The sequence below is a fragment of the Mycobacterium cajalii genome, assembly GCF_045809005.2.
Lineage (GTDB): Bacteria > Actinomycetota > Actinomycetes > Mycobacteriales > Mycobacteriaceae > Mycobacterium.
Window position 1 is genome coordinate 5,309,919 of record NZ_CM141436.1, and the last position, 55,546, is coordinate 5,365,464.

The 55,546-nt window shown below is 68.1% G+C and carries 63 protein-coding genes (1 of these 63 running past the window's edge); 32 read left to right on the forward strand and 31 right to left on the reverse strand.

From position 1 onward, the window contains the following. The 6 genes from ACJ512_RS25210 to ACJ512_RS25235 all read left to right on the forward strand — a co-directional run. On the forward strand, positions 1–127 hold the final stretch of the coding sequence (locus ACJ512_RS25210) for a mycofactocin-coupled SDR family oxidoreductase (protein ID WP_407687508.1). The gene continues 734 nt to the left of window position 1, outside the view; the window shows 127 of its 861 coding nt (coding positions 735–861); its start codon lies off the left edge, out of view; the stop codon is at positions 125–127. A gap of 54 nt (positions 128–181) precedes the next feature. Further along, the gene (locus tag ACJ512_RS25215; RefSeq protein WP_407687479.1) at positions 182–400 is read left to right on the forward strand and encodes a ferredoxin; all 219 of its coding nucleotides are present in this window, start codon (positions 182–184) and stop codon (positions 398–400) included. Next, a complete protein-coding gene (locus ACJ512_RS25220; protein WP_407687480.1) occupies positions 397–1,761 on the forward strand; it encodes a cytochrome P450 in 1,365 nt (454 codons plus the stop codon). Before ACJ512_RS25215 ends, ACJ512_RS25220 begins: the two co-directional genes overlap by 4 nt. Before the next feature lie 122 nt (positions 1,762–1,883). Continuing rightward, positions 1,884–2,327 (forward strand): hypothetical protein, encoded by a 444-nt coding sequence (locus ACJ512_RS25225; protein ID WP_407687509.1) that lies wholly within the window; start codon positions 1,884–1,886, stop codon positions 2,325–2,327. A 53-nt stretch (positions 2,328–2,380) separates the two neighbouring features. Further along, the gene (locus ACJ512_RS25230; protein WP_407687481.1) at positions 2,381–3,289 is read left to right on the forward strand and encodes a prolipoprotein diacylglyceryl transferase; all 909 of its coding nucleotides are present in this window, start codon (positions 2,381–2,383) and stop codon (positions 3,287–3,289) included. Beyond that, on the forward strand, positions 3,286–3,858 hold the full coding sequence (locus ACJ512_RS25235) for a hypothetical protein (protein WP_407687482.1): 573 nt from the start codon (positions 3,286–3,288) through the stop codon (positions 3,856–3,858). Before ACJ512_RS25230 ends, ACJ512_RS25235 begins: the two co-directional genes overlap by 4 nt. A 58-nt stretch (positions 3,859–3,916) precedes the next feature. On the opposite strand, the gene ACJ512_RS25240 is transcribed toward ACJ512_RS25235, so the two are convergent. The 4 genes from ACJ512_RS25240 to ACJ512_RS25255 form a co-directional block, all read right to left on the reverse strand. Continuing rightward, a complete protein-coding gene (locus ACJ512_RS25240) occupies positions 3,917–5,092 on the reverse strand; it encodes an acyl-CoA dehydrogenase family protein (RefSeq protein ID WP_407687483.1) in 1,176 nt (391 codons plus the stop codon). Continuing rightward, positions 5,076–6,074 (reverse strand): acyl-CoA dehydrogenase family protein, encoded by a 999-nt coding sequence (locus ACJ512_RS25245; RefSeq protein ID WP_407687484.1) that lies wholly within the window; start codon positions 6,072–6,074, stop codon positions 5,076–5,078. The genes ACJ512_RS25240 and ACJ512_RS25245 overlap by 17 nt, the downstream gene beginning before the upstream one ends. Positions 6,075–6,252: 178 nt before the next feature. Then, complete coding sequence (locus ACJ512_RS25250; RefSeq protein WP_407687485.1) at positions 6,253–6,708, reverse strand: DUF1942 domain-containing protein; 456 nt, start codon at positions 6,706–6,708, stop codon at positions 6,253–6,255. Positions 6,709–6,981: 273 nt separating this feature from the next. Then, positions 6,982–7,431, reverse strand: coding sequence for a DUF1942 domain-containing protein (locus tag ACJ512_RS25255; RefSeq protein ID WP_461479879.1), 450 nt, complete (start codon positions 7,429–7,431; stop codon positions 6,982–6,984). A gap of 540 nt (positions 7,432–7,971) precedes the next feature. Here ACJ512_RS25255 and pcaC point away from each other — a divergent pair. The 6 genes from pcaC (at position 7,972) to ACJ512_RS25285 (ending at position 12,412) form a co-directional block, all read left to right on the forward strand. After that, on the forward strand, positions 7,972–8,367 hold the full coding sequence (gene pcaC, locus ACJ512_RS25260; protein ID WP_407687487.1) for a 4-carboxymuconolactone decarboxylase: 396 nt from the start codon (positions 7,972–7,974) through the stop codon (positions 8,365–8,367). Next, positions 8,361–8,603: an NAD(P)-binding domain-containing protein gene (locus tag ACJ512_RS25265; RefSeq protein WP_407687488.1), complete on the forward strand. Its 243-nt coding sequence runs from the start codon at positions 8,361–8,363 to the stop codon at positions 8,601–8,603. Before pcaC ends, ACJ512_RS25265 begins: the two co-directional genes overlap by 7 nt. A 251-nt stretch (positions 8,604–8,854) precedes the next feature. Beyond that, positions 8,855–9,949, forward strand: a complete 1,095-nt coding sequence (locus ACJ512_RS25270) for an amidohydrolase family protein (RefSeq protein ID WP_407687489.1) — start codon at positions 8,855–8,857, stop codon at positions 9,947–9,949. 31 nt (positions 9,950–9,980) lie between these two features. After that, entirely contained in the window at positions 9,981–11,126 is a 1,146-nt protein-coding gene (locus ACJ512_RS25275) for an amidohydrolase family protein (RefSeq protein ID WP_407687490.1), read from the forward strand. A gap of 1 nt (position 11,127) precedes the next feature. Next, a complete protein-coding gene (locus ACJ512_RS25280) occupies positions 11,128–11,529 on the forward strand; it encodes a Rieske (2Fe-2S) protein (protein WP_407687491.1) in 402 nt (133 codons plus the stop codon). Between the two features lie 16 nt (positions 11,530–11,545). After that, complete coding sequence (locus ACJ512_RS25285; protein WP_407687492.1) at positions 11,546–12,412, forward strand: alpha/beta fold hydrolase; 867 nt, start codon at positions 11,546–11,548, stop codon at positions 12,410–12,412. 5 nt (positions 12,413–12,417) lie between these two features. On the opposite strand, the gene ACJ512_RS25290 is transcribed toward ACJ512_RS25285, so the two are convergent. Next, positions 12,418–12,891: a hypothetical protein gene (locus ACJ512_RS25290; RefSeq protein ID WP_407687493.1), complete on the reverse strand. Its 474-nt coding sequence runs from the start codon at positions 12,889–12,891 to the stop codon at positions 12,418–12,420. 42 nt (positions 12,892–12,933) lie between these two features. On the opposite strand from ACJ512_RS25290, the gene ACJ512_RS25295 reads away from it, so the two are divergent. The 6 genes from ACJ512_RS25295 to ACJ512_RS25320 are packed head-to-tail and all read left to right on the forward strand — an operon-like array spanning position 12,934 to position 18,745. Further along, positions 12,934–14,241, forward strand: coding sequence for an NADH-ubiquinone oxidoreductase-F iron-sulfur binding region domain-containing protein (locus tag ACJ512_RS25295; protein WP_407687494.1), 1,308 nt, complete (start codon positions 12,934–12,936; stop codon positions 14,239–14,241). Between the two features lie 8 nt (positions 14,242–14,249). Continuing rightward, a complete protein-coding gene (locus ACJ512_RS25300) occupies positions 14,250–14,546 on the forward strand; it encodes a ferredoxin (protein WP_407687510.1) in 297 nt (98 codons plus the stop codon). After that, positions 14,528–16,189: a thiolase C-terminal domain-containing protein gene (locus ACJ512_RS25305; RefSeq protein ID WP_407687495.1), complete on the forward strand. Its 1,662-nt coding sequence runs from the start codon at positions 14,528–14,530 to the stop codon at positions 16,187–16,189. Before ACJ512_RS25300 ends, ACJ512_RS25305 begins: the two co-directional genes overlap by 19 nt. Further along, complete coding sequence (locus tag ACJ512_RS25310; protein WP_407687496.1) at positions 16,186–17,064, forward strand: alpha/beta hydrolase; 879 nt, start codon at positions 16,186–16,188, stop codon at positions 17,062–17,064. Before ACJ512_RS25305 ends, ACJ512_RS25310 begins: the two co-directional genes overlap by 4 nt. Next, the gene (locus tag ACJ512_RS25315; protein WP_407687497.1) at positions 17,061–17,876 is read left to right on the forward strand and encodes an NAD(P)-dependent oxidoreductase; all 816 of its coding nucleotides are present in this window, start codon (positions 17,061–17,063) and stop codon (positions 17,874–17,876) included. Before ACJ512_RS25310 ends, ACJ512_RS25315 begins: the two co-directional genes overlap by 4 nt. Then, entirely contained in the window at positions 17,873–18,745 is an 873-nt protein-coding gene (locus ACJ512_RS25320) for an NAD(P)-dependent oxidoreductase (protein WP_407687498.1), read from the forward strand. The genes ACJ512_RS25315 and ACJ512_RS25320 overlap by 4 nt, the downstream gene beginning before the upstream one ends. On the opposite strand, the gene ACJ512_RS25325 is transcribed toward ACJ512_RS25320, so the two are convergent. The 5 genes from ACJ512_RS25325 to ACJ512_RS25345 form a co-directional block, all read right to left on the reverse strand. After that, positions 18,670–19,263 (reverse strand): carboxymuconolactone decarboxylase family protein, encoded by a 594-nt coding sequence (locus tag ACJ512_RS25325; RefSeq protein WP_407687499.1) that lies wholly within the window; start codon positions 19,261–19,263, stop codon positions 18,670–18,672. The two genes, ACJ512_RS25320 and ACJ512_RS25325, sit on opposite strands and share 76 nt — an antisense overlap. After that, positions 19,260–20,015 carry an SDR family NAD(P)-dependent oxidoreductase gene (locus tag ACJ512_RS25330; RefSeq protein WP_407687500.1) on the reverse strand — a complete coding sequence of 252 codons (756 nt, stop codon included), beginning with the start codon at positions 20,013–20,015 and terminating at the stop codon, positions 19,260–19,262. Before ACJ512_RS25330 ends, ACJ512_RS25325 begins: the two co-directional genes overlap by 4 nt. Before the next feature lie 121 nt (positions 20,016–20,136). Further along, positions 20,137–20,601, reverse strand: coding sequence for a hypothetical protein (locus tag ACJ512_RS25335; RefSeq protein WP_407687511.1), 465 nt, complete (start codon positions 20,599–20,601; stop codon positions 20,137–20,139). Between the two features lie 19 nt (positions 20,602–20,620). Then, on the reverse strand, positions 20,621–21,151 hold the full coding sequence (locus ACJ512_RS25340; protein ID WP_407687501.1) for a hypothetical protein: 531 nt from the start codon (positions 21,149–21,151) through the stop codon (positions 20,621–20,623). After that, on the reverse strand, positions 21,148–22,515 hold the full coding sequence (locus ACJ512_RS25345; RefSeq protein WP_407687502.1) for an aromatic ring-hydroxylating oxygenase subunit alpha: 1,368 nt from the start codon (positions 22,513–22,515) through the stop codon (positions 21,148–21,150). Before ACJ512_RS25345 ends, ACJ512_RS25340 begins: the two co-directional genes overlap by 4 nt. A 143-nt stretch (positions 22,516–22,658) precedes the next feature. Here ACJ512_RS25345 and ACJ512_RS25350 point away from each other — a divergent pair, with 143 nt between their 5' ends. The 3 genes from ACJ512_RS25350 to ACJ512_RS25360 all read left to right on the forward strand — a co-directional run bounded on the left by ACJ512_RS25350 (position 22,659) and on the right by ACJ512_RS25360 (position 24,878). Continuing rightward, positions 22,659–23,315, forward strand: coding sequence for a TetR/AcrR family transcriptional regulator (locus ACJ512_RS25350; protein WP_407687512.1), 657 nt, complete (start codon positions 22,659–22,661; stop codon positions 23,313–23,315). A 148-nt stretch (positions 23,316–23,463) separates the two neighbouring features. Continuing rightward, on the forward strand, positions 23,464–24,669 hold the full coding sequence (locus ACJ512_RS25355; RefSeq protein WP_407687503.1) for a cytochrome P450: 1,206 nt from the start codon (positions 23,464–23,466) through the stop codon (positions 24,667–24,669). Between the two features lie 62 nt (positions 24,670–24,731). Continuing rightward, positions 24,732–24,878, forward strand: coding sequence for a ferredoxin (locus ACJ512_RS25360; RefSeq protein WP_461480154.1), 147 nt, complete (start codon positions 24,732–24,734; stop codon positions 24,876–24,878). On the opposite strand, the gene ACJ512_RS25365 is transcribed toward ACJ512_RS25360, so the two are convergent. From ACJ512_RS25365 to ACJ512_RS25410, 10 genes are all read right to left on the reverse strand, one after another. Beyond that, a complete protein-coding gene (locus ACJ512_RS25365) occupies positions 24,879–25,133 on the reverse strand; it encodes a DUF1330 domain-containing protein (RefSeq protein ID WP_407687513.1) in 255 nt (84 codons plus the stop codon). 70 nt (positions 25,134–25,203) lie between these two features. Next, positions 25,204–25,392: a ferredoxin gene (locus tag ACJ512_RS25370; protein WP_407687505.1), complete on the reverse strand. Its 189-nt coding sequence runs from the start codon at positions 25,390–25,392 to the stop codon at positions 25,204–25,206. Beyond that, the gene (locus ACJ512_RS25375; RefSeq protein WP_407687506.1) at positions 25,389–26,666 is read right to left on the reverse strand and encodes a cytochrome P450; all 1,278 of its coding nucleotides are present in this window, start codon (positions 26,664–26,666) and stop codon (positions 25,389–25,391) included. Before ACJ512_RS25375 ends, ACJ512_RS25370 begins: the two co-directional genes overlap by 4 nt. Positions 26,667–27,084: 418 nt before the next feature. Next, positions 27,085–28,167: an IS110 family RNA-guided transposase gene (locus tag ACJ512_RS25380; RefSeq protein ID WP_461479880.1), complete on the reverse strand. Its 1,083-nt coding sequence runs from the start codon at positions 28,165–28,167 to the stop codon at positions 27,085–27,087. 97 nt (positions 28,168–28,264) lie between these two features. After that, positions 28,265–28,771, reverse strand: a complete 507-nt coding sequence (locus ACJ512_RS25385; RefSeq protein WP_407687264.1) for a hypothetical protein — start codon at positions 28,769–28,771, stop codon at positions 28,265–28,267. Next, a complete protein-coding gene (locus ACJ512_RS25390; protein WP_407687263.1) occupies positions 28,768–29,391 on the reverse strand; it encodes a TetR/AcrR family transcriptional regulator in 624 nt (207 codons plus the stop codon). The genes ACJ512_RS25385 and ACJ512_RS25390 overlap by 4 nt, the downstream gene beginning before the upstream one ends. A 111-nt stretch (positions 29,392–29,502) precedes the next feature. Continuing rightward, positions 29,503–30,651: a thiolase family protein gene (locus tag ACJ512_RS25395; RefSeq protein WP_407687262.1), complete on the reverse strand. Its 1,149-nt coding sequence runs from the start codon at positions 30,649–30,651 to the stop codon at positions 29,503–29,505. A 2-nt stretch (positions 30,652–30,653) separates the two neighbouring features. Continuing rightward, positions 30,654–31,148, reverse strand: a complete 495-nt coding sequence (locus ACJ512_RS25400; protein ID WP_407687261.1) for an enoyl-CoA hydratase/isomerase family protein — start codon at positions 31,146–31,148, stop codon at positions 30,654–30,656. Between the two features lie 7 nt (positions 31,149–31,155). Then, entirely contained in the window at positions 31,156–32,322 is a 1,167-nt protein-coding gene (locus ACJ512_RS25405) for an acyl-CoA dehydrogenase family protein (protein WP_407687269.1), read from the reverse strand. Between the two features lie 109 nt (positions 32,323–32,431). After that, entirely contained in the window at positions 32,432–33,730 is a 1,299-nt protein-coding gene (locus ACJ512_RS25410; RefSeq protein WP_407687260.1) for an amidohydrolase family protein, read from the reverse strand. A 254-nt stretch (positions 33,731–33,984) separates the two neighbouring features. On the opposite strand from ACJ512_RS25410, the gene ACJ512_RS25415 reads away from it, so the two are divergent. From ACJ512_RS25415 to ACJ512_RS25445, 7 genes are all read left to right on the forward strand, one after another. Next, entirely contained in the window at positions 33,985–34,506 is a 522-nt protein-coding gene (locus tag ACJ512_RS25415) for a carboxymuconolactone decarboxylase family protein (RefSeq protein ID WP_407687259.1), read from the forward strand. Between the two features lie 23 nt (positions 34,507–34,529). Beyond that, the gene (locus ACJ512_RS25420; RefSeq protein WP_407687258.1) at positions 34,530–35,807 is read left to right on the forward strand and encodes an aromatic ring-hydroxylating oxygenase subunit alpha; all 1,278 of its coding nucleotides are present in this window, start codon (positions 34,530–34,532) and stop codon (positions 35,805–35,807) included. After that, positions 35,791–36,114, forward strand: a complete 324-nt coding sequence (locus ACJ512_RS25425; protein WP_407687257.1) for a hypothetical protein — start codon at positions 35,791–35,793, stop codon at positions 36,112–36,114. Before ACJ512_RS25420 ends, ACJ512_RS25425 begins: the two co-directional genes overlap by 17 nt. Positions 36,115–36,117: 3 nt before the next feature. Beyond that, positions 36,118–37,347 (forward strand): metal-dependent hydrolase family protein, encoded by a 1,230-nt coding sequence (locus ACJ512_RS25430; RefSeq protein WP_407687256.1) that lies wholly within the window; start codon positions 36,118–36,120, stop codon positions 37,345–37,347. Continuing rightward, entirely contained in the window at positions 37,322–37,771 is a 450-nt protein-coding gene (locus tag ACJ512_RS25435; RefSeq protein ID WP_369737012.1) for a nuclear transport factor 2 family protein, read from the forward strand. The genes ACJ512_RS25430 and ACJ512_RS25435 overlap by 26 nt, the downstream gene beginning before the upstream one ends. Beyond that, on the forward strand, positions 37,768–38,856 hold the full coding sequence (locus ACJ512_RS25440; protein ID WP_407687255.1) for an acyl-CoA dehydrogenase family protein: 1,089 nt from the start codon (positions 37,768–37,770) through the stop codon (positions 38,854–38,856). The genes ACJ512_RS25435 and ACJ512_RS25440 overlap by 4 nt, the downstream gene beginning before the upstream one ends. A gap of 61 nt (positions 38,857–38,917) precedes the next feature. Next, entirely contained in the window at positions 38,918–39,679 is a 762-nt protein-coding gene (locus ACJ512_RS25445; RefSeq protein ID WP_407687268.1) for an acyl-CoA dehydrogenase family protein, read from the forward strand. Between the two features lie 147 nt (positions 39,680–39,826). On the opposite strand, the gene ACJ512_RS25450 is transcribed toward ACJ512_RS25445, so the two are convergent. Next, positions 39,827–41,002 carry an acyl-CoA dehydrogenase family protein gene (locus ACJ512_RS25450; RefSeq protein ID WP_407687254.1) on the reverse strand — a complete coding sequence of 392 codons (1,176 nt, stop codon included), beginning with the start codon at positions 41,000–41,002 and terminating at the stop codon, positions 39,827–39,829. A 242-nt stretch (positions 41,003–41,244) separates the two neighbouring features. On the opposite strand from ACJ512_RS25450, the gene ACJ512_RS25455 reads away from it, so the two are divergent. From ACJ512_RS25455 to ACJ512_RS25465, 3 genes are all read left to right on the forward strand, one after another. Further along, positions 41,245–41,895 (forward strand): TetR/AcrR family transcriptional regulator, encoded by a 651-nt coding sequence (locus tag ACJ512_RS25455; RefSeq protein WP_407687253.1) that lies wholly within the window; start codon positions 41,245–41,247, stop codon positions 41,893–41,895. 187 nt (positions 41,896–42,082) lie between these two features. After that, entirely contained in the window at positions 42,083–42,931 is an 849-nt protein-coding gene (locus tag ACJ512_RS25460) for a mycofactocin-coupled SDR family oxidoreductase (protein WP_407687252.1), read from the forward strand. Positions 42,932–43,054: 123 nt separating this feature from the next. Continuing rightward, a complete protein-coding gene (locus ACJ512_RS25465) occupies positions 43,055–43,876 on the forward strand; it encodes an SDR family NAD(P)-dependent oxidoreductase (RefSeq protein ID WP_407687251.1) in 822 nt (273 codons plus the stop codon). Between the two features lie 52 nt (positions 43,877–43,928). Here the strand turns inward: ACJ512_RS25465 and ACJ512_RS25470 are convergent, their stop codons facing one another. From ACJ512_RS25470 to ACJ512_RS25510, 9 genes are all read right to left on the reverse strand, one after another. Beyond that, entirely contained in the window at positions 43,929–44,738 is an 810-nt protein-coding gene (locus ACJ512_RS25470; RefSeq protein WP_407687250.1) for an SDR family NAD(P)-dependent oxidoreductase, read from the reverse strand. A 5-nt stretch (positions 44,739–44,743) separates the two neighbouring features. Continuing rightward, entirely contained in the window at positions 44,744–47,161 is a 2,418-nt protein-coding gene (locus tag ACJ512_RS25475) for a CaiB/BaiF CoA transferase family protein (protein ID WP_407687249.1), read from the reverse strand. Next, positions 47,161–48,156 carry an enoyl-CoA hydratase/isomerase family protein gene (locus tag ACJ512_RS25480; protein WP_407687267.1) on the reverse strand — a complete coding sequence of 332 codons (996 nt, stop codon included), beginning with the start codon at positions 48,154–48,156 and terminating at the stop codon, positions 47,161–47,163. Before ACJ512_RS25480 ends, ACJ512_RS25475 begins: the two co-directional genes overlap by 1 nt. A gap of 2 nt (positions 48,157–48,158) precedes the next feature. Then, positions 48,159–49,277 carry a M24 family metallopeptidase gene (locus ACJ512_RS25485; protein ID WP_407687248.1) on the reverse strand — a complete coding sequence of 373 codons (1,119 nt, stop codon included), beginning with the start codon at positions 49,275–49,277 and terminating at the stop codon, positions 48,159–48,161. Continuing rightward, on the reverse strand, positions 49,267–50,508 hold the full coding sequence (locus ACJ512_RS25490; protein WP_407687247.1) for a M24 family metallopeptidase: 1,242 nt from the start codon (positions 50,506–50,508) through the stop codon (positions 49,267–49,269). The genes ACJ512_RS25485 and ACJ512_RS25490 overlap by 11 nt, the downstream gene beginning before the upstream one ends. Further along, entirely contained in the window at positions 50,505–51,569 is a 1,065-nt protein-coding gene (locus ACJ512_RS25495) for an amidohydrolase family protein (RefSeq protein WP_407687266.1), read from the reverse strand. Before ACJ512_RS25495 ends, ACJ512_RS25490 begins: the two co-directional genes overlap by 4 nt. Before the next feature lie 133 nt (positions 51,570–51,702). After that, positions 51,703–52,944 carry a cytochrome P450 gene (locus tag ACJ512_RS25500; protein WP_407687246.1) on the reverse strand — a complete coding sequence of 414 codons (1,242 nt, stop codon included), beginning with the start codon at positions 52,942–52,944 and terminating at the stop codon, positions 51,703–51,705. 1 nt (position 52,945) lies between these two features. Then, entirely contained in the window at positions 52,946–53,140 is a 195-nt protein-coding gene (locus ACJ512_RS25505) for a ferredoxin (RefSeq protein ID WP_369737003.1), read from the reverse strand. 13 nt (positions 53,141–53,153) lie between these two features. Continuing rightward, on the reverse strand, positions 53,154–53,819 hold the full coding sequence (locus ACJ512_RS25510) for a TetR family transcriptional regulator (protein ID WP_407687245.1): 666 nt from the start codon (positions 53,817–53,819) through the stop codon (positions 53,154–53,156). Positions 53,820–54,015: 196 nt separating this feature from the next. Here ACJ512_RS25510 and ACJ512_RS25515 point away from each other — a divergent pair, with 196 nt between their 5' ends. Next, entirely contained in the window at positions 54,016–54,660 is a 645-nt protein-coding gene (locus tag ACJ512_RS25515) for a PAS domain-containing protein (protein ID WP_407687244.1), read from the forward strand. An 11-nt stretch (positions 54,661–54,671) separates the two neighbouring features. Here the strand turns inward: ACJ512_RS25515 and ACJ512_RS25520 are convergent, their stop codons facing one another. Further along, positions 54,672–55,478, reverse strand: coding sequence for an SDR family NAD(P)-dependent oxidoreductase (locus tag ACJ512_RS25520; protein ID WP_407687243.1), 807 nt, complete (start codon positions 55,476–55,478; stop codon positions 54,672–54,674). Positions 55,479–55,546: the final 68 nt, after the last annotated feature.

The window sequence follows — 55,546 nt, forward strand, 5'->3', positions numbered from 1 at the left end:
TGTCGAGCCGGAGGACATCAGCAATGCCGTGCTGTGGCTGGCCTCCGACGAGGCCCGCTACGTCACCGGTATGCAGTTGCGCGTCGACGCCGGCGGCTACCTCAAGTGGTACGACTATCGCCACTGAACCGCGGCACCCCGAGCCGCATGACTGACCGCCACGACTTGTGAGGAGACACCGTTGAAAGTCTGGGTTGATCCAGAACGCTGCCAGGGCCACACCCTGTGCTCGATGATCGCTCCGGAGTCCTTCCAGCTCAGCGACATCGACGGCAGTTCGTCGGCGATCGACGAACTGGTGCCGGCCGAGCGGCAGGCCAAGGTCCGCGAGGCCGCGCAATCGTGTCCCGAGCAGGCGATCATCATCACGGACGAAACCTCAAGGGAGACAGGGCGTTGAGCATCGACGACGTCGTGCGCGACAGCGACCGTAAAAAGCCCCGGTTCCACTTCGAGCGGCATTCCCCGGAGTACCGCTCGAAGTTCAAGCAGATCACCGAGGAAATGCACGCCAAGTGCCCGATGGCGTGGAGCGACACCTACGGTGGGCACTGGGTCGCGGCGGGCAGCCACGAGGTGTTCGAGCTCGCCCGCTGTCCCGCGGTGTCCAACGACCACGACATCCACAACGAACGCCGCGGCTACAAGGGCATTTCGATCCCCACCGCCAGCCGCATCAACCAGGTGCGCGGCGGCATCCTGGAGATGGACAACCCCGAGCACCACATCTACCGCAGCGTGCTCAATCCCTACCTGTCACCGGCCGCGGTCAAGCGCTGGGAGCCGTTCGTCGATGACGTGACGCGCGCCTGCCTCGACGACAAGATCGAGGTCGGCACCATCGACTTCGTCGACGACCTGGCCAACGTCGTGCCCGCCGTGCTGACGCTGGCGATGATGGGCATCCCGCTGAAGAACTGGAAGATGTACAGCGAGCCCACCCACGCCGCGGTGTACACCCCCGAACACTCCCCCGACATCCAGCGGGTCACCGAGATGCACCGCCAGATGGGGATCGACCTGGTCAACAACATGATCGAGATCCGCAACAATCCGCGGCCGGGGCTGGTCAACGCCCTGCTCGAAATGCGGATCGACGGCGAGCCCGCCCCCGATCTGGAGATCCTCGGCAATCTCGGGTTGATCATCGGCGGCGGCTTCGACACCACGACGGCGCTGACCGCCCATTCGCTGGAATGGCTGTCGGAGCATCCCGCCGAGCGCAAGCTGCTCAGCCGGGAACGCGACACCCTGCTGGACCCGGCGACCGAGGAGTTCTTGCGCTACTTCACCCCGGCACCCGGTGACGGCAGGACCTTCTCCGACGACGTCGAACTCGATGGAACGCAGTTCAAAGAGGGTGAGCGGCTATGGCTTTCGTGGGCCATGGCCAACCGTGACCCCGCGGTGTTCCACAGCCCGGACGAGATCGTCCTCGACCGCAAAGGCAACCGGCATTTCAGCTTCGGGCTCGGTGTGCATCGGTGCGCCGGATCGAATGTGGCGCGCACCGTGTTCAAGTCCATGCTGACCGCGGTGCTCGACCGCATGCCCGACTACCGCTGCGACCCCGAGGGCACCGTCCACTACGAGACCATCGGCGTCATCCAGGGCATGCGCACGCTGCCGGCGACCTTCACGCCGAGTCGGCGGGTCGGCGCGGGGCTCGACGAGACACTGGACAAGTTGCAACGCATCTGCGACGAGCAGGAGCTCGCCCGCCCGATCACCGAGCGCAAGGAAGCCGCCGTTATCGACTGAGCCCCTCGCGGTCCACCGGCAAGGTGCTCACCTGAAAGCCGGCCGTTGACCTGCGCAGTTTTTGCGAGTAGGCCTGTTCAGCGTGACCGCGCCTTATATTTGGGGCAATCGCGTGTGTAGAGATTGGAGACGCATCGGTGAAGATTTTCGCGGCGAGCCTCGCGCTTGCCACGGCCGCGCTAACTGTCACACCGACCGCCCACGCGGACATGATCATTGGCAACTACAGGTTGGACACAAACCGCGATCCCGGCCACAGCTGGATTTGGTCGATTAACCCGTGCACCCCGAATGTGCCGGGATGCCTGAACGTGTTCGCAACTCCGCAGCCCAACGGGCAAGCGGCGCCCTGGAGGGCAGACGCACACCTGTCGAGCGGCCGCTACACCATGGCCGTTGACGTGCCCGACGGTGTGCGCTGTGTGGTCCAGTTCTTTCCCTCGCATGACGTTTACTCGTGGGATGCAGCGACGCTGGCGGGTCAGGTCGACTCAACATTCGACACGGGCTGCGGTGGCGGACCGGGGGGCACCGACAGTTACCCGTTCTCCCTCGTGCGATGGTAGCCGCGTGAGACGTACAGGAGTCGTCGATCATGAGGGCGACGGGCGGTAAGCACATGGCTGAAGCAAGGGAACAGCCGCAAGATTCGGCCGCATCGAACGCCGACACGATGGCCTTGATCGCGGAAGCTGAGGCAGAAGCCGCCGAAGCCGAAGCACTCGCGGCCGCAGCGCGTGCCCGCGCCCGTGCCGCCCGGCTCCGGCGCGAAGCGCAGGCCCAAGCTGAGAAAGGGGCTGAGGCTGAGCAGGCGGCCATCGAACAGCTCGCGGGCAAGGTCGCCGCAGCCAGCGATGAAGGATCTCCGGATGCCGACGAGAGTGCAACCGGCACCGTCGAGGCGAAGGCCGACGATGACGTCACCGCGGCCGCCGAGGCCACCCACGCCGACGAAACGGACAGCCAGGCAGAAGTCTCCGACGCAACCCCTGAAGACGCGGAGTCGGAATCCGAGCCGGCCCGCTCCCGGCGACGCGTGTGGTTGCCACCGTTGTCCGTGGCGTGGAAAGCAGCCGTCATCATCCTCATCTGCGCCTTCACCGCGGCCAGCGCCTACATGGTGTGGGAACGTCATGAGACCACCGAGCGCAACGCGCGAGTCGCGAACTTCCTCGCGGGGGCCCGGCAAGGTGTCATCAACATGACCTCCTTGGACTTCAATAAGGCCAAGGAGGATGTCCAGCGGGTGATCGACAGCTCCACCGGCCAGTTCAGGGACGACTTCCAGCAGCGCGCAAAAGATTTCATCACCGTCGTTGAGCAGTCCAAAGTGGTCACCCAGGGGACTGTGAATGCGGCGGCCGTGCAATCCATGGACGCGAATTCCGCGTTGGTACTCGTCGCGGCGACGTCGCGGATCACCAACGCCGCGGGCGCCAAAGACGAACCACGCAACTGGCGGCTCAAAGTGACAGTCACAAACGACGCTGGGCAATACAAGATGTCCAAAGTGGAGTTCGTTCCATGAGCGGCGACAACCACGGTATGGACGCCGCCGACGACTCCTCCGAACAAGCCGAACGCGGTCTGCATAACGAGCCGCGAACCCGGCGCAAGGTGAAAGTCGTTCCCGTTATTTTGATCTTGCTCCTGCTGGTTTCCGGTGGCGCGATGGCGTGGCTGTACTTCAAGCAGTACCAGCCTGATAGGCAAACCGACGCCGGCGTCGCGAGCGCGGTCATCGACGCGGCATCGGAAGGCACGGTCGCGTTGCTGTCCTACTCGCCCGATTCACTCGACAAGGATTTCGCCGCGGCAAAGTCGCACCTCTCTGGAGATTTCCTCTCCTACTACAACCAGTTCACCGAGGAGATCGTCGCTCCGGCAGCCAAACAAAAATCGCTGAAAACCAACGCTCGGGTGTTGGGAGCCGCCGTCTCGGAATTACATCCAGATTCGGCCGTCGTGCTGGTGCTGGTCGACCAGACCACCACGAGCAAAGACAAGCCCGATCCCGCGATCGCCGCCAGTAGCGTGCTGGTGAGCTTGAACCGCGTCAACGGCAACTGGCTGATCACCAAATTCGACCCGGTCTGAAAACCATGCAAATGTCATTGAGGCGAATGGCAATCCGGAGATGGCGTCGGGTGCGGCGCTAGCCCCTCGGCAGGCCCAGCACGCGCTGGGCGATGATGTTGCGCTGGATCTCCGAGGTGCCCCCGGCGATCGTCCCGGAGAAGCTGCGGGCGTAGCGCTCGAACCAGCTGGCGAAATAGTGGTCGAGGTTCATGTGCGCATAAGGCCCGCTCTGTCCGGGGTGGACTAGCCCGTCGGATCCGGCGGAGGTCAGCGCGATCTCCATCGCACGCAACTCGGCCTCGGACCCGAGCAGCTTGAGCACCGAGATCGCCGCCGTGTCGTCCTCGCCGCGGGCGGCCCCGGCCAGCGCGACCGAACCCAGCAGGCGCAGGGCATGTCTGTCCATGATCGTGGTGGCGTACTGGTCGCGCTCGACCTCGGTGGCCGGACGGAAGTCGGCGATCATGTTCTCGAGGCGGTCGGCGAAGCCCAGCCACATCATCGTGCGCTCGTGCCCCAGTGAGCCGTTGGCCACCCGCCAACCCTCGTTGAGGGCCCCGACGAGGTTCTCCGCCGGCACCCGCGCGTCGGTGAAGAACACCTCGTTGAAGTCCAGGTCGTCGGCGGAGCAGATGGACGGGAACGGCCGTCGCACGACGCCCGGGGTGTCGGTCGGGATCACCAGGGCGCTGATGCCCTTGTGTTTGGGTGCATCGGGGTTGGTCCGCACGAAGGTCAGCAACACGTCGGCGTCGTGGGCCCCGGAGGTCCACACCTTCTGGCCGTTGACCACGAAGTGGTCGCCGTCGAGGACGGCGCGGGTGCGCAGCGACGCCAGGTCGGATCCGGCGCTGGGCTCGCTCATGCCCAGCGACGCGGTGATCTCGGCTCGCAGGATCGGAACCGCCCAGCGGCGCTTCTGCTCATCGCTGCCGAACGACAACAGCGACGCCGCAACGATGTTCACGCCCTGCGGGTTGAAGCTGTGGTAGATCCGCCGGCGACTGAGTTCTTCGAGGTAGACGAACTGCTGCACGACCGTGGCGTTGCGGCCCCCGAACTCCGGGGGTTGGGCGGGCAACAACCAGCCGTTGTCGAAGAGCAGCCGCTGCCAACGGCGCGCCCACTGGGGCATATGGGAGACCGACCGCGGACGCTCGAGCGCTTCGCTTGCGGCAGGCAGGTTTTCGTCGAGGAAGGCCGCAAATTCCGCCCGGAACGCCTCGACGTCGGGATCAAAAGTCAGCTGCACGGTATTCCTCCGCGATCCGCGCGCGATGTTCGGCGGCCCCGCCGAGCATCAACTCCCCCGCCTTGGCCCGCTTCAGCGCGAACTGCAGGTCGTTCTCCCAGGTGAACCCCATGGCGCCGAAAAGCTGTAGGCCGTGCCGGAACACGAGCGACTGGCACTCTCCCGCCGACGCCTTGGCCATCGCGGCCGCCAGCCGGCGCCGCGGGTCGTCCGCCGCGATCGTCAACGCCGCGAAGTACGCCAGCGCGCGGGCCCGTTGCACCGCGACGTGCATGTCGGCCGCCTTGTGCTGGACGGCCTGGAACGAACCGATCGGCACACCGAACTGGTGCCGGTTGCGGACGTGGTCGAGGACCAGATCCAGGATGCGCTGGCACGCTCCCACCATCGTGACCGCCATGCCCGCCAGCGCCACGTGGTGTGCCCGCTCGGCGTCGACGGCGAGCCGGGCATCGTCGGGCACCCGCACTCCGCAAAACGACAGATCGGCGACGTGCAGCACCGGGTCGAACACCGCCGAGCGGCGGGCCGACACCTGACTGGTCTCGGTGAGGAACACCCCGGCGTCGGTGACCACCGCGAGCCGTTCGACGCGATCCCCGTCGAGGACGTGGCGCGCCGTGCCGTCCAGCACCCAGCCGTCGGCTTCGCGGTGCGCCGTCACCCCGGCGTAGACGGCGCTGCCCGACTCGTGCGGGTCGAAGCGCTCGGCCGCCAACGGAGCGTACTGGCTCATCGTCGCCAGGAACGGCGTCGGGTCGGTCGCGTGCCCCAACTCCTCGAGCACGATGGCCAACTCCACCATGCTGTCGGGCTCGCTCAGTTCGGTCCAGCCCTGGTCCACGTGGGACTTCCACAGCGGGCCGGGGTCCACGCCGTCCTCGGCGACGCTGCGGACCAGGGAGGGAGGGCACTGCTTGGCGAGCGCGTCGCGCACCGTGCTCTGCCACAGCCGTTGATCGGCATCGAACTCCAACAGCATCCGGCCGCCTCCTGTCGTCACCGCCACCGCGAGAATAGCATTCTCTCATACGGAAGTAGTGATCTCGGAAACTGGCTATGGGGTGCCCGGCAGCACGGACGAACGTCGAGGCCGGGGGCGGATACCTGCCCCCGGCCTCGACGCGGGCGGCACCACGGCCGCCCCTGGCTCACCGCGTCTAGCTCTTCCAGACGAGTTGGTCGTTGGCGTCTATAGGGGTGAACATGACGCTGTTGGGCTTTGCTCCGCCGTTGACCCCGAAGTACAACTTCCCGCTCCGGCTCTGCCCCGCGGGGATTTCGCCGGCCGGAAGGCCGTCGGGATTGTTGCCGAGCACCGCCGAGTAGTTCGCGCCGTTGGGGCCCACGGCATGGAAATCGCCGATGTGCGGGGTGACGGAGCCCTTGACGGTCTTGATGGTGGCGTCGGCTTCCCAGACCCCGTCGTTGTGGCCGCTGGGCTTCAGGTTGGCCACGGTCACGTCGGCGACGTCAGCGCCGTTGTTCGAGCTGGCCTCCTCCATCGTGCCGAATGGCTTGGCCGGGGCGGCGGACGCCGACGTCGCCGTGAAGATGGCCGCCGCGGCGAGTCCGGCACCGGCCGCAGCTGTCTTGATAGTCGCTTGGAATGTCACGTTGGACTCCTTCTCATCTGTCGTGCTCGTGTGCGTTTGTCTGTCGATGGTGATGTCGCGACGGCCAAGTGCTCGACCGCAACGGTCCACACTCAGGCTTCCCACCATTTCGGGAGCTGAAAAGTCCTCGAGCGAGATTTGTCGCTTCCTCAGGCGCACCGGGCATTTCACCGCGACGGCGGACGAAGGCGGCGGCCGTTGCCGGGCATGGGCTTGACCGAGGGCGAGGAACGCCCTCGGCCAAATGGGACCGCAGCCGGCTACACCGTCGCCCTAGCCCTTCCAGATGAGCTGGTCCGCGTTGTTCCCGGTGCTGTACACGACGCTGTCCGGCTGGGTGCCTCCGTTGACGGCGAAGTACAGCTTGCCACTTCGCGTGCCGCCCGGGGCGATGGGCTGGTTGGTCAGGCCGTCGGGGTTGCGTCCTTCGACCGCAGTGTATTTCGCGCCGTTGCCCGCCTGGGCGTTGAAGTCGCCGATGATCGGGGTGACGGTGCCCTTGGCGGCCTTGACCGTCACGTCGACCACCCACACGCCGTCGTTGTTGCCGCTGGGCCTCAGGTTGCTCACGGTGTAGTCGGCAACCTCGTCGCCGCCGGCACCGGTGATCTCTTCCATCGTACCGAATTTGCCGGTCTGGGCTGCCGCCGGTGTCGCCGCGAAGACAGCCGCCACCGCCAGTCCGGCCGCACCGATCGCGGTCTTGACAGGAGCGGAGAACATCACGTTAAACTCCCCTTTCATTGCGTTGCTTCGCATTTCGATTCGTAACGCCATGGTGGCGCCAGTGCGACCACCACAGTCAACAGTGGGAAGTACCCACTGCGTACCGTGCCAAACGGTTCGCGCGCAACTTCCCGCGACTTGGTTTTCCCAGCGCAGCGGCGTAGTCGGGGCGGGAGAGAACGCTCAGGACGGCGAGCGAAGTGCGGCCACGACGGCGCCGGCGGGATCATCCCGGTGGTCGAGGCGCGCGGCCTCGGCGAGCGGCGGGCGCCGCAGGCGCGGGCGCGGGCGCGGGCGGCGGCCGTTGCCACCACGGCCCGCAGCTCCGGTGACCGGCGCGCGGTGAAGCGCCGGATCGTCCGGGCGTCGACATCACCTCCCCGACATCACCGCTCGTATCCCTCACGCGCGCTTGCTCTCCCGAGAGTTTGCCTGCGGCACTTCTCTTTGCCGGCAACCTGATTCGACGAACCTCGACGCCGCACCGCACAATGACCGGGAGTCGGGCGACCCAGCCCGGCACGAAGGAGAAGAGCAGTGGATCGCCAAACATATCAACGCGGACTCGAAATACGCTCCGCCGTGCTGGGCGCGGCGTACGTCGACCGCGCGATGGCCGAGGCGGACGACTTCAGCCGCCCGCTGCAAGACCTCGTCACCGAATACTGCTGGGGCGCGGTGTGGGGTCGCGAGGGCCTGCCGCGCAATACCCGCAGCATGCTGAACCTCGCAATGATCGCCGCCCTCAACCGGCCCAACGAGCTGCGCACGCACGTCAAGGCCGCACTGACCAACGGCGTCACCCGCGACGAGATCCGGGAGGTCTTCCTACAGGTCGCCGTCTACGCCGGCGTACCCGCCGCGGTCGACAGCTTCCGCGTCGCGCGCGAAGCGTTCGCCGAAGCCGACGCCAAGCCCGAGGACCCATGCTGATCCAGATCGGGTTCATCGGCTTGGGGCACATGGGATTTCCCATGGCGCGCCACCTTCTTCAGGCACGGCACCACGTCATCGCCTTCGACACGCACGGCGCGGCGCTGGAGCGCATCGTGGCACAGGGAGCCCGGCCTGCCGCCGAACGCGACGAAGGACCCGACGCCGACTTCACCACGGTGATCAAACCGCTGGAGAAAGTGGCCGGCGTCACCGTCGGCCCGGCCCCCCGCTAGCAGCAGCACCGGGCGGCGAAGCAACCGCACCAGAACACACGCCGTCCTCCGAAGACCGCGGAGAATGCTATTATCCATATTGAAGAACGACGCTTACCGATGCGACGCCAAAATGTCCAGCCACCAGGCCCGATGATTAACCGAAACGCTTACCGGAAACGGATTGATCGACCCCCGACGAGAATGTTAGCTTATCTATCATATGGGCGAGTCCGACTCGCTTTGGCTACCGAAGCCCGAGGATGGCTTTCGTGATCGAACACGCTGACGGAACCCGCACGCCGTTGATCGACGCCAGCGTGCACATCTTCTTCCCGTCCAACAAGGACTTGCGGGCCGTGCTGCGCGAGCCGTTCAAGAGCCGCGGTTTCCCCGACTACGAGATGGACTGGTACGGGGCGCCGGGCGGTGAGTACGCGCCGAACGCCGAGGGGCCGGACGGCCAGTATCCGGGTTCGGATCCCGAATTCGTTGGCCACGAGCTCTTTGCGAAGCGCGGCGTCGATGTGGCGGTGCTGCACCCGATGGGGCGCGGCATCATGCCCGACCGGCACCTGGGCAGCGCGTTACATGCCGCACACAACGAGATGATGGTGTCGCGCTGGCTCGACAACGACAGGTTCGGTGAGCGGTTCCGCGGCACCATCCGGGTGAACCCCGACGACATCGCCGGTGCGCTGCGCGAGATCGAGAGGTGGCGTGACCACCCGCGCGTCGTCCAGATCGGGGTTCCGCTGCAGTCCCGCGAGCTCTACGGCAAGCCGCAGTTCTGGCCGCTGTGGGAAGCCGCGGTCGAGGCGAACCTTCCCGTTGCGGTCCACATCGAGGTCGGCTCGGGCATCGCGTCGCCACCCACGCCGTCCGGGAACACCCGCACCTACGAGCAGTACGTCGGCTTCATGGCGCTGAACTACCTCTACCACCAGATGAACATGATCGCCGAAGGTGTGTTCGAACGTTTCGCCGGCCTGAAGTTCGTCTGGGCCGACGGCGCCGCGGACTTCCTGACGCCGTTCATCTGGCGGATGGACTGCTTCGGCCGGCCGCACCTGGAACAGACGCCCTGGGCCCCGCGAATCCCCAGCGACTACCTGGCCGATCACGTGTATTTCGTGCAGGGCAGCCTCGACGGCCCGCCTCGCGACGCCGAGTTCGCCGGCGAATGGTTCGGCTTCACCGGCAAGGACGACATGGTGATGTTCGGCTCGAGCTATCCGCACTGGCAGTGCGCCGACGTCAGGAAGCTGCCCGCGGCGCTGTCGGCCGAGCAGCGCGAGAAGCTGTGCTGGCGCAACGCGGCCGGCCTGTACGGGATAGACATCGCCGTCGGATCGGGCGCACAGTAGAGCACGACAAGGGAAACGGAGGAGTGTCGAGATGACGCTGACCCATATGCACGAACGGGTTCCCGCCGCCGAGCGCATAGCCGTCCGGTGCGTCGACTCGGATGTCCACCCGACGCCCAAGCGCGGGGAACTGCTTCCCTACATCCCCGAGCCGTGGCGCAGCAAGTACTTCCTCACCCGCAAGGTGGGTGAGCAGATCTACTACGACGCCCCCGACTACGCGCACAGCTATGCGATGCGCGTGGACACCTTCCCGCCTGACGGCGAGTTCCCCTGCAGCGACCCGGATATGGCGTTTCGCCAGCTGATCATGGAGGCGGGCTCCGACATCGCGATCCTGGAACCCGCCGCCTACCCGGCGCGCCTGCCCGAAGCCCAGCACGCGATGGCGTGCGCCCTGAACGGCTGGCAGGCCAACCACTGGCTGGACAGCCACAACAACTGGCACGAGCGGTGGCGCGGCTCGATCTGTGCCGCCATCGAGGAACCGGACGCGAGCGTGCGCGAGATCGAGCGCTGGGCGGGGCACCCCTACATGGCGCAGATCCTGATCAAGGCCGAGCCGCGGCCGTCCTGGGGCCACCCGAAATACGACCCGATCTGGGCGGCGGCCACCAAGCACGACATCACGGTCAGCTGCCATTTGTCGCGCAGCCACTTCGACGAGTTGCCGACGCCGCCGGTGGGCTATCCCAGCTACAACCACGACTTCATGGTCACCTACTCGCTGCTGGCCGCCAATCAGGTCATGAGCCTGATCTTCGACGGCGTCTTCGACCGATTCCCGACGCTGCGGATCGTGTTCGTCGAGCACGCGTTCACCTGGATCCTGCCGCTGATGTGGCGCATGGACGCCATCTACGAGGCCCGCAAGTCCTGGATGGACATCAAGCGCAAGCCGTCCGAATACGTCAAGGACCACATCAAGTTCACCACCCAGCCGCTGGACTACCCGGAGGACAAGACCGAGTTGACCCGCGCCCTGGAGTGGATGGAGTGCGACAAGATCCTGCTCTACTCCTCGGACTATCCGCACTGGACGTTCGACGACCCGCGCTGGCTGGTCAAACACCTGCCCAAGGCGGCCCGCGAAGCGGTGATGTTCAAGAACGGCATCGCGACATATCACCTCCCCGAGACGGTTCCGGTGCTCGAGGGTCAGGTCCGGGTGTTCTGAGTTGACAGAAGAACTCGCCGAGCGGCCCCAGCAGCGTCTGGCTCAGGGCCGCGAGCACGTCGTCGCGACGGTGGCCGAGATCCCGCCCGGCACCCATAAGCTGGTCCCCATCGGCCGGCACGGGGTCGGGGTCTACAACGTCAACGGCACCTTCTACGCGATCGCGAACTACTGCCCGCACCAGGGCGGTCCGCTGTGCTCGGGCCGCGCCCGCGGCCGCACCGTCGTGGACGAGACCGCCGCCGGCGACGCGGTCATGGTCCGGGACCTGGAGTACATCTATTGCCCCTGGCACCAATGGGGTTTCGAGCTGGCGACCGGCACGACAGCGGTCAAGCCTGAGTGGAGCATCCGCACCTACCCGGTGCGGGTGGTCGGCGACGACGTTCTGGTGATGGCGTGACACTACAGGAGAGTCTGTGTCTTCTATCGAAGTAAACGGGGGCAATGTAGTCTACGAAATCCTCGGGGACACAGGTGATCTCATCGCCATGACGCCTGGTGGCCGGTTCAGCAAGGAAATCCCGGGGCTGCGCCCGCTGGCCGAGGCACTCGTCGCCGGCGGGTACCGGGTGCTGCTGTGGGACCGGCCGAATTGCGGCGCATCCGACGTGCAGTTCTACGGGCAGAGCGAGTCGCATATGCGTGCCGAGACGCTGCACAGCCTGTTGCAGGGCATCGGCGTCGAGCGCTGCATCCTCGCCGGGGGCTCCGGCGGCGCAAGGGATTCCATCCTCACGACGATGCTCTACCCTGAGCTGGTCTCCAAGCTCGTGGTGTGGAACATCGTCGGCGGCATTTACGGCACCTTCGTGCTGGGGTCCTACTACATCGTGCCGAGCATCCTCGCCGTGCGGGGTACCGGCATGGACGGCGTGGTGAAGGTGCCGGAATGGCGGGAGCGGATCGAGGAGAACCCCGACAACAAACAGCGGTTCCTCGACTTCGACTCCGGCGAGTTCCTCAAGGTGATGTTGCGCTGGCTGAACGCGTTCGTGTCCAAGCCCGGCCAGACCATTCCCGGCGTCGAGGACGAAATGTTCGACCGGATCAAGGCCCCCACGTTGGTCATCCGCGGTGGCGAGAACGACATGGATCACCCGAAGCGGACGTCGCTGGAGGTCAGCTGCCTGATCAAGGGATCCAAGCTCATCGACCCGCCCTGGCCCGAGGACGCCTGGGAACGCGCCTCCGAGGACCGCGCGGCGGGCCGGGTGCAGCACTTCAACATGTTCGACACCTGGGTGCAGGCCGCCCCCCCGATCCTGGAATTCCTGGGCTCCTGATGCGTTCACACGGTGCGGATGTGAACCTCGCAGTTCAGCGACGCCTCGAGCGCGGTGTGGATCCGGCTTTCCGGGATGCTGTCGAGGTCGGCCTCGCGCAGCGTCACGTGGACGATGTCGAAGCCGTCGTCGCCGGGCGTGCGAACGATGTCGCCGGTCAGACCGAACGCGGAGAGCACACCGTGCGCGTCGTCGTCGGTGCCCCTGCTGACGTAGGTGACCACCCCGGGGGCCGGAATGGTGCCGAACGCCCTGGCGCACAGGCCGATTGCCTGCTCGGTGAGGGAATCCACGTCGTCGCCGGCGATGAGCAGCTCCACCTCCCGGCGGCCCGGCGGCATGGCCGCGAGATTGTTGTCGATGACGTCGGCACCCAGTTCGCGGGCGAGCCCGAGGAGCGCCGCCATGCCCTGGTCTAGTTGTGCGCGAGTCAGCAGACCCGGCGGGTCGACATTGACGCGCACCACGGCAGTTCGCATGTGCTCGAGGTTAGCCCGGCCCGGGACGTTGGGAGTCAGCTGATGGAAACCAGCGCCGCGCCGGCGATCACGGTCACCGCCTGGCCCGGGTGTCCGCCGCGGCTGCTCGGCGACGAGCCCGGCCGCGCGCGTGAGGCTTACGCCACGTACCGGGCGCGCGGCGGCTATCAAGCGCTTGCGGCCCCCGACGAGCTGCTCGACGAAGTCGAGCGCAGCGGCCTGCAGGGCCGTGGCGGTGCGGCCTTCCCGCTCGCGGTGAAGCTGCGCGCGGTGCGCGACAACGGGCGCGCCCGCCGGGGCGCCGTCGTGGTCGCCAACGGCGAGGAGGGCGAGCCGGCGTCGATCAAGGACCGCTGGTTGCTGCGGCACCGGCCGCACCTGGTGCTCGACGGGCTGCGGCTTGCCGCGGCGATGGTGGGCACCAGCCGCTCCCACGTCTACGTCTCCGACCCGGAATCCGCGCGCAGCGTCGAAACCGCCCTGACCGAACTGGAACCCGGCGCGCTGGGGGACCTCACGGTCGAGTTGTGGGACGTCGAGCCGACCTACATCTCCGGCGAGGAGACCGCGGTCACCCGCTTCATCAACGGCGGCCCGGCCAAGCCGACGGACAAGCCGCCACGTCCGTTCGAAGCCGGCGTCGGGGGGCGGCCCACCCTGGTCAGCAATGTCGAGACCCTGGCCAACCTGCCCCACCTGCAGCGCCGCGGCGCGGCGGAGTTCCGCTCGCTGGGCACCTCGTCGTCACCCGGAACCTTCCTGGCGACGCTGTCCGGCGGGGGCCGGCAGCCCGGCCTCTACGAGATCCCGTACGGCCTGCCGTTCGCCGAACTCCTCGCCCTGCACGGCGTTTCGCCCGAGCGGGTGCGGGGCGCGCTGCTGGGCGGTTACTTCGCCGGGCTGCTCAACCGCGGCGTGCTGGACGCCACCCTGGATCACGAGACGCTGCGCGGCCTCGGCAGCGGCCTGGGGTGCGGGGCGATCACGGTGCTCACCGACGACTGCCCGGTCGCGGTCGCCGCGTCGGTGCTGACCTACTTCGACCGCGAGAACGCCGGGCAGTGCGGCTCGTGCTTCAACGGCACCGCGGCGATGGCCGCGGTCACCGGCGCGCTGCGGGACGGCGCCGCCACCGCCGAAGACCTCGGCCGGCTGCAACGCTGGTCGGTGACGCTGCGCGGCCGCGGTGCCTGCGCCACGCTGGACGCTGCGACCAACGTGGCGGCGAGCCTGCTCGCCCAATTTCCGGACGAGGTCGCCCGCCATCTCGACAACGCCTGCGAGGCATGCGGTCTCGACCCGTTCCGGGCCGAACGGCCCTACGAGGTCGAGGCGGTGATCCCGGCATGACCAAACCCCTGAAGATCCACCTCGACCGCACCCTGTGCGACGGGTTCGGCATCTGCGCCCAGCATGCGCCGGGCTACTTCTCGCTCGACGACTGGGGATACGCCTGCGTGATCGGCGACGGCACCGTCGCCGACGCCGACCGCGACGACGTCATGCGGGCTCTGATGGACTGCCCCGTGCACGCGATCATGGAGCTCGACGAACGCCGGCCCGACGACGTGTCCCCGCCGCTCAACGGGGACGCGGATCCCGCCGCGCACCTCAAAGTCGAGTCCAACGAAGCCGAATGGGGTTTCACGCGTTGACCGGCCGACCCCTGCCGCTGGTCACGCAGGACAACGAGTTCTTCTGGACGTCGGGCGCCGACGGCGCGTTGCGGCTGCAGGAATGCCGGGCGTGCGCATCGCTGATCCACCCGCCGGCCCCGGTGTGCCGGTACTGCCGGTCCCGTGACATGGGGATCCGGGCCGTCTCCGGCAAGGCGACGCTGGCCGGGTTCACGGTGAACCACCGGTTCAGCCTGCCCGGCATGCCGGCGCCGTACGTGGTCGCGCAGGTGGCCCTCGCCGAGGATCCGCGGATCCGGCTGACCACCAACATCGTCGAATGCGACTTTGACGGGCTCGAACTCGGCCAGCAGGTCGAGGTTCTCTTCGAGCAGCACGAGGACGTCTGGCTTCCGCTGTTCCGGCCGGTGGCCGACGCCGAGCCCGGCCCCCTGCCCGTCGACGAGATTGCGCCGGAACGCTTTTCCGAACACGTCCGGCCCAGGCTGACCACCGACAAATTCGAGGACAAGGTCGCCCTGACCGGCATCGGCATGTCGCCGATCGGGCGCCGGTTGATGGAACCGCCGCTGTCGCTGACCGTGCAGGCGTGCGAGGCGGCCGTCGCCGACGCCGGGTTGACGCTCGCCGACATCGACGGGTTGTCCACCTACCCCGGCGGCGGGAATCTCGGCGGGTTCGGCGAGGGCGGGGTGACCGCGCTGGAGGCGGCGCTGGGCATCCGGCCGACCTGGCACAACGGCGGCATCGAGACGTTCGGGCCGGGCGGATCGGTGATCGCCGCGATGCTCGCGGTCGCCGGCGGGCTGGCGCGCCACGTGCTGTGCTTCCGGACGCTGTGGGAAGCGACATTCAACGAGCTGATGAAGCAGGGCAAGATCGCGCCGTCCATGGGACGCATGGCCGGCTGGATGTACCCGTTCGGCGCCACGTCGGCGGCGCACACCCTGGCGATGAACGCGCAGCGGCACTTTCACCGTTACGGCACCACGAAAGAGACGCTGGGCTGGATCGCACTGAACCAGCGGGCCAACGCCGAGCTGAACCCGACCGCCGTGTACCGGTCGCCGATGACGATGGACGACTATCTGAACGCGCGTCCGATCACCACGCCGTTCGGTTTGTACGACTGCGACGTGCCCTGCGACGGCGCGATCGCCGTCATCGTCTCCGCCGTCGATGCCGCCCGGGACCTGGCCAAGCCGCCGGTCCTGGTGGAGGCGGTCGGAACGCAGATCATCGAGCGGATCGACTGGGACCAGAGCACGTTGACCCACGAGCCGCAGGTCCTGGGCCAGGCTGCGCACGTGTGGACGCGCACGTCGCTGCGGCCCGACGACGTCGACATCGCCGAACTCTACGACGGGTTCACCATGAACTGCCTGTCCTGGATCGAGGCGCTCGGCTTCTGCGGGATAGGTGAGGCCAAGGAGTTCCTGGACGGCGGCAAGAACATCGCCCGCGACGGCCAGCTGCCCCTCAACACCCACGGCGGCCAGCTCTCGCACGGCCGCACCCACGGCATGGGGCTCATCCACGAGGCGGTCACCCAGTTGCGCGGCGAGGCCGGCGATCGCCAGGTCGCCGACGCCCGCGTCGGCGTGGTCAGCAGCGGCGGCCTCACCCCCAGCGGCGTCCTCCTCCTGCGGTCGGACGCATGAACCAGGCGGTGCGGCCGCGGCTCGTCATCGTCGACGGGGTGCCGATGTCGGCGCTGGTCGCCGAGGCCGAGTCGCCCATAGCCGTGATCGTGGCCATCCACGGCGGCGGCACCACGGCAATGTATTTCGACTGCCCGGGCCACCCATCGTCGTCGTTGCTACGGTCCGGTGCGGCAGCGGGGTTCACCGTCGTGGCGCTCGACCGGCCCGGCTACGGCAGCTCGGCGCCCTACCCCGAGGCGATGGTCCGGCCGGAGCAACGGGTCGACCTCGCCTACGGGGCGGTGGATCGCATCCTCGGGGAACGGCCACGCGGTGCCGGGGTGTTCCTGATGGGCCATTCCGGCGGCTGCGAACTCGCGGTGCGGATGGGCGCCGACGAGCGCGGCGCGGGCTTGCTGGGTATGGAACTGGCGGGCACCGGCCGGCAGTATCACCCCGAGGCCCGCGACATCCTGAAAGCCGCGACGCGCGAACGCCGTCCGGCCGGGCTGCGCGAACTGCTGTGGCACCCGGAGGAGCTCTACCCGCCCGAGGTCCTGAACGGCGCCACGGTGTCGCCGACGGCACCGGCCTACGAGGAACACATGGTCGCGGACTGGGTCCGCCACGACTTCGCCGCGCTCGCCCCCGCCGTGCGCGTCCCCGTGCAGTTCAGCATCGCCGATCACGAAAAGGTCTGGCAGAACGACGGCTCGGCGATGGACGAGATCGCGGCCCTGTTCTCCGGGGCGCCACGGTTCACCGTCCACCGGCAGCCGCAGGCGGGACACAACCTCAGCCTCGGCCACACCGCCGCGCAGTACCACGCGAAGGTCCTCTCGTTCGCCGACGAATGCGTGGCCGCCCACTCGCCGAACGGGGGTTCCGGATGAGGATCGGATTCATCGGACTGGGCAGCCAGGGTGGGCCCATGGCACGCCGGATCATCGAGGGCGGCTACCCGACCACGCTGTGGGCGCGCAGGCCCGCGACGCTGGAGCCGTTCGCCGGCACCGCGGCGTCGGTGGTCGAGTCACCGGCCGAGCTCGGCGCGGCCTGCGAGCTGGTGTGCCTGTGCGTCGTGGGCGACGCCGACGTCTACGAGATCGCCTGCGGCGAAAATGGCGTGCTGGCTTCGATGAAACCGGGCAGCGTCATCGCGGTGCACAGCACGGTACACCCCGACACCTGCAGGGACCTGGCGAAGAAGGCCGCTGCGCAAGGGGTGTCGGTCGTCGACGCGCCCGTGAGCGGCGGCGGCCCGGCGGCGGAGGCGGGGCGGCTGCTGGTGATGGCCGGCGGTGACGCCGGCGTCGTCGAGCGCTGCCGCCCGGTTTTCGAAACCTACGCCGACCCCGTCGTGTACCTCGGCGAGCTGGGCTCCGGGCAGACCACCAAACTGCTCAACAACCTGCTGTTCACCGCCAACCTCGGCACTGCGGCCACTGCCCTGTCGCTGGCCCGCGCGCTCGGTGTCGACCCGGACCGCCTCACCGAGGTCGTCTCCCGCAGCAGCGGGAACAGCTTCGCGCTCAACGCGCTCGGCGGCATCGGGGGCCTCGAACGCCTCGCCGGTGTGGCCGGGGCGCTGCTGCAGAAGGACGTCCGGCTCGTCGTCGACCTCGCCGGCCGGGCCGCGGGCGACGCCGGGGCCGTGCTCGCCGCCGCGGACGCCACGCTGGCGCTGATGGGCCATCCCCGGTGAGAGTCGGGTTCGTCGGTGCGGGCCGGATGGGACGGCCCATGGTGGCCCGGCTCGTCGCGGCCGGTCACGATGTCCGCGCCCTGGGCCGCACCGCCGAAAAGCGCCGCGATCTCGAGACACTCGGCGCCAGCGCGGTTGCGGATGTGACCGCAGCGGCCGCGCAGGCCGACGTCGTGGTGCTGTGCGTGTTCACCGACGACCAGGTGCGCGAGATCTGCCTCGACGGCGCACTGCCGGCGGCCATGCCACCGGGTTCGGCGCTGGTGGTGCACACCACTGCGAGCCCGCGGACGATGGAGGCGATCGCCGAACGGGCCGACGGCGTCGGCGTCGTGGACGCCCCCGTCAGCGGCGGCCCGCACGACATCGCGGCCGGCGGGGTCACGCTGTTCGTGGGCGGTCCCGACGACGCGGTGGCACGGGTGCGACCGGTGCTGGCGTGCTACGGCGATCCGGTCCTGCACGTCGGCCCCTGCGGCGCCGGACAGAAGGTGAAGCTGGTCAACAACGCGCTGTTCGCCGGACACATTGGCCTGCTTGGGGAATCGGTTCGGTTGGGTGAGCGCATCGGCCTGCCGGAGCCGGTGCTGCTGGAAGCGCTGGCCCATGGCAGCGCGAGCAGCCGGGTGCTGAGCCTGGTCGCGGCGAGGGGCTCCGTGGCGTCGTTCGGTGAGATGGTCGGTGAGTTCGTCGCCAAGGACGTGGCCGTGGTGCGCCGTGTAGCCGGGGAACTCGGCACCGGCCTCGGTGTGCTGGACGACGTCATCACGGCCATCGACGTCGACCGGAACGGTCAGTCGGGCAGCGGCGCGGTACCCGGCACCGGCGGCAGCCGCCACGTTTCGAAAGCCATCGCCGAGAGCACGTAGACGCCGACGACGAAGATGAATTCGATCGCGGCGTGCTCGCCGAGGGTATCGGTCAACGCCTGCCAGGTCTCCCAGCGCGCGTGGCCCTCGGCGAGCATCTCGTCGGCCGACTCCAGCACCAGGCGGTCCGCGCCCTCGAAGCCCTCGTTACCGGCGGCCAGACGCGTGATGTCGTCCGCGGTAATGTCGTGTCGCTCGGCCATTCTGACGTGCTGTCCCCATTCGTAGGCCGACCGCCGGGTCTGCGCGACCCGGAGAATCACCAGCTCGCGCAGCCGTGCCGGCAATTCGCCCCGTTGCAGCAGAAACCCGTTGAACGTCAAGAACGTGCGGGCCATCTTCGGGTGGCGCGCCAGCAGCCCGATGATGTCGAACCGCAACGGATCGTAGGGCTCCCCCGAGCCGGCCCTGGGCACCTGGTCGCCCGGCAGACCGAGCAGGGCACCGAACGCGGCGTATTCCGCGTCGCCCCACTGCTCGGCGGGTAGCGGTTGCAGGCGCTGTTCGGGGGTGGTCATGTCCTGCGGCCTCCGTTGACGGGGATGACTTGGCCGGTGATGTAAGAGGATTCGTCGGCGCACAGAAAGGTTACGGCGTTGGCGATGTCCTCGGGCCGGCCGGCCCGGCGCACGGGCGTGATGGAGGCGAAGTGCTCGAGGCTGGCGGTGAACCGCCCCTCGGCGATGGCCTTTTCCAGCATCGGGGTGACCACCATGCCGGGCGGCACGGTGTTGACGGTGATCCCCTTGGGGCCCAGCTCGAGCGCCAAGCTCTTGGTAAGCCCGATCAGCCCCGCCTTGGAGCTGACATATGCCGCCATGCGCGCCTGGCCGCCCTGCGCGCTCGACGACGAGATGTTCACGATGCGGCCCCATTTGGCAGCCGTCATGTCCGGCAGCACCTCCTGGGTGCAGATGAACGGCCCACGCAGGTTGACGGCCATGATGCGGTCCCACTCGTCATCGGTGATCTCGGCGAACTTGCCGAACTGCTCGATGCCGGCGTTGTTGACCAGGATCAGCACCGGACCGAGTTCGGCGCGCACGTCGCCGACGGCGGCCCGGACCCGGCCGCGGTCGGAGACGTCGACGACGTGGCCGGCAACCTTGGCGCCCCCGGCGCGCAGGCGGGCCACCTCGGCGGCCAACTGGTCGCGCTGGACGTCGAAGATCGCGACGCTGGTGCCGCGCGCGACGAGCGCCTCCGCGATCGCCAGGCCCAGGCCCGATGCGCCACCGGTGACGATCGCGGTGGTTCCCTCGAAAGGCATAAGCCCGAACCCTATTCGAAGCGGATGCGCAGCCGCGTGAGCCCACGCAGGATGAACGTCGGCAGGTACGGGTCGGCCGGCAGCTCGTTGTCGGTGGAGAAGCCGACGGAGTCGATGTCGGTCATTCCGAGGTCTCGGCTCCTTCGAAGCTTTTCAGCATCTCGGCGGGCGGCAGCTCCATCTGCAGGTACAGGTCGATGCGCCGGATCTTGCCGGCGTCGTCGAACGCGTACACCGACAGCGAGTTGACCGAGTTGGCGAATTCGCCGATGCGGCTGCGTTCCTCGAGCTCGAGGAACACCGCGTCGGGCGTCTCGGTGATGCGCCGCAGCGAGCATTCCCACTCCGAGGACATCGCCCAGTTGGTCAGGAAGTCGACGTAGGCGGGCCAGTCCATCACTTCTTTGAAGGCGCCGACCCGCTCGAACTCCTCGGTGGCCACCAGCGCGGCCAGCGGCGCCCAGCTTTCGGACGAGAAGCCGGGCTTTTTCGCCTCGTCGACAAGGCGTTTGGTGGTCAGGCCGTACTGCAGCACGGTGCGGGAACGGCCGGCGTAGTCGTCGATGACCTCGGAAATGTCTCTCAGCACTGTGATCGCTTTCCTCTCAGACCGACACGCCGGCGGCGGCAAGGCACCGCTCGAGGGCCTCGACGTAGGCGGAGGTGCCGTGGAAGGGGCCGTGCACGCCGATCGCCACGTCCAGGAAGGCGCTGTACTCGTCGTTGACGTGGGTCTCCCAGCGGATCACCTCGCCGTCGTCGTTGGTCTCGACGAAGCTGTAGGAGTAGAAGCCCATCTTGGTGCCGTCTTTGGTGTGTCCTTCCCACCGGGTCTTCATCACGAACCCGTTGTCGGCGGGCCAGTACTTGAAGTCGGCCGGCTTCCAGTCGGGGAACGTCAGCGAGTACGCCTTGGCCTCCATCGTCGACGCCCGCGCCGACTCCTCGGGGAACTCGCTGAGCAGGAAGGCCCGGTCGCCGGTGAAGTACGGCGACGCATACATCGCGTCGGCGGCGAACTTCCAGACGTCGACGAACGCCTCCCCATCCTGAATCCCCTGGCGCAGATAAGCGTTGCGGTAGGCCTCGGCCATGCGGCGGTGCAGGGCGAGGCGTTCGTCGAGAGTCGCCGTCATTTCCCGCCTTCCGCGAGGTAGCGGTCCAGGACCGAGTGGTAGTAGGCGATGACGACTTCCTCCTTGACCAGGGACATGTGGTCGAGCCTGCCGTTGCGCAGGCCGATCTGTTGGCGTGGCATCTGCTCGTAATCCTGTTGCAGCGCCTCGAAATACTTGTAGCTGCCCGGCTCGTCGACGTCGATCGGGCTCGCGCGGAAGGCATCCCGGTGCTCGTCGGGCAGGTACATGTAGCTGCTGACGTGCCAGATGCAGCGGTTGGGGTCGCCGTCGGGGTGCGGGAACGCCATGATGACGTGGCACTCGCCGGCGCGGACGGTCATGAAGAAGTTCGGGAACAGCACCCAGCCCTGGTTGTCGCTCATCTGCGCGTCGGTCAGCCCGCTGACGTCCAGGCCCATGCCGGTCAGGGTGTCGCGGGTGGCCTGCTGCAGCAGCTTGCGGGCGTTGACGCCGTCCGGGAAGTCCACCGATCCGTCGGCGGCGCGGTACTCGCCGACGAGTTGCTCGAAGCGGGGCAGTACGGCGGCCGTCGAGGGGAACGTCTCGGGCAGATCCATGATGCCGTCGACCTGCGCCTGCGCGCCGGCGCCCTGCACCTCGAACGGCGCGACGGCCACGCTGTGCCTCTCGAAGAACCGGTAGCGGCTCTTGGCGGGGTCGATCGCGATGACGCGCAGCAGTTGCGGGTGGATGCCGTTGATGTGGTAGCCCTCGTTGAAGGCGTCCATGACGACCTTCCAGTTGCAGCCGATGGCCTCGCGGACGTCCATGACGGTGGTGAATTGCTCGAGGTGGTAGGGCGCCAGCAGCTCCGCGACCTCCGGGCCGAGGAACTCGGCGAGCGGTGCGGCGTCCGGGTCGGGATTGAGGAAGATGAAGCCACCGAAGGTGTCGACGGACACCGGCAGCAGCCCGTTCTCTTCCTTGGCCTCACCGGTGACGGAGTTCTCCCGCTCCCGCAGGGCCCCCCGCATCCTGCCCTCGAGGTCGTAGGACCACAGGTGGTACTGGCACAGGAACCCCCGCTTGGCGTTCCCGGTGCCGCTACACAGCATGTTGCCGCGATGCCGGCACGCGTTGACGAAGCCGCGCAGCTTCTCGTCCCTGCCCCGCACCACGATGAACGACTGGTCGAAGACCTGGTAGACCTTCCAGTCCCCGGCCTTGGGCAGGTCGTCGACCCGCCCGGCGATCTGCCACACCCGCATCCAGATCGCTTCCCGCTCGCGCCGCTGGAACTCGGCCGACGTGTAGCGGTCGGTCGGAATCCGCGTGGGATAGAGGTCATGGTCGTCGGGCAGGGCGCCGACGGTGTCCACCCAGTCGCCGGGCCGTGCGGTCTCGACGAAATCCGTTGACATGGCTTGTCCTCCTCGACGCGCCTCGGGACTGTGGCACCCATCACCTTATACGTCGCCGTATCTTAGATACAAGGATGTATATCGCAACGGGATCGACGTCGTCCGGGGCCCTGCCGGCCCGCCCGATCTGGGAGAATGACCCGATGGCCGAACGCTGGACCCGGGAGAGACGCGTCGAGCACACCCGCACCCTGCTGCTCGATGCGGCCGAGGAACTGTTCGCGCGCAAGGGCTTCAGCGGCGCCGCCCTCGAGGACATCGCCGACACGGCGGGCTACACCCGGGGCGCCATCTACGCCCATTTCGGCGGCAAGGAGGAGTTGTTCCTCGCGCTCATCGAGCGCCATCGGCAACGGTTCCTCGACGGCTTCGCCGACGTCATCTCCTCGGCCCACAGCCTCGAGGAAGTCGACGTGGGCGAGCTGGCGGATCGCTGGCGGGACCTGATGAGCAAAGACGGGACCGACCAGGCCGCGCTGGGGCACGAATTCACCCTTTTCCTGCTGCGCAGTCCCGAGGCCCGCGAACGCGTGGCCGCCCAGCGGCGCGAGACGGTCCGCTGGCTCAGCGACTACCTGACCGAGGGGGTGGCGCGCTTGGGCGGACGACTGCGCGTACCGGCGCCGACAATGGCGCGGGTGTTGCTGGCCACCAACGAGGGCATCACCCTGGCCAGCCACCTCGACGGCGAAGACCTCTACGGCGCCTGGCTGGCAATGATCATTTCCAGCATCGAACCCGCGACGGATTCGCCGGAGAAGCGAAAGCCCGCCCCTGCGGGCGACACGAATAGCGCCTGAGGCAGCCACCCGCGACGGCCCCGGAACCGCGACGACATGGCACGTTTTTGGTTCTTTCGGCTGCGCGCTCGAACCGCTACCGTTAGCGTTACAGTCAGGCATTCAACCGTAACGGTTCCGGCCCGCAGCTGACACGAGGGAGTGTGCAGTGACCAAGCCTCAGGTCGTCTTCGATCCGTTCTCCGAGGAGTACTTCAACAATCCGTTCGACATCTATCGACGGATGCGCGCGGAAGCGCCGCTGTACTACGACGAGAAAGAGGACTTCTACGCGCTGACCCGCCACGAGGACGTCGCGGCCGCGTTCAAGGACTTCGAGACCTACTCCTCGGCGCGGGGCTGCGACCTGGCGATGGTGCGCAAGGGCATCCCCGCCGAGCAGAAGTCGATCATCTTCATGGACCCGCCCGAGCACCGGCACATGCGCAGCCTGCTCAACAAGGCCTTCACCCCCAGGGCCATTCAGTCCCAGCGCGAGACGATCATCGAGGTCATCGACAAGTACCTGGGCGCGGCCGACCCCGACCGCTTCGACGTCGTGCAGGACTTCTCCGGGCCGTTCCCGGTGGAGGTCATCACCCGGATGGCCGGGGTTCCCGAGGAGTACCGCCAGCAGGTGCGGCACTGGATCGACACCAGCCTGCACCGCGACCCCGGGCAGATCGAGGTCAGTGAGGCCGGCATGCAGGCCAACATCGACACCGCGATGTACTACTTCACCCTCGTGCAGGAGCGGCGCGAAAACCCGCAGGACGACATGATCAGCCGGCTGATCGCCGCCGAGATCCCCGGCGAGGACGGTCAGCTGCGCCAGCTCGACGACATCGAGATCTGCGGTTTCGCAACGCTTCTGGGCGGCGCCGGCGCCGAGACCGTCACCAAGCTGATGGGCAACGCGGCGGTGATCTTCGCACAGCACCCCGACCAGTGGCAGAAACTGCAGGAGGACCGGGACAAGGTCCCCGGCGCCGTGGAAGAGTTGCTGCGCTACGAGGGACCGGTGCAATACAACGTCCGCTGGACGCTCAAGGAGGCGCACGTCAGCGGCGGCGTGATCCCGGCGCACAAGCCCGTGTTCCTCTGCGGTGCCGCCGCCAACCGCGACCCGGAAGCCTTCACCGACGCCGACACCTTCGACATCGAGCGCGACCAGACCGAGGCGCAGCACCTCGGTCTGGGGTACGGGATTCACAGTTGCCTCGGCGCGGCACTGGCCCGCCTGGAAAGCAGGATCGCGTTGGAGAAGCTGCTCGACTTCATGCCCCGCTACGAGCTGGACTGGGACGGCCTGCAGCGCGTCCACATGCAGAACGTCGCGGGCTGGCAGAACGTACCCGTCAAGGTGCTGCGCTGAGGGGGTTGGGCGTGAAGAAGATCGAAGTCGACTGGGGCCTGTGCGAAAGCAACGGAGTGTGCATGGGCATCATCCCGGAGGTCTTTCAGCTCGGCGACGACGACATGCTGAGCGTCCTGCAGTCGGAAGTCACCCCCGAGAGCGAGGCGCAGATCCGCGAGGCCGTGCGTCAATGCCCGCGGCAGGCGATCTCGATCGTGGAAGAGTGATCAGCCGGGGGCCGAAGGCATTTCGAAGCCGCTGATGATCACCGCGTTGCAGTCGGCCGCCGCCTGGCGCAGCTTCGCCGCCTTCTGGTAACCCTCGGACTCGTACCACGCACGCGCGGCCTCGACCGATTCGAACTCCAGCACCACGGTCTGGTCGCCGTGCCAGGTGCCCTCGATGACCTTGGGCGCGGTGTCCACCGCCAGGATGGTGGCGCCGGCCATCGCGGTTCCGGCGGCTTGGGCGTAGGCCTTCATGCCCTCCGGATCCCTGATGGCCTCGGTGAGGATCACGTACCCTTTTGCCACTCGAATCTCCTTACCCGCGTCAGGTTTTGCTGATGGCCTGCTCGGGGCAGCAGTCGATGGCCTCCCCGACCGCCGCCTCCTGCTCCGTGGGGACCTCGGACTCCATGGCCTCCGCGTAGCCGTCGTCGGTCAGGCTGAAAACCTCCGGGCACAACGTGACGCAGACGCCGTGGCCGCGGCAGCGCTGGTCGTCGACCCAGACCCTCATGCCGAGAATTCCAGGTGCAGCTCGGTCAGGCCGCGCAGGATGTAGGTCGGAACGTATTGGTAGCGGCGGTCATCGGCCGGGCCGTGCACGCGCTCGTCGATCCTGATGTCCGAGGTGCGGTCGAGCAGGCGTTCGAGGGCCACCCGGGTTTCGGCCCGGGCCAGCGGCGCGCCAGGGCAGCTGTGGATGCCTCGCCCGAAGGCGATGTGCTGACGCGCGTTCTTGCGGGCGGGGTCGAAAGTGGCGGGGTCCTCGAACCGGCGCGGATCGCGGTTGGCGGCCGCCTGCACGATCATCACGGTGGTGCCCGAAGGGAGGTCGACTCCGCCGACGTTGACGGGCATCCGGTTAATCCGGAAATCGCCCTTCACCGGGCTCTCGATGCGCAGCGCCTCCTCGATGAAGTTCGGGATCAGGCTGCGGTCCTTGCGCAACTGCGCCTGGATGTCGGGGCGCTCCCCGAGAATCTGCAGGGCCGCACCCAGCAGGCGCACGGTGGTTTCCTGGCCGGCCGAGAAGACATTGCTGGCGACCCGGGCCACGTCTTCGACGTCGGGAGTCGAGCCGTCGGGGAAGGTCGCGGTGGCCAGGCCGGTCAGCACGTCGTCGCGGGGTTCGCGGCGGCGGTCGGCGACGTAGTCGGAGAACAAGCCGTAGAGGAACTCCAGCGGGCTGTGGGCCAACGACCCCTTGGTGCCGCCGATGCCGCCGCCTGCGTGCTCCGCGATGCCCCGGACGAACTTGTCGCGGTCCTCCATCGGCACGCCCAGCAGGTCGGCGATCACCAGCAGCGTGAACGGGCCGGCAAAGCCCCTGATGAATTCGCCGTGCCCGGGCGCGAGGAATTCGTCGAGCGCCTGATCGGCGAGCGCCCACATGGCGTCCTCGTTCTCCTTGAGGCGCTTGGGGGTGATCAGCCGCATCATCAGGGAACGGTGGTTGGTGTGGGTCGGCGGGTCGAGGGTGGGAAGCTGGTCGCTGAACGGCAACTCGTCCCGATGTTTCTCGATCAGCTCGGTGATGTCACTGTTTTCCAGACCCTCGAGGCTTACCGGGAAGCCCGGGAACGGGCCGGTCACCGAGATGCATGAGGACCACGTCTCGGCGTCGTTGAGCACCGCGCACGCCTCGTCCCAACCGGTGATCATGGTGACGTCGTGATGGCTTTCCCGCGTCACGGGACACCGCTGACGCAGCGCCTCATAGTAGGGGTACGGGTCTGCGATGAGCTCGGCGCCGCGGAAGAAGTCCAACTCGGAGAATTCCTCGGTCATCTCCCGCTCCTCGAATCTCGGTTGTGAGAACGTGCCTCTCGCAGATGAGTATTACATTTCCATACGCACGCGTTCGTCGTCAACGAGGGCGCCGGCGGCGCTCGCCCGCCCTGATATGGAATCGGTTTTGTCAAGACCGCAGGGGGAAGCGGCGTCCTCGACCGTCGCCGGGACGCCGCTTCCGTTGACCGAACTGACTTTGGGTGGATGGCGAGCGTGTCGTGTGTCGACGCGTCGTCAAGTCTGATATTCGCGGGTTGGTTACCGCAGGACGGACTGTTCTGCTGGAGTGGATCGCGGGTCTAGAGATCGAGCGTAATCAGACTGCACTGCAACATGATTGCTCATAGGGCGTTCGCGGGTCACTCCCAGGCGCTGCCGCCACCACCGGGTTGTTCGGACAGTTATGGGCCGGTGCTCAGGTGTCGAGCACAGCCAGCGACCAGCACCAGCCGGCCAGTTCCCGGGCAATGGCGGTGTTGGCGACCACGGGACGCTTCTTGCGGGCATCGAAGGACACCCAGCGGTGGTGCAGACGCCGGTTGGCTTGCTGGCCCCGCGCCCGTGCTGCCGGGCTGGCGGCATCCCAGCGCCGCCGCAGATCTACCCCGGGCCGATACGGTTGACGGTGGTGCCAGGCCGCTTCGATCAGCAACCGGCGGGCATGGCCGTTGCCGGTCTTGGTGATCGATCCCTGCGAGCGTGAATTCCCCGACGTGTACTCGCATGGCACCAGCCCGAGGTAGGCCCCGATTGAGCGCCCGGTCAACCGGCCCCAGTCACCGATCTCGACCGCCAGCCCGAACGCGGTCAACGTCGAGACCCCACGCAAGCAGCCCAACCGCGTGACCACCGGCGTGTAGGCACTGCCGGCGGCCAGTTCGGCGATCGCGGCATCGAGTCGGTCGCGGCGATCAACGGTGGCCAGCATCGTATCCAGGGCGGTGTCGTAAGCCAGCTGCAATGGGGTGGCTTCGAAGCGTTGCGCCCGTAGCCATGCCTCGTGCTTACCGGTCCAAGTCCGCCCGCCGGAGTAGATGATCCCTTGGCGCAGCAGCAGTTTCGATACCCGGTGCCGGGAACTCATCAGATCGCCGCGGCAGTCCTCACGGGCGCGCACCAGATCGCGGGCTGCTTCCTGATCCGCGCTGGGAATCGTGACCGCCACGATTTGTCCCAGATGCAGCAACCGGGCCAGATGCGCGGCATCACGGGCGTCGGTCTTGACCCGATCCCCTGATGGGCGCTGCAGCTTCGACGGCGCAGCCACCAGACACATCACCCCCGCGGCCAGCAGAAACCGGGCCAACCCGAACCCGGTTGGCCCCGCCTCATACGTCACCGCCACCCTGCCCGGCAGCGACCGCAGCCAGTCCAGGACATCCCGATAGTCCGGGGTCAATCGCCGTTCGAACACCTCCCCGGTGTCCCCGTCCAAGGCGCACGCGACCACTGATCGTGCGTGCACATCCAACCCAACACTCGTACGATGACGTTTCACTGGGGCCTCCTACATCTTGTGGCTCTACCGGCCAGGACCTGATTCCTGTCGGCAACCCACGATCACATGCAGCGAGGCCCCAGCCTGCCCATACCGTCTAGCCGGCGGGCACCAGATCGGCGGCCACCGACGGCCAGGCCAGCAGTCCGCTGCGGAACGTTTCGGTATGGCCGATCGAGCCGTGCGGCACGGCCGCCGCGGCCAGCGCCTGGGACTTGAAGATCTGGGCGGCCATGCTCAGGCGGTGCTGAACCAGGCCCACGCTCTCGTCGAGCTCGGCCGGCCAGTCCTCCCCCCACAAAGTGACCTCCGTGACGCCGTGGTCGAGGGCCTGCAACACGCCCTGGCGCACCCGGGCGTCGCACCCGAACAGATCCGCCGCGGCCGCCAGGGCCTGCGGGCGCGGACGGGATTCCATCGTCGCCAAGACGTCCTCCAGGTCGAGCACCCGCGCACCGAGGATCTGCAGCGGCCGGGGGTCGGGGTGATCGGCGACCAGCACCGTGACGTCCCATCCCGCCATTGCGCGGTCGAAGAGCCAGCCGCCGGCAAACCTGGCCACGTCGGCGACGCCGGTGGCCACCACGTCGAGCCGGTACCTCATGTCGTCGCGCTCGTCTCTCCCGTCGTCGGGGGCGCGAAGTCCCTCGCCAACGTCTCGGCGTACTGCTTGAACACCTCGGTGAGCGGTATTGAAGGGTCGAGCAACCATGTGGTTTCCATTCCGTGGACGAAGGCGAGAATCTCCACTGCCTTGATGGCGGGGTCTATGTCCGTGCGGTAGCGGCCGTCGGCCTGGCCGCCGCGGATGAGGTCGGCGACGATGTCGACCGCGGCCCGGTGCCTGGCCAGCATGCGGTCGTGCAGCGGGGCTTCGGGAAGGATGTTCTCCACCAACAGCACCGTGAACGTGCCCACCAGTTCGGGGGCCCGGTGGAAGCGGTCGGCGACCTGGGCGATCTGGGCGAGCAGGTCGCCGGTCCGGTCGGCGTGCACCTCGTCGTCGAGGTCGCGCGCGTCGAGCACCGCGTGCAGCAACTGCTCCTTGGATTCGAAGTGGTGCAGCAGTCCCGCGGGGGTCACCCCGGCCTCGCCGGCTATCTGGGCCAGCGTCGTGTTGCGCCAGCCGTTGCGGATGAGCAGGCGCTGGGCGACCTCGAGGATCCGCTGCTTGCGGTCCTCGCCCTTGGCGAGGAGCGTGTCGTACCGCCGCGTGTCGGCCACGGCACTCCTTCGTTCGCCGGACTGAACAACCTAGTGAACACACAGTAGGTTGGTTTGGCGACTGTGACAAGGGTCTCACCCGAGCTGTTTTTCGGCGGGCGTCGCGCCCCGCTAACCGACGAGCTCCACCAGCGTGGCGTTGGCCGTGCCGCCCCCCTCGCACATGGTCTGCAGGCCGTAGCGGATCCCGTGGTCGCGCATGTGGTGCGCCATGCGCGTCATCAGCACCGCACCGGAAGCGCCCAGCGGGTGCCCCAGGGCGATGGCGCCGCCCAGCGGGTTGACCAGCCCCGCGTCGGCGCCCGTCTCGGCCAGCCACGCCAGCGGGACCGGCGCGAAGGCCTCGTTCACCTCGAACACGCCCACCTCCGACAGCGCGACGCCGGCCTTTTTCAGCACCTTCTCGGTCGCCGGGATCGGGCCGGTGAGCATGAGCACCGGATCGGCGCCGGTGACCGCACCCGCGCGGTAGCGCACGATCGGCGTCAACCCGAGTTCGATCGCCATCTGCGAGGTGGTCACCAGCAGCGCGGCGGCCCCGTCGGAGATCTGCGAGGAGTTGCCCGCATGGATCACCCCGTCCTCGACGAACGCCGGCTTGAGCGTGCCCAGCTTCTCGACGCTGGTCCCGCGCCGGATGCCCTCGTCGGCGGTGACGACGGCCCCGCCCTCGGTGAAGACCGGCACGATCTGGTCGGTGAAGGCGCCGCGGTCCTGGGCCGCGGCGGCCAGTTCGTGGGACCGCGCCGAGTATTCGTCGAGCCGCGCGCGGGACAGGCCCCACTTCTTGGCGATCAGCTCCGCCGAAAGGCCCTGGTTGAAGGAGAAGTCGTCATAGCGGGCCAGGACTTTAGGGCCGTACGGCATGCCGGTCGCCCGGGCCGAACCGAGCGGCACCCGGCTCATGACCTCGACACCGCCGGCCACCACGACATCCTGTTGGCCGGACATCACCGCCTGGACCGCGAAGTCCAGGGCCTGCTGGCTGGAACCGCAGGCGCGGTTGACCGTCGTCCCGGGGATGGTCTCCGGCCACCCGGCGGCCAGCACCGCGTAGCGGCCGATGTTGCTGGACTGGTCGCCGACCTGCGACACGCATCCCCAGATCACGTCGTCGACGAGCTCCGGGCCGACGCCGGTGCGTTCCAGCAGTTCGTTGAGGACGACCGCGGACAGGTCGGCTGCGTGCATGCCCGACAACCCGCCGTTGCGCTTCCCGACTGCCGTGCGCACCGCTTCGACGATGACCGTTTCACGCATGTTCACTCCGATTGCTCCGATTTTTTCAGGGCCCACTGACCAGTAAACGACGGCTCCCGTTTTTCGGCGAAGGCGGCATAGGCGGCGGGCACGTCCACGGTGGCGAAGTTGACGACCTGAGCGCGGGCCTCGTTGGCCAGCGCGTCGCGCAGGGTGCGGTCGGCGCCCTCGTTGAGCAGGGCCTTGGTCTGGGCCAGTGCGACCGGCGGGCCGGCCGCCGGCAGCTCGTGCAACGCCAGCGCCACATCGGTCAGGCGCTGCAGCTTGTCCCGCGGGTGGACGTCGTCGCGAACGGAGATGTCGGCACCGGAACAGAAGCTGCCGCCGGCGCCGGTGAGCACCAGTGCGCGCACGCCGCGGTCCCTGCCTGCCGCGTCGAGCGCGTCGCGCAGCGCGACCCACAACTCGGGGTCGATGGCGTTCCTGCGGTGCGGCCGGTTCAGCGTCAGCGTGCGTACGCCGCCGCGATCCGCTGACAGGAGAACAGGATCCGTCATCGATGGGTCAATAGCTCCGCGGCAGCTTGAGCACGTTGGCCCCCAGGAAGTTCAAGATCATCTCCTGGCTGACCGGCGCGATCTTCATCAGCCGGGCCTCACGGAAGTAGCGGGCGATGTGATACTCCTCGGAATACCCCATGCCGCCGTGGGTCTGCAACGCGCGGTCGGCGGCGGTGAAGCCGGCGTCGGCGCACAGGTATTTCGCGGTATTCGCCTCGCGGCCACAGGGTTTGCCGTTGTCGTAGAGCCACGTGGCCTTGCGCAACATCAGCTCGGCGGCGTCGAGGCGGGCCAGCGAGTCGGCCAGCGGGAACTGGATGCCCTGGTTCATGCCGATGGGCCGGCCGAAGACCTCGCGCTCGTTGCCGTATTTCACCGCCTTTTCGAGCGCCACCCGGCCGATGCCGAGGGCCTCGGCCGCGATCAGCATCCGTTCGGGGTTGAGGCCGTCGAGGATGTATTTGAAGCCCTTGCCCTCCGCGCCGACGCGGTCCTCGACCGGCACTTCGAGGTTGTCGATGAACAACTCGTTGGAGCTGACGGCGTTGCGGCCCATCTTGCGGATCGGGCGGATGTCGACACGGGTGCGGTCGAGGTCGGTCAGGAACAGCGTCATGCCGTCGGTCTTCTTGACGACTTCGTCGTAGCTCTGGGTGCGGGTGAGCAACAGGATCTTGTCGGACTCCATGGCTTTGGAGATCCAGACCTTGCGGCCGTTGACGATGTAGCGGTCCCCTTCGCGCTTGGCGAACGTGGTGATGCGCGAGGTGTCGAGCCCGGCGCCCGGTTCGGTCACCCCGAAGCAGACATGGGTCTCGCCGGTCGCGACGCGCGGCAGCGTGCGCGCCTTGAGCTCGTCGGAGCCGTGCACCACCACCGGTTGCATCCCGAAGATCGACAGGTGGATCGAACTGGCCGCGTTCATGGCCCCGCCGGATTTGGCGACCTCCTCGAGCAGGATGGTGGCTTCGGTGATGCCGAGGCCGTGGCCGCCGTATTCGGTGGGGATCGTCATGCCCAGCCAGCCGCCCTCGGCGATGGCGCGGTAAAACTCCGTGGGGAATTCGTGCGCCTGGTCTTTTTCCATCCAGTACTGGTCGTCGAACTTGCGCGCCAACTCGGCGACGGAGCGGCGGATCAGTTCCTGGTCGTCGGTCAGCTCGAAGTTCATCCCAGCGCCGGGCACTGCGGGTTCTCCTTTCAGCGCGAGCAGACACAGAATCGCACTAATTGCCCGCTGACAACGCGATTCTGTGTCTGCTCGCCGTGCGTCGTGGCGGTCAGTCCTTGTTGCCGGTCAGGGCTTTCGCGTTGGCCGCGAAGTCCGCGAACGACGAGCCGCCGCGGCTGTCCTTGGCGTGGCCCTTGGCCTTGATGGACACGTCGTGCCCCTCGGCGGCCTTGCGCAATGCGCCGACCGTGGCCTGCTCGCGGGGGATGTGGGTGAACGGATCGAACGAGTACCAGCGCATCGCGTTCTCGTACGCCATCTTGTTGATCTCGTCGTCCGGAACGTTGTTGATGGACAACACATCCCACAGCTCTTCGGGCGCACCCGGCCACATCGAGTCGCTGTGCGGGTAGTCGGCCTCCCAGCAGATGTTGTCGATGCCGATCATGTTGCGCAGGGCGACGCCGACCTTGTCGCTGATGAAGCAGGTCAGGAAGTGCTCGCGGAAGACCTCGCTGGGCAGCTTGCCGCCGAAGTTCTGGTGCGTCCAGGCGGAGTGCATCTCGTAGGTGCGGTCCGCGCGTTCCAGGAAGTACGGGATCCAGCCCGTGCCGCCCTCGGACAGCGCGATCTTGAGGTCCGGGTAGTCCTTGACCGGCTGGGACCACAACAGGTCCGCGGCGGCCTGCACGATGTTCATCGGCTGCAGGGTGATCATCACGTCCATCGGGGCGTCAGGGGCGGTGATCGCCAGCCGGCCCGAGGACCCGATGTGCACGTTCATCACGGTATTGGTGTCGCACAGGGCTTTCCACAGCGGGTTCCAGTACTCGTTGTGGAAGCTGGGGTAGCCCATCGCGGCCGGGTTCTCGGTGAAGGTCAGCGCGTGCACGCCCTTCTTCGCGACCCGCCGCACCTCTTTGGCGCACTCCTCGGCGTCCCAGATCACCGGGATCGCCATCGGGATGAATCGCGCCGGGTACGCCCCGCACCACTCGTCGATGTGCCAGTCGTTGTAGGCCTGCACCAGCGCGATCGAGAACTCCGGGTCATCGGTGGCGAACAGGCGGCCGGCGAAGCCCGGAAAGGAGGGGAAACAGATCGAGGCCAGGATTCCCCCGGCGTTCATGTCCTTGACGCGTTCGTCGACGTTGTAGCAACCGGGCCGGATCTCGTCGAGGCCCGTCGGCTCGATGCCGTACTCCTCCTTGGGCCGGCCGGCGACCGCGTTGAGCGCGACGTTGGGGATCACCGTGTCACGGAACTTCCACATGTCCGAGCCGTCGGGGTTGTGCACCAACCGGGGCGCGTCGTCCAGATACTTCTCGGGCAGATGGTTCTTGAACATGTCGGGCGGCTCGACGGTGTGGTCGTCGACGCTGATCAGGATCATGTCGTCTTTGTTCATGGCCGCTCCCGCTCCCCGTACAGCCTCGGCGGATCGCCCGCCGGGCACCGACGTCACTGGTGTGAAAACTAGCTTCTCGCGAAGTGAGAATCAACATCCCCGACCGCCGCGCGGCCCCCGCGGGCCACTCCGGCGCAGCCCACGGCGGGTGCTCCGACGCAGCTAAGCGCCAGGATTGACCGGGCGACCGAATCGTGCAAATCTATTGGTTGGAAATGAGAATAGGATTCTCTTTGTCCGAGAGGAGACTGCCGGTGCGCGTGCGGCCACTGCCCGCCGACGAGTGGGACGAGGCTGTCCGGACGTCGCTGTCCGTCATGCTGTCACCGGAACGGTGCAACCCCGAGGACGCCGGCAACCTGATGGCCACGCTGGCGCGCCACCCGAAGCTGGCCCGCTCCTATCTGCGGTTCAGCGGCTACCTGCTGTACGGCTCCACCCTGCCGGCGCGCGTCCGCGAGCTGGCGATCCTGCGGGTGGCCCACCGGCGCGAGTGCGCCTACGAATGGTCACACCACGCCAGGATGGGCAAGGAAGCGGGGCTGTCCGACACCGAGATCGCCGCCGCCCAGACCGGCGAGATGCCCGACGGGTTCGACCGCGCCGTGATCGACGCCGTCGACGAGCTCGACGAGAAGTCCGACGTGTCGGACCGGACATGGGCCGCCCTGTGCGAGCGGCTCGACGAACAACAACGCATGGATTTGATCTTCACGATCGGTGGCTACGCCGCACTGGCGATGGCCATCAACGCCTTCGGCGTCGAAGTCGATTGAGACCAGAAAGAAGGGCAACCAAGGTGGCACACTTCCCCAAGCCGGCCGCTGGAAGCTGGACGGAGAACTATCCCGAACTGGGCACCGCACCGGTCGATTACAGCGACTCGATCGACCCGGTGTTCTTCGAAGCCGAGCGCGACGCGATCTTCAAGCGGACGTGGCTCAACGTCGGGCGGGTCGAGCGGCTGCCGAAGACGGGCAGCTACTTCACCAAGGAACTGCCGTCGGCGGGGCCCGGCATCTCGGTGATCGTGGTCAAGACCAGGGACGGGTCCGTCAAGGCCTTCCACAACGTCTGCCGCCACCGCGGAAACAAGCTGGTGTGGAACGACTTCCCGCACGAGGAGACCTCGGGCACCTGCCGGCAGTTCACCTGCAAGTACCACGCCTGGCGCTACAGCCTCGACGGCGAGCTCACCTTCGTCCAGCAGGAGGACGAGTTCTTCGGCGTCGACAAGGGCCAGTACGGCCTGGTGCCCGTCCGTTGCGAGGTGTGGGAGGGCTTCATCTTCGTCAACCTGGACAGCAACGCGGCACCGCTCACCGACTACCTCGGGCCGCTGGCCAAGGGTATCGAAGGCTACCCCTTCGGCGAGATGATCGAAACCTACTCGTACCGGGCCGAAGTCGGCAGCAACTGGAAGCTGTTCATCGACGCGTTCGTCGAGTTCTACCACGCGCCGATCCTGCACCAGGGCCAGTACACCAAGGAAGAGGCCGCCAAGATCCAGAAGTACGGCTATGAGGCGCTGCACTACGAGGTGGCCGGCCCGCACAGCCTGCAGTCGACCTGGGGCGGTCAGGCGCCGCCCGCGGACCTGTCCATGGTCAAGCCCTTGGATCGGGTGCTGCGCAGCGGGCTCTTCGGTCCGTGGGACAAGCCGGAGATCATCGAGAAGCTGGAACTGCCGCCGGGTGTCAACGTCAAGAGGGTGCCGCAGTGGGGCATCGACTCATGGCTATTCTACCCGAACTTCATGCTGCTGATCTGGGAACCCGGATGGTATTTGACCTACCACTACTGGCCGACCGCCGTCGACAAGCACATCTTCGAGTGCTCGCTGTACTTCGTTCCGCCGCGCACCGCGAGGGAACGCCTCGCCCAGGAGCTGGCGGCGGTGACGTTCAAGGAGTATGCGTTGCAGGACGCCAACACGCTGGAGGCGACCCAGACCATGATCGGCACCAAGGTGGTCAAGGACTTCCTGTTGTGCGATCAGGAAGTCTTGATCCGCCATTTACACAAGGTGACCGGGGACTACGTGAAGGAGTACCAGAACAATGGCGTTACCGTCTGAATTCGCCGACCTGGAGCCCTATCTGGACTGGGACCTGGCCACCGAACCCGAGCGTTACGCCAAGCGGTTGGCCTCGACGATGGCCGAGATGCAGGGCTTCTACGACGCGGCATTCCCTCGTCTGGAAGACGTGATCGCCTACTGTGACAAGCATCCGCTGGACGATCTGCCGGAGGACGCGAAGACCCTCATGCACATGATGCAGTCGTTGGTGATGGTGTCGTTCCCGGTCGAGGCATGGAAGCAGCCGCGCGTGCCCGACAGCGGGGCCGCGTGGGTGGAGTGCATCAGGGAACCGGTGATCTGAGAGGTGTTGACGCTCAAGGCCGCGGGCTTGCTCGACGTCGACGCCGGCGAGATCGTCCGCCCCGGAATCCTGCGGATCGACGGCGACCGGATCGCCGGCGTCGGCGGCGATGTCGAGGGCGATCTGATCGACCTCGGCGAGGCGATCCTGCTGCCCGGGTTGATGGACATGGAGGTCAACCTGCTGATGGGCGGGCGCGGGGAGAAGCCCGGCCTGTCCATGGTCCAGGACGATCCGCCCACCCGGATGCTGCGCGCCGTCGGCAACGCACGGCGCACCCTGCGCGCCGGGTTCACCACGGTGCGCAACCTGGGCCTGTTCGTCAAGACCGGCGGGTACCTGCTCGACGTCGCGCTGGGCAGGGCGATCGAGGCGGGCTGGATCGACGGGCCGCGGATCGTGCCGGCCGGGCACGCCATCACGCCCACCGGCGGGCACCTGGACCCCACGATGTTCGCGGCGTTCGCACCCCACGTGCTGGACCTGACCGTCGAGGAGGGCATCGCCAACGGGATCGACGAGATCCGCAAGGCGGTGCGCTACCAGATCAAGCACGGCGCCGAGCTGATCAAGGTCTGCTGCTCGGGCGGGGTCATGTCCCTGACGGGTCCTCCCGGCGCACAGCACTATTCGGACGAGGAGCTGTGCGCGATCGTCGACGAGGCGCACCGCCGTGGTCTGCGCGTCGCGGCACACACGCACGGCGCCGACGCCGTGCGGCACGCCGTCGCGGCCGGCATCGACTGCATCGAGCACGGCTTTCTGATCGACGACGAGGCCATCGCGACGCTGGTCGAGCACGGCACGTTCCTGGTCAGCACCCGCCGGCTGGCCGACGGTGACGCGATGGACGTCTCACACGCGCCGCCGGCGCTGCAGGCCAAGGCCGCCGAGATGTTCCCGAAGGCGCGCACCTCGATACTGGCCGCCTACGAAGCGGGCGTGAAGATCGCCGTGGGCACCGACGCGCCCGCGATCCCGCACGGCCGCAACGCCGACGAACTCGTCACCCTGGTCAACTGGGGCCTGCCGCCGCTGGCGGTGTTGCGGGCCGCGACGGTGACCGCCGCGGAGCTGATCAACTCGGTCGACCGGGGCCGGCTGGCCGAGGGCCAGCTCGCCGACATCATCGCGGTGCCCGGAAACCCGTTGGACGACATCACCGTTACCCAGCACGTCAGCTTCGTCATGAAAGGCGGCAAGGTCTATGTCGACACGGCCATCCAGGACTGACGATCTCGTCGAGATCCAGCAGCTGCTGGCCCGCTACGCGGTCACCATCACCCAGGAGGACATCGACGGCCTCGTCGGCGTCTTCACACCCGACGGCACCTACAGCGCCTTCGGCGAAACCTACAGCCTGGCCAGGTTTCCCGAATTGGTGGCCGCCGCGCCGAAGGGACTGTTCCTGACCGGGACCGCGGCGGTCGAGCTCGACGGCGATTCGGCCAGCGGGACCCAGCCGCTGTGCTTCATCGACCACGCCACCCACGACATGCGCATCGGCTACTACCGCGACACCTACTCCCGGACGCCCGCCGGGTGGCGGCTGAAAACCCGCGCCATGACGTTCATCCGACGCAGCGGCGTGCACGACTCCGGGCGCCCGCACGCCATCGGGCGTCCCGCGGGCGATGGCGCAACGACAGCGCGGTGAATGTCGAGGAGTTCCGTGCGGGCCTGCGCGCATGGCTCGACGACAACGACCTGACCCCCGGGCCGGATCACACGCTGCAGGGCCACATGACGCAGATGGCCCGGGTCAGCCGGGCGCTCTACGACGCCGACTGGATGCGCTACGGCTGGCCGGTGCAGGTCGGCGGACTGGGTGGCCCCGCGGTGCTGCGCGCGATCGTCGGCGAGGAGGTGGTCGGCCGCCGGCTGGCCGAACCCGGCCCGTATTCGATGCTCGAGGTGCTCGCGCCCACCATGATCGACTACGCCCCGGCCGAACTCGCCGCGGAGATGGTGCCGCGTCTGCTCAGCGGCCACGAGCACTGGTGTCAGGGCTTTTCCGAACCGGGCTCGGGCAGCGACCTGGCCTCGCTGACCACCCGCGCCGTCGCCGACGGCGACAACTGGATCGTCAACGGCCAGAAGGTGTGGACCAGCTTCGCGCAGTTCTCCACCCGCTGCGTCCTGCTGACCAGGACCGCGCCGGGCCACGACGGCATCACCGCGTTCTTCGTCGACCTGGACACCCCCGGCATCACCATCCGGCCGCTCCGCACGATGCACGGGGTCGACGAGTTCTGCGAGGTCTACTACGACGACGTGGTGATACCCGGCAGCCGCATGCTCGGCCGCCCCGGGGACGGCTGGCGGCTGGCGATGGACCTGCTGCCCTACGAACGCTCCACCTGCTTCTGGCAGCGCATCGCCTACCTGTACGCACGGTTCGACGCACTCATCGCGGAGGCACGCGAGCCCGACGAATCTGCGCTCGGCGCGGCCTATCTGGCGCTGCACACGTTGCGCTGCCGGTCGCGCGGCACCCAGCACCGGCTGCGCGACGGGGCACGGCTGGGGCCGGACACGTCCGTGGACAAGGTGCTGCTGGCGGGCGCCGAACAACGCCTTTACGACACCGTCCGTGACCTGCTGCCCGGAGCCCTCGAGCTCGACGACACGCCGTGGCGGTCGGAGTACCTGTACTCGCGCGCGGCGACCATCTACGGCGGCACGGCCGAGATCCAGCGCAACATCATCGCCCGCCGGCTGCTCGACCTCGGGAAGGAGTGACGTGGCGGACTGCACCGATCCCGAGTCGCTGGCGCTCCTGACCGACTCGCTGCGCACCACGATGGCCGCGGCCTCGGGCGCCAAGCTCGACGCGGCCCTGGCCGGCCTCGGCTGGTTCGACATGCTCGACGAAATGCCGGACCTGGCAGTCCCGTTGGTGTTCCGGCTACTCGGTGAGACGGGCGCGCATGCTCCGGTGCTCAACGACGTGATGCTGCGGGCCTCGGGGGGCGCGCCCGGGGGGCGTCTGGCGCTGCCGTTCGCGGGCGGCTCCTGGGTGATGTGGGAGCGTGACGACGGCCCGACTACGGCGCTCGACGGCGAACTGCCGATACACCAGGTGCCACAAGCGGATCCACTGCCCGGCGCCGCCCTGGGCGCGGGCCGGCTGGCGGTGGGGTGGTGGCTGGTCGGCTCCGGCCGGGCCATGCTCTCGCTGGCGCGCCGGCATGCCCTGGACCGCGTCCAGTTCGGCCGGCCCATCGGCTCGTTCCAGGCGATCCGGCACCGGCTGGCCGAGACGCTGGTCGCGATCGAGGGCGCCGAGGCGACCCTACAGGCCGCCCCGGCCGCCCCCGACGATCCCGGCGGGCTGGCCGCCCTGCTGGCCAAGGCCGCGTCGGGCCAGGCGGCGCTGACCGCCGCGCGGCACTGCCAGCAGGTGCTGGGCGGCATCGGGTTCACCGCCGAGCACCAGCTGCACCGTCACATCAAGCGGTCGCTGATCCTGGACGGTCTGCTCGGCAGCACCCGGGAACTGACGCGGGAGGCGGGAGCGGCGTTGCGGGCCCACGGTTTTGCGCCACGGCTGGCACAGTTGTAGCTCGTTTCGCCGCATCCGTCACTCCCGTCACTGCAAGGGAACCAAGGGACTCATGTGACGGCGCACGACGCGACGGCCGCGCCACGCACCTCACCACGCGCCGGGGGTGCGACGACACGAAATGCCGGGACGCCCCGGATCGCGAGACTAGTTGCGCGGCAGCCCGAGTACTCGTTCGGCGATGATGTTGCGCTGGATCTCGGACGTGCCGCCGGCGATGGTCGCGGCGAACGAGCGCGCGTACCGGTCGAACCAGCCGCGGTAGTGGCTGTCCAGGTTCAGCGGCGCGAACGGGGCGGTGACCGCGCGGGCCGCCAGCCCGTCGGGACCCGCGGCGTGCAACGCGTCCTCGCCGGCGCGCTGCAGGGCCTCCGAGCCCAGGAGCTTGAGCACCGACTGGGCGGGGACGTCTTCGTCCCCGCGCGCGGCGCGCGCCAGGGCCGCCGAGCCCAGCAGCCTCAGCGCGTAGGCATCCATCACGAGCGTGGCGTAGCCATCCCGCTGCAGCGGCCCCGACGGGCTGAAATCGATTGTCATCTCGTGCAACAGGTCGACGTATCCCATCCAGAGCATGACGCGTTCGTGGCCCAGGGAACCGGTCGCCACCCGCCAGCCCTCGTTGAGCCCACCCACCAGATTCTCGGTCGGCACGCGCGCGTCGGTGAAGAACACCTCGTTGAAGTCGACCTCGTCGCCGTCGCACATCGACGCGAACGGGCGGCGCACCACACCGGGGGTGTCGGTCGGGATCAGCAGCACGCTGATCCCCTTGTGCTTGGGCGCGTTCGGATCGGTCCGCACGAACGCCAGCAGCACGTCGGCGTCGTGGGCGCCGGAGGTCCACACCTTCTGCCCGTTCACCACGAAATGGTCGCCGTCCAGCACGGCCCGCGTCGTCAGCGACGCCAGGTCCGAGCCCGCCCCGGGCTCGCTCATGCCCAGCGACGCGGTGATCTCGGCACGCAGGATGGGTACGGCCCACCGCCGCTGCTGCTCGGGGGTACCGAACGACAGCAACGACGCCGCGATGATGCCCACGCCCTGCGGGTTGAAGCTCTGGTAGATGCGCCGCCGACCGAGTTCCTCCCGGTAGACGTATTGCTGCAACAGCGTGGCGTTGCGGCCCCCGAACTCCGGCGGATTGCCGGGCAGCAGCCACCCGTTGTCGAACAGCAGGCGCTGCCAGTGGCGCGCCCACTCGGGGATGTGCGAACTGGACCGCGGCCGCTCGAACGCCTCGATGTCCGAGGGCAGATGCGCGTCCAGGAAGGCCACGAATTCGGCGCGGAAGGCCTCGACGTCGGCGTCGAAAGTCAGCTGCACAACACTCCCCGGGGGATTATGGCGGTCGCGGAAAACCGGTAGATCAAGGTTTCCACCTACCCGGCGGTAGCCTCTTGCCAATTTCGCTTCCAAAGATACGACTGAGAGAATACTATTCTCGTTGACAGGAAGTTACAATCTCCGACACTTCTTCCGTGAGGGGGTCGAGCGCAGCGATGTCACGGCGTTCTCCGGTAGAGTCCAATCATGTTCTCCCCCCGCGGCAATCGTCCGAGCCGCCCGTGACCAGCCCGAGCGAAGAGCCGGCCTGGAAACAGCGCGCCGTCGAGCGGTCGATCAAGACCGCGAAACTGCGTGCGGCGCAGCGCGTTCAGCGCTTCCTCGACGCCGCGCAGGCGATCATCATCGAGAAGGGCAGCACGGACTTTACCGTCCAGGAGGTCGTGGACCGGTCGCGCCAGTCGCTGCGCAGCTTCTACCTGCAGTTCGACGGGAAGCACGAGTTGCTGCTCGCACTGTTCGAGGACGCGCTGAGCCGGTCGGCCGATCAGATCCGCGCCGCCACGGAAAGCCACACCGAGCCGCTGGAGCGGCTCAAGGTGGCGGTCGAGCTGCTGTACGAGGCCTCACGCCCCGACCCGACGGCCAGGCGCCCACTGTTCACCGACTTTGCCCCACGGTTGCTGGTGACGCATCCCGCCGAGGTCAAGATCGCCCATGCGCCGTTGCTGGCGTTGCTGACCGAGCTCATGGAAGCCGCCTGCGACGCCGGCAAGTTGCGCACCGGCATCAATCCCAAGCGGATGGCGGCGATGACCATGCAGACCGTCATGTTCATCGCGCAATCCAGCGGTGGCTCCGACGACGCGACGACCCACCCCATCACCGCCGACGAGGTGTGGGACTTCTGCTCGCGCGGCTTCGTCGGCTGACGCCGGCCCCCACCACACCGGACGATACGAGCACATGCGCGCACGAGATTTGCGTCGTGAGAATGCGGTTCTCTAATATCTAGAACCGCAGATATCAGAAATGAATCCGTCATTGACACCCGCTGTGGGCGATGACAGAGTTCAGGTGCGGCACGACGCGATCCCGGGGGAAGGAATCGAGGCAGACATGGCTGGACGTGTTGAGGGCAAAGTCGCTTTCGTCACCGGGGCGGCGCGTGGCCAGGGCCGCAGTCACGCGGTGCGGTTGGCGCAGGAGGGCGCCGACATCATCGCCGTCGACATCTGCAAGCCGATCCGCGACGGCGTCACCGACACCGCGATCCCGGCGTCCACGCCCGAGGACCTCGCGGAGACCGCCGACCTGGTCAAGGGCCACAACCGCCGGATCGTCACGGCCGAGGTCGACGTGCGCGACTACGACGCGCTGAAGGCCGCGGTGGACAGCGGCGTCGAGCAGCTCGGCCGGCTCGACATCATCGTGGCCAACGCCGGGATCGGCAACGGCGGCGACACGCTGGACAAGACCAGCGAAGAAGACTGGACCGAGATGATCGACATCAACCTGGCCGGGGTGTGGAAGACCGTGAAAGCCGGTGTGCCGCATCTGTTGTCCGGGGGGCGTGGCGGTTCGATCGTGTTGACCAGCTCCGTCGGGGGGCTCAAGGCCTACCCGCACACCGGTCACTACGTCGCCGCCAAGCACGGGGTCGTCGGACTGATGCGGGCGTTCGCGGTGGAGTTGGGGCAGCACATGATTCGCGTCAACTCCGTGCACCCGACCCACGTCAAGACCCCGATGCTGCACAACGAGGGGACCTTCAAGATGTTCCGCCCGGACCTGGCGAACCCGGGTCCCGACGACATGGCGCCGATCTGCCAGATGTTCCACATGATGCCGATTCCGTGGGTGGAGCCGGTGGACATCAGCAATGCGGTGCTGTTCCTGGCCTCCGACGAAGCCCGCTACGTCACCGGCGTGACCCTGCCCGTCGATGCGGGTGGCTGCCTGAAATAGGGTCGGCGCCCGCCGTCCGTCCGCTGCCCGCTAGATTCGCCGAGATGGACGTTTTGCAGGGCATCTTTCGCACTTTCCCGGCAAAACGTCGATGTGAGGGATGTCAGTGAGGGCAATGTGGCGATGAATGGATTTGCAGGGCGTAAGGCCGTCGTCACGGGCGGCGCGAGTGGGATCGGATTGGCGACGGCGATCGAGTTCGCGCGCCGGGGCGCCGGCGTCGTGCTCGCCGACGTCGACAAACCCACGCTGGAGCAGGCGGTGGCGCGGCTGCGCGGCGACGGGTTCGAGGCACACGGCGTCACGTGCGATGTCCGCCAACTCGACGAGATGGTGCATCTCGCCGACGAGGCGTTCCGCCTCCTCGACGGCGTCGACGTCGTGTTCAGCAACGCCGGCATCGTGGTCGCGGGACCGCTCGCGCAGATGAGCCACGACGACTGGCGCTGGGTGATCGACATCGACCTGTGGGGCTCCATCCATGCCGTGGAGGCGTTCCTGCCGAGGCTGATCGAGCAGGGCACGGGCGGTCACATCGCCTTCACCGCATCCTTCGCCGGCCTGGTCCCCAACGCGGGGCTGGGAGCCTACGGCGTCGCCAAGTACGGCGTCGTCGGCCTGGCCGAAACGCTGGCCCGCGAGGTCAAACCCAACGGGATCGGCGTCTCGGTGCTGTGCCCGATGGTCGTGGAGACCAAGCTGGTCTCCAACTCCGAACGCATCCGCGGCGCCGACCACGGGATGTCGTCGTCCCCGGAGGCGACGCTGCCCGTGGAGGACGACACCCTGGGCGTCGAGGACGTCGCGCGGCTGACGGTCGACGGGATCGCGGCCAACCGCCTGTACATCCTGCCGCACGGGGCCGCCCGCGCGTCCATCCGCCGCAGGTTCGAGCGCATCGACCGCACCTTCGACGAACAGGCCGCGGAGGGCTGGCGGCACTGACCCGATTGCCCGACTCCTCCTCGGGCTGCGCCAGCCCGCATCGTCGTCGGGCCTAACCCGGCGGCCCCAGGCGGTAGTCGCCGGTCTGCGGGTCGTGGTACCAGCCGCCGGCGGCGTGGGTGCCGCCGTCGACGTGCAGCGTCTGACCGGTCAGGTAGGCGGCCATCTCCGACGCCAGAAACACAGCGACGCTGGCGATTTCGTCGACGTGGCCGGGGCGCCCCAACGGGACGATGTTGCCCGTCCTGGTCAGGGCCGCGTCACCTCCGAGCCGTGCCAATCCTTCGGTGAGCGTGATGTCGGGGGCGATCGCGTTGACCCGGATGCCGTGCGGTGCCAGCTCCAGCGCCGCGGTTTGGGTGTAGTTGATGACGCCCGCCTTGGCCGCCGCGTAGGCCGCGTAACTCGGGGCGGCGCGCACGCCCTCGATCGAGGTCACCGAGATGACGCTGCCGGGCAGGCCCGCCGACACCAGCCGTCGAGCGACCCGCTGCGTGCACAGCAGCACGTGCCGCAGGTTGGCCTTGTAGAGTGCGTCCCAACCGTTTTCGCTGGTTTCCAGCAGCGGTGACGAGAACACGCCGCCGGCGTTGTTGACCAGGACCGTCACGGGCCCGAGTTCGTCGGTCGTGCGCTGCAGCGCGGCGTCGACCTGTTCGCCGTCCCGGACGTCGGTCTCGATGCCCAGCGCGCCAAGGGATTCCGCCGCCTGCGCACAAGCCTGCGGGTCGCGTTCCCAGATGGCGACCGACGCGCCGAACGCGGCCATGCCGGCAGCGATGCCGCGTCCGATGCCCGCTCCCCCGCCGGTTACCACCGCGACGCGGCCGGTGAGCAGGATGTCCGAGGGATCGATCGCCATAGCGGCTAGCCCGCCGCGCCCATCGCGGGTGCCCGGCCGATCACGCCGTCGGCCTCCAACCCGGCGATCTCCGAGTCGGTCAGGCCCAGCCCCGCCAGCAGTTCCCGGTTGTGCTGCCCCAGCAGCGGGGCATGGGCGGTGTGGAACCTGTCGGGTCCGGCGGAGAACCTCATCGGCACGGTGCTGAGCCTGGCCGGGCCGCCGACCGGGTGGTCGACCTCTTCGAAGAAGCCGCGGAATGCCAGCTGCTCGAGCTCCGTCTGGCGATGGGGTTGCATGACCTTGGCCACCGGCACACCGGCTTTCCACAACGTCGCCACGATGTCGTCGCGGCTGCGGTCGGCGCACCATGCGGCCAGCTGCCCGTCGACGAACTCGTGGTGGGCTCGCCGCCCCGCCGCGGTCGTCAGCTTCGGATCGGTTGCCCACGAGGGCGATCCGATGGCGTCGCACAGTTTCAGCCACTGCTCGTCGGTGGCTACCGCGATTGCGACCCAGCTGTCGGGGCGCCCGAACTCGTCGATGTCGGCGGCACGGTAGAGGTTTTGCGGCGCCGCCGTCGGTCCCCGGTTGCCCGCGCGTTCCAGCAGCGCCCCGTATGCGGAGTGTTCGATGATCTGCTCGGCGGCGACGCTGAGCGCGGCATCCACCATCGCCGCCTCCACCAGCACGCCCTGGCCGGTGCGGCGGCGGTGCTCGAGCGCCAGCAGCAGCGCGTTGAGGGAGTGCATGCCCGCGTTGGGGTCGCCGACCGAATAGGGATCGTAGGGGGTGCGGTCCGGGTAGCCGGTCATCCAGCTCACGCCCGCCGCGGACTCGATGACATAGGCGAATGCCGGCTTGTCACGCCAGGGGCCGTCCAGGCCGAACCCGGGCATGCGCACCATGACCACGTCGGGCTTGATCGACTGGACCGCGGCGAAATCCAGGCCGATCTGGTCGAGCACCCGCGGCGTGAAGTTCTCCGCGATCACGTCGCAGGTTGCGACGAGCCGGCACAGCAACTCCCGCCCGCGCGCGCTCTGCAGGTCCAGCGTCAGCCCCTTCTTGTTGGTGTTCAACGCCGCGAAGATCGGTGACTGCTCCCACCATTGGTTTTCGGTGACCGGCACCCCGGCGATCAGCCGGGTGCCGTCGGGCCGGCGGGTGGATTCCACGTGGATCACCTCGGCGCCGAGCATGGCCAGGAAGTGCGTGCAGCAGGGGCCCGCCCAGAACGTCGTCAGGTCCAGCACCCGAAGCCCACTCAGGGGCAGCCGGCGTGCCGGCGCGGTGGGCGCGGGGCGCGGGGCCGGTTCGGCGGATCGGTAGCGTGCGGTGTGCTCGCCCAGTCGCGGCGCCGGTTGGGGCGGGCGGAGCCGTGCGGGCCGCATGCGGTAGGGGTGGGACGGCTGCAGGAACCCGTCGCGCGGGTTGGGCACGAACGAGCCGCGCTCCCGGAAGTGGTCCAGCGCGGCCATGTTGGCGCCGTTGGCGACCGGCGCGTTGGGGATCCGGAAGGCCGTGGCGAGTTCCAGGATGTCGTCGACGGTGTTGGTCTCGAACCACTCGTAGATCTCGTCGGCGTGCAGGGTCGCCTGCTCGGTGATCGTGAGGGGCGACGCCTCGTCGATCCACTCGGGGTGGCCGACCATCGCGCACAGGTCGAACCACTGCTGCGCCGTCCCGCAGCCGACGTCCACGAGTCCGTCCTTGGCGCGAGCCACCCCCGGGACGGTGACGCGCCGCGCGTCGCGCCATGGCCGCCCCAGCATTTCGAAGTAGGTGACGGGATAGTAGGTCAGGCCGAGGATCTGGGCCTCCAGCATCGACAGGTCGAGCAGCTGCCCGGTGCCGCCGTATCGCGTGGCCAGCAGCGCCGCACTCCCATACACCCCGGCCAGATACTCCCCGACCTGTCCGCCGACGAACACCGGCGCGCGGTCCGGCTCGCCGCGCCCGAGGCCGACGATGCCGCCCGACCAGGCCTGCAGCGTGAATTCGGTGGCGGCCCGGTCCCGCCAGGGGCCCTCGAGGCCGAAGGGCGTGATCGACAGGACGGTCAGGTGGGGGTGGCGGCGATGGATCGCCGCGGGGGTGAAGTCCTGACTGTCGGCGACTTTGGATCCGGCCGACCAGACCACCGCGTCGGCGGCCGCCAGCAGCCGGTCGACGAGTTCGGCGTCGTCGCGGCCGTCGGGATCGGCGACCACGCTGTGTTTCGACCCGGCCAGGAAGGCGAACAGCGCGCCGTCAGCTCCGGGTGGAATGACCGCGCCCGAGGCTGACCAGGATCGCAGCGGATCACCTTCCGGCGATTCGACTTTGACGACCTCGGCGCCGCCGTCGGCGAGCAGCTTGGTGCAGTAGGCGCCCGCGATGCCGGCGGACAGCTCCACCACCGTGTAGCCCGCCAGCGGCGGGTCGGCATCAGCTTGCGCCACTACTGCTTTCGCTTCCGCTCGGACTTCTTCTTGGCGCCCGCCTTCTTGCGCCCGTTCTTGCTCAGACGCCAGTCCGCGGGGAACTTGCCGTCGTTGTCGTTGACCGCATCGCCCAGGCCTCGTTCCAGGGCGCCGTCGAGTGTGAACTCGTCGTCGGCGTCGGGGCGGACCAGCCCGCCCATCGACTCGAAGACGCCGCTGAGCATGCTGCCCATGTACTCGCCCTGGAACTGCTTCATGATCTCGAAGAAGACCTTCTGCATGAAGACCGTGTCGGTGGGGCGGTTGCGCGCGCACGCCAGCGCATACTTCTCCACCTCCTCTTCGAGTTGGTCTCGGGGCACCACGCTGTTGAGGAAGTTGCAGTCGTACATCTCTTCGGCGGTGAAAGCCCTTCCGGTGAAGACCATTTCCTGGAACTTGCGGATGCCCATGGTCTGCGCCCACCACCACATCCGCGGCCCCCACCCGTAGTAGCGGAACGACGGGTGCCCGAACAGCGCGTCGTCGCTGGCGATCACCAGGTCCGCGTCGGCCGCCTGGTAGAAGTGCCAGCCGTAGCAGTAGCCCTTCACCTCGAGGATGCTGATCTTCTTGAAGTCCTGCAGGCCGCGTATCCCGGAGTTGGGGTTGGCATACCACTGGCCGAGGGTGGCGCCGCGCCGGAACGATCCCTGCGGGGGGTACCTGACTTCGTCGGCGCCGACCCGGAACTCGGCGAGCCGGGGGCCCTGGTCCGTGGACTTCTGCACCGCCATCGCCTCGGGGAGATCCGCGCCGGAACCCAGGTCCTCCCCCGCTCCCCGGACCACCAGCACCTTGACGTCGTCGTCGATGGAGGCGCGGTGCAAGAGGTCGGCGTAGCGCACCCGGGCCGCGATGGTCGGCGCGTTGAGATGGTCCGGCCGGTCGAAGGTCATGGTGGCGATGCGGGTCTTGGCGTCCTTGCGGTACCGGATGACCTTGTCGGCCGGCGGGCCGGACTTGGCGGGCATCGCTATTCGCGCCAGCACGGGCTCGAGGTCAGCACCTCGTGGCCGTCGTCGGTGATCAGCACGGCTTCGCGCCCGAACACCGCGCCGACGCCGGGTTCCCAGACGTAACCCGTCACGGCCAGCACCATTCCCGGCTCCAGGCGTTCGCGGGTCGCCGTTTCGGGTAGGTGCTGGGAGATGACCGGCGGATCGAATCCCATGCCCAGCCCTCGCGCGACCGGCATGGGCGGCGCCGGCTCGCCCGCGGCCTGATAGGCCGCCAGCAGTTCGTCGGCGCCTGCGCCCGGTCGGCACGCCGCTAACAGGCTGTCCCACAGCCTTTCCGAACGCCGACGCAACGGCCCGGCGTTGCCGGCAGCCCCTGCGGGCCAGGTTCGCCCCACCTCACCCATGTAGCCGCCGGCGAGGACGCCGGCCGAGAACGCCACCAGGTCGCCGTCGTGCACGCGGCCGTCGCCGCCGACCCGCCGCCACGGGTGATCACGCGAGGTCACCCAGGCGAATTCCTGGTTCGCGGGGGTGGCCACGCCGCCGCCCGCCATGGCTTCCAGCATGACGCCGGCCAGGGTCTGTTCGCGCACTCCGGGGTGCAGCTCGGCCACCGCGGCGGCCAAACCCGACTCGGCCTTCGCGATCGCCTCCCGCAGCGCGGCCACCTCCTCCGCGGTCTTGATCCGCCGGGCGGCGCGCATGGCGAGCTCGCCGTCGACCAGCGTTGCGTTGGGAAACGCCGTCGGCAGCAGCTGCGCGAAAGCCGGTGACAGCGCGTCGGTCCCGACGCGGCGCGCGGTGGCCGCACCGTCGATGCGGCGCAGCACCGCCATGGTGTTCGCCGGATTCCACGAGATGCCGTACAGGTTCTCGTGGGGGATGTCGTCGGGGACCCCTTCGTCCCAGGTACTCAGCAGGTGAACCGCGCCGGTCGCCCGCACCAGCACACACGACGGGCCGAAGGGCCGCGTGCCGGCGACCCACAGCTGCGGTGTGCCGGTGACGTAGCGGATGTTGGCCTGCCGGCCGAGGACCAGGACGTCGAGGTCGTGTGCCGCCATCTGGTCCAGCACTCGCCGGCGGCGCCCCGAGCGCAGCGCGCGCTCGTCGGGACAGACGTCAACCGACATGGGGGCCATAGGGGGTGTAGGGATAGTCGGTCAAGCGGATCGAACCCTCCTCGGTGATCACCACGACCTCTTCGCTGCGGTAGCCGCCGGTGCCGTCCTCCCACACCACGGGCTCGAGCACCAGCACCATGCCGGACTGCAGGACGAAGTCGTCGTCGAATTCCTGCCCGAGATCGGTTCCGATCATGGGCATTTCGGCCGCGTTCACGCCGATCCCGTGGCCGAGGTAGAAGTGGGGCAGCCAGGGCCGGGTGCCGCCGTTGGCGGCGGTGGCGGCCCTGCCGAGATCGCCCGCGGTCGCGCCGGCCCGGGCCACCCCCTCCACGGCGGTCATGATCTGCTGCCATTTCTCGAACTGCGCCTGCTGGCGCGGCGTGGGCGCGCGGCCGACGATCCAGGTGCGCCCGAAGTCGGAGCAGTAGCCACGGTAGGTGATGCTGACGTCGGTCCACAGCACGTCGCCCTCGGCCAGCTCGCGCTCGGTGGTCAGCAGCGGCAGCGCCAGATCGCCGTGTGTGGTCCACACGCCCTCGGCCTTGCTGTGGGGCATCACCTGCCAGATCGGTTCGAGCATGCTGGCCATCGCCCCGAGCTCGAAGGCCCGCCGCAAAAAGCTCGCCGACAGGTCGATTTGGCGGATGCCGGGGGCCAGCGACTGGTGGACGTCGACCATCGCCTCGTCGGTGATCCGGACCGCGGTGCGGATACACGCCAGTTCGTCGGGGGTTTTGACCACCTTGGCGGCGCCGACGATCGCGGCGGCGTCGGCGGGAGCCCCGCCCGGAAACAACGACGTGCCGGCACGCGACATGGCCCCGGTGCACTCGTCGACGGCGATCACGGCCCCGGCCGGAACCAGGCCGGCCAGCTGACGCGCAAAAGTGTGGACGCCCTCGTCGAATTCGAGGTAGACGGGGCCGTGGAGATGGTCAGCGGGCAACTCCGACTCGTGCGCAGCGCCCTCCCGGTACGGCAGGAACAGGTGTGGCCACTCGTCGTCGGCGAGGACCACGGCCACCGGCCGCTCGACATAGGACAGCCCGGCGTCGCCGAGCGGCCAGCTGGTCCCGGTGGCATAGACCACCGTGTTGTTGCCGAGCAGGACCATCGCGTCGACACCGCGTTCGGTCATCGCCGAGCGCAGGCGCGCCCCGGTTTCGCGGCGCAGGCGGGCGAAGTCGGGTGTGTCGGGGATGGCCAGGCCCGCCCCGGCAGGGGCGAGCGTCGTCACTCCAGCCCCAGGAATCGGATGACGTTGCCGCTGACGATCTTCGCAGCGTCGGCCGGTCCGACGGCGTCGACGACGGCCGCCAGCGATTTCTCCGAGTACCCGTAGGTGCTCTCGTTGTGCGGGTAGTCGCTGGACCACATCACCTTGTCCACGCCGATCCGGTCGATCAGCTGCAGGCCCAGCGGGTCGACCATGAACGACGCCATCATGTGGGTGTCCCAGTAGTAACGCACGTCGTGCTGCAGCGGCCGGTTGAACATGTGCCGGTAGGACGCCACCAGGTGTTCGGCGTCCTGCAGCGCCCACGGCACCCAGGCGATCCCGCCCTCGAACCAGCCGATCCGCAGGCCCGGGTGCTGATCGAGAATGCCGCCGAAGATGTACTTGGAGAACGTCTCCCGGAAACCGTCGATGTTGATCATCATCCCGACGACGACGCTGTTGAACTCGCACGGGCTCTTCGGCGGGGTTTCGCCGATGTGGTGGGTGAGCGGGAGCCCGGAGGCTTCGATCTCGTCCCACACGGCGTTCATCGAGGTGCTGGAGTAGTCGATCGGGTTGCCGTCGTCGTCCTTGCCCGGGTTCAGCGGCATCAGGAAAGTCTTGATTCCCAACGACTTCAGCTCATCGAGGGTCTTGCGGGTGCCCTTGGGATCCCACCAGTTGATCAGCCCGGCCCCGTAGAAGTGGCCGCCCGAGCGCTCCTGCAGCTCCGCGATGTACTCGTTGTAGATGCGGAACGTGAGTTCGCGCAGCGTCTTGTCCGGGTAGTGGAACAGCGCCAGCACCGCGTTGGGGAAGGCCAGTTCCTTGTCGACGCCGTCGTCGTGCAGTTCCTGAATCCGCGCCTCGATGTTGGTGCTCGCGGCCCCCGGCAGGTCGTCGTACTGCATCAGGACCGCGCTGAAGTCGCCGGGCAGGAACGATTGCCCCTTGCGCCCGACCTGGTAGGCGCCGTCCTCGTACCAGATCCGCGGCGCCTTGTCCTTGAGGTCGTCGGGGAAACGCTCGTAGAAGATGTCGGAGGCCAGCGAGATGTGGTTGTCCGCGGAGAACACCACGGTGCCCTCGGGCAGGCCCACGTCGACGCCGCCGGCGTGCCCGCGGCGATTCTTCGGTGCACCGAAGCCTTCGGGAGGATAGAGCGAGACGGGACTGGTTGTTGTCATCGTTGACCTTCCTTCGGGAGCGGGGCTACCAGGTGACCGGCAGTTCGTAGACGCCGTAGGCCAACCGGTCGTGCTTGAACGGCACCGCCTCGATCGGGACGGCGAGAGAGAGCGTGGGGATGCGACGGAACAACGTCCGGTAGACGATCTGCAGCTCCGCACGGGCGAGCTGCTGCCCCACGCACTGGTGCCTGCCGTACCCGAACGCGACGTTGCGGTCCGCGCCCGAGCGGTGCAGGTAGAGCCGGTCCGGTTCGGTGAATGCATCGGCATCCCAGTTCGCCGGGGCCAGGTCGATGATGATGCCTTCGCCGGCGCGGATGACCTCACCGGCGATGGCGATGTCTTCCAGGGCGACGCGGCGCTGGCCGTTCTGGATGATGCTGAGGTACCGCAACAGTTCCTCGACCGCGTTGGCCACGATCTTGGGGTCCTCGGCATCGCGGATGACGGGCACCTGGTCCGGATTCGCCAGCAGGGCAAGGACACCCAGCCCGATCATGTTCGAGGTGGTCTCGTGTCCGGCGATCAGCAGGCCGGTCCCGAGCTGGGCGGCCTCCTTGACGGTGAGCTCGCCCGCCCTGACCCGCTCGCCCAGATCGGACACCGCGTCCTCGCCGGGGTCCTCCATCTTGGCCTCGACCAGCCGGGCGAGGTATGCGTTCAGGCTCATCGCACCCTTGGCGGTGTCCTCGCCGCTCGCGTAGCGCGCGAGCCCCACGGTGGCATGCTCCTGGAACATCTCGGCGTCCTCGTAGGGCACCCCGAGCAGTTGGCTGATCACCAGCGACGGCACCGGCAGGGCCAGCGCTGCGACCAGGTCGGCGGGCCGCGGTCCGGCCAGCATCGCGTCGATGTGGTCGTCGGTGATCTGCTGGATGGTCGGGCGCAGGCCCTCGACCCGCTTGAACGTGAAGGGTTTCGACAGCATGCGCCGGAACCGGGTGTGCTCCTCGCCGTCGGCGGTGAACACCGATCGCGGCCGCTTGTGCACCGTGGACAACATGCCCGCGTTCCAGTGCGGGAAGCCGGGCACCCGGTCGTCGACGCTGACCCGCGAGTCGGAGAACAGTTCGCGCACTTCCTCGTAGCCGGTGACGAGCCACGGCATGCTGCCGTCCCAGATGCGGACCCGCGACAGCGGCGCGGCCGCGGCGAGCGCCATGACATCCGGCGGCGGGGCGAAGGGACAACGCGCGTCCCGCGCCATCGGGTATTCGGGTATGCCCGAATCGATTTCGGTCCCGGCAGTCAGCGTGTCCGACATGTCACTCCTCGATACGGATGGCCAGAGCGGGACAGGCGGCGGCCGCCCGGCGCGCCCCCTCGGCCTGATCGGGCGAGGGACTCGGATTGAGCAGCACGACGACGCCGTCGTCGTCGCGCTGGTCGAAGATGTCGGGAGCGTTCAGGACGCAGTTGCCCGACGACGCGCAAACGTCTTGGTCGACGGTCACTTTCACCTGCAGACCCCCTTCACTCGTACGGTGTCACGGGCGCGAGCCACAGCCCCACCACCGCGTCGATGAGGCCGGACGCGGCGGCGCGCCAGGAACGCTGGGATGGCGACGCCCCGGCGGCGAGCGCGCGCTCGCGGTCGGCGCAGGTATGCATCAGCAGGTTGCGGGCCATGATGTTGCGGTCGAAGTGCACCTCGGCGGGCAGGTCGGGCAGGCACCGGTTGATGCCCTCGACGACCTGGACCAGCGACGGCGAGCTCAGCGCACCCTTGACGATGATGTGGTAGTAGGCGGGATCGGTCATCGCCTGGGCCGCGAACCGCGCGTACCACGTCGGGCTCCCGAGTTCGGTGAGGTGGTCGGTGAGCGGCAGCACCAGGCAGGCCACCCAGTCCCGCAGCTGCGCCGGCTGTTCCGATTTCAGCAGCTCGGCCACCATCCGCTCGCGGAGCTGCTCGACGGGCCCGCGGTGCTTCTGCTCGATGGCGCGCACCAGGTCGGCCTTGGTGCCGAAGTGGTAGCCCACCGCGGCATTGTTGCCCTGGCCCGCGGCCTCGCTGACCTGCCGGTTGGACACCGCGAACATGCCGTGCTCGGCATACAACCGCTCGGCGGCCACCAGGATGGCCTCCTGGGTGGAACTGGCCCGCTCGGTGCGAACGGCCCTGCCGGCGGCGGTCATTGCGTCAGTCAACCGCGCGCCGGCGATTAAGTCAAGCGATTGATTTAATGTTTGTGTCGATTCGGCTACGCCGAGGAGCCGCGTTACCAAAGACCCTCGCGGGTGGCGTACACGTTGCGCCACGATGGAGTTTGCGTGTCGCGGCGCTGAAGCAACGGGCAGCGGGACGCAGATGCTTTATCAGGGAGGGGCAACCGTGCTGTCAGAGCGACAGGTGGCCGAGATCGAGAATTCCGCGTGGTTTCAGACGAGATGGGCGCCGTACGCGCTCGTCGACGCGGACTTGCGCATCCGCGCGGTGAACGCGGCATACGAACGGGCGTCGGCCCAACCGCGGGACGCCATGCTCGGCCGTCCGCTGTTCGAGGTGTTCCCGGACAACCCGGCCGACGTGGAAGCGGACGGCGTGGCCAACCTCGCCGACTCGCTGGAAAAGACGTTCCGCCGCGGGGCGCAACACTGGATGGGCGTGCAGCGCTACGACGTTCCCGACCGGCAGCGCCCGGGCGAGTTCCTCTACAAGGTCTGGATGCCGGTGAACTCCCCGATCCGCGACGGCCGGAAGACGGTCGCCGCGCTGCATCATGTCCGGGATATCAGCCGCGTGGTGCCGGCGGCCGCGAGCCGGCAGCCCTTTCCCGAACCGGCCGAGTTGCGGAACGCGGCCGAAGTTCTCGGCCACCAGTTTCCCGGGCTGCCCGCCGAGGCGGTGCTGGGCGTGCTCACCCATTCGCACAGCGTGGTGATGGAAACCCTGGGCGCCCCGGATTTCGAGCGGACGGAGCAACTGGCCAGGCTGCGACTGGAGGTGCGGGCCGGACATCCCGCGAGGGAATCCTGAAGGGTGTGGCCTCACTCGCCGCGGCGGCGGATCGCCTTGCCGGCCACGGTCCCCCCGTCCACCGGCAGCACGGTGCCGGTGACGTAGCGCGACCGGCGGCCGGCGAAATACAGTGCGGCCTCGGCGATGTCGTCGGGGGTGCCCTCGCGCTGCAGCGGACGGTCGGCCCGCATGGTCTCGCGGATCCGCGCCTCGAAGCGCTCGGCCGCGCCCGGGTCCATGGTCGATGCCGACGTGGCCACCAAAGGCGTCGGGATGTTGCCCGGCGCAATGGCGTTGACCCGAATGTCGTGGTGCGCCAACTCGATCGCCGCGGACTTGGTGAACTGGATGACCGCGGCCTTGGATGCCCGGTAGGTCAGCACCCCACCGCCGGCCTGGATTCCGCCGATCGAGGTGACGTTGACGATCGACCCGCCGCCGTGGGCGGCCATGTGCCGGGCGGCGTCGCGGGTCCCCGCCATCACGCCCAGGACGTTGACGGCCATGACGCGGTGGAAATCGGCCAGGTCGTCCTCGAGGAGCCCCGGGTGCATGGTGCCGGAGACGCCGGCATTGTTGACCATGACGTGCAGACCCCCGCACTCCCGCACGGCCGCGTCCACCAGCGCCCCGATTTGCGCGGGGTCGGAGACGTCGGTGCGCCGGAAGACGGCGCCGGGCCCCAGCGCCGCGGCCAGGCCCTCGCCCCCGTCCTCGTCGACGTCGGCGACGACCACCCGGGCCCCCTCGGCCACGAACCGCTCGACGATGCCGCGACCGATGCCGGAAGCACCACCGGTGACGATGGCCACCCTGCCGTCGAGTTCGTTGCCCACACGGAGAGTTAATCGGCGCACGGTACGTTAAGTCAAGCGATTGATTTAACCGGGTCGGAGATCGCGCG

Excerpts from the sequence above, each read along its gene's own strand:
- ACJ512_RS25230 (WP_407687481.1), top strand. The coding sequence starts at position 2,381 with ATGGCTGAAGCAAGGGAACAGCCGCAAGATTCGGCCGCATCGAACGCC.
- ACJ512_RS25235 (WP_407687482.1), top strand. The coding sequence starts at position 3,286 with ATGAGCGGCGACAACCACGGTATGGACGCCGCCGACGACTCCTCCGAA.
- ACJ512_RS25245 (WP_407687484.1), bottom strand. The coding sequence starts at position 6,074 with ATGCTGTTGGAGTTCGATGCCGATCAACGGCTGTGGCAGAGCACGGTG.
- ACJ512_RS25255 (WP_461479879.1), bottom strand. The coding sequence starts at position 7,431 with ATGTTCTCCGCTCCTGTCAAGACCGCGATCGGTGCGGCCGGACTGGCG.
- ACJ512_RS25265 (WP_407687488.1), top strand. The coding sequence starts at position 8,361 with ATGCTGATCCAGATCGGGTTCATCGGCTTGGGGCACATGGGATTTCCC.
- ACJ512_RS25275 (WP_407687490.1), top strand. The coding sequence starts at position 9,981 with ATGACGCTGACCCATATGCACGAACGGGTTCCCGCCGCCGAGCGCATA.
- ACJ512_RS25290 (WP_407687493.1), bottom strand. The coding sequence starts at position 12,891 with ATGCGAACTGCCGTGGTGCGCGTCAATGTCGACCCGCCGGGTCTGCTG.
- ACJ512_RS25295 (WP_407687494.1), top strand. The coding sequence starts at position 12,934 with ATGGAAACCAGCGCCGCGCCGGCGATCACGGTCACCGCCTGGCCCGGG.
- ACJ512_RS25305 (WP_407687495.1), top strand. The coding sequence starts at position 14,528 with ATGGGGTTTCACGCGTTGACCGGCCGACCCCTGCCGCTGGTCACGCAG.
- ACJ512_RS25310 (WP_407687496.1), top strand. The coding sequence starts at position 16,186 with ATGAACCAGGCGGTGCGGCCGCGGCTCGTCATCGTCGACGGGGTGCCG.
- ACJ512_RS25315 (WP_407687497.1), top strand. The coding sequence starts at position 17,061 with ATGAGGATCGGATTCATCGGACTGGGCAGCCAGGGTGGGCCCATGGCA.
- ACJ512_RS25325 (WP_407687499.1), bottom strand. The coding sequence starts at position 19,263 with ATGACCACCCCCGAACAGCGCCTGCAACCGCTACCCGCCGAGCAGTGG.
- ACJ512_RS25330 (WP_407687500.1), bottom strand. The coding sequence starts at position 20,015 with ATGCCTTTCGAGGGAACCACCGCGATCGTCACCGGTGGCGCATCGGGC.
- ACJ512_RS25340 (WP_407687501.1), bottom strand. The coding sequence starts at position 21,151 with ATGACGGCGACTCTCGACGAACGCCTCGCCCTGCACCGCCGCATGGCC.
- ACJ512_RS25345 (WP_407687502.1), bottom strand. The coding sequence starts at position 22,515 with ATGTCAACGGATTTCGTCGAGACCGCACGGCCCGGCGACTGGGTGGAC.
- ACJ512_RS25350 (WP_407687512.1), top strand. The coding sequence starts at position 22,659 with ATGGCCGAACGCTGGACCCGGGAGAGACGCGTCGAGCACACCCGCACC.
- ACJ512_RS25360 (WP_461480154.1), top strand. The coding sequence starts at position 24,732 with ATGGGCATCATCCCGGAGGTCTTTCAGCTCGGCGACGACGACATGCTG.
- ACJ512_RS25365 (WP_407687513.1), bottom strand. The coding sequence starts at position 25,133 with ATGAAGGCCTACGCCCAAGCCGCCGGAACCGCGATGGCCGGCGCCACC.
- ACJ512_RS25370 (WP_407687505.1), bottom strand. The coding sequence starts at position 25,392 with ATGAGGGTCTGGGTCGACGACCAGCGCTGCCGCGGCCACGGCGTCTGC.
- ACJ512_RS25375 (WP_407687506.1), bottom strand. The coding sequence starts at position 26,666 with ATGACCGAGGAATTCTCCGAGTTGGACTTCTTCCGCGGCGCCGAGCTC.
- ACJ512_RS25385 (WP_407687264.1), bottom strand. The coding sequence starts at position 28,771 with ATGAGGTACCGGCTCGACGTGGTGGCCACCGGCGTCGCCGACGTGGCC.
- ACJ512_RS25395 (WP_407687262.1), bottom strand. The coding sequence starts at position 30,651 with ATGCGTGAAACGGTCATCGTCGAAGCGGTGCGCACGGCAGTCGGGAAG.
- ACJ512_RS25400 (WP_407687261.1), bottom strand. The coding sequence starts at position 31,148 with ATGACGGATCCTGTTCTCCTGTCAGCGGATCGCGGCGGCGTACGCACG.
- ACJ512_RS25405 (WP_407687269.1), bottom strand. The coding sequence starts at position 32,322 with ATGAACTTCGAGCTGACCGACGACCAGGAACTGATCCGCCGCTCCGTC.
- ACJ512_RS25410 (WP_407687260.1), bottom strand. The coding sequence starts at position 33,730 with ATGAACAAAGACGACATGATCCTGATCAGCGTCGACGACCACACCGTC.
- ACJ512_RS25425 (WP_407687257.1), top strand. The coding sequence starts at position 35,791 with ATGGCGTTACCGTCTGAATTCGCCGACCTGGAGCCCTATCTGGACTGG.
- ACJ512_RS25435 (WP_369737012.1), top strand. The coding sequence starts at position 37,322 with ATGTCGACACGGCCATCCAGGACTGACGATCTCGTCGAGATCCAGCAG.
- ACJ512_RS25445 (WP_407687268.1), top strand. The coding sequence starts at position 38,918 with ATGGCCGCGGCCTCGGGCGCCAAGCTCGACGCGGCCCTGGCCGGCCTC.
- ACJ512_RS25460 (WP_407687252.1), top strand. The coding sequence starts at position 42,083 with ATGGCTGGACGTGTTGAGGGCAAAGTCGCTTTCGTCACCGGGGCGGCG.
- ACJ512_RS25465 (WP_407687251.1), top strand. The coding sequence starts at position 43,055 with ATGAATGGATTTGCAGGGCGTAAGGCCGTCGTCACGGGCGGCGCGAGT.
- ACJ512_RS25470 (WP_407687250.1), bottom strand. The coding sequence starts at position 44,738 with ATGGCGATCGATCCCTCGGACATCCTGCTCACCGGCCGCGTCGCGGTG.
- ACJ512_RS25480 (WP_407687267.1), bottom strand. The coding sequence starts at position 48,156 with ATGCCCGCCAAGTCCGGCCCGCCGGCCGACAAGGTCATCCGGTACCGC.
- ACJ512_RS25485 (WP_407687248.1), bottom strand. The coding sequence starts at position 49,277 with ATGTCGGTTGACGTCTGTCCCGACGAGCGCGCGCTGCGCTCGGGGCGC.
- ACJ512_RS25500 (WP_407687246.1), bottom strand. The coding sequence starts at position 52,944 with ATGTCGGACACGCTGACTGCCGGGACCGAAATCGATTCGGGCATACCC.
- ACJ512_RS25510 (WP_407687245.1), bottom strand. The coding sequence starts at position 53,819 with ATGACCGCCGCCGGCAGGGCCGTTCGCACCGAGCGGGCCAGTTCCACC.